Origin of the sequence: Nonomuraea sp. NPDC049607, assembly GCF_040675375.1 — a bacterium.
In the GTDB taxonomy this organism is placed as follows: domain Bacteria; phylum Actinomycetota; class Actinomycetes; order Streptosporangiales; family Streptosporangiaceae; genus Nonomuraea.
In genome coordinates, this window is record NZ_JBFAOV010000016.1 from 126,147 (window position 1) to 183,817 (window position 57,671).

Here is a 57,671-nt window from a genome sequence, read left to right on the forward strand (position 1 = left end):
TTGTGTTAAAATTGAAGATGTGTCTGTCCTCAATGTCGGTGTGTTTGTTGTTGGGGTTGGGCGCGGGGTTCGCCGCGCGGCCGGGGCCCGGGGCGAACCCCCCGCGGCCCGCCTCTCGCACGTCCGGGCCCCCTTCCCACCGCAGTGGACCGGCCGTGCTTCCACCCCACCAGGCCAAGCGGTGGTTTCACACGATGTATGTGGGTGCTCTGACCCTGGACATCCTGCTCGGCGACGTTCGGTCGCTGAAGCAGAAGCGCTCTGTCGTCCGGCCTCTGATCGCGGAGTTGCAGCGACGTTACCCGTCCATCGCGGTGGCCGAGACCGGTCATCTTGACCTGCATCGCAGGTGCGAGGTCGGCGTCGCGGTGATCTCCGCCTCCGCGGGTAACTGCAAAGAGGTGATGGACGCCTGCGAGCGGATGGTGGCCTTCCGCCCTGACATCGAGTTGCTGTCAGCCAGACAGCGCCTCTACAACGACGAAGATTGAACGACAGCACGGCCAGGTCGTGCGTGAGGGGGAGCGAACATGGTGGATGCCGCACGAGCGCGCAAGCTCGCCGACCGCATCCAGCAGATCGTCGCCGAGATGCTGGAGCGCCGGATCAAGGACCCGCGCCTGGGCTTCGTCACCGTGACCGACACGCGCATCACGGCTGACCTGCGCGAGGCGACGGTGTTCTACACGGTGTTCGGCTCCGACGCCGAGCGGTCCGACAGCGCGGCCGCCCTCGAAAGCGCCAAGGGCATCATCCGCGCCGAGGTGGGCCGCCAGACCGGCGTGCGTTTCACCCCGACGTTGACGTTCCGGCACGACCCGTTGCCCGACAGTGCCCGCCAGCTCGACGACCTGATCAACGCCGCCAGGGCACGGGACGCCGAGGTGGCGCGCAAGGCCGAGGGCGCGGCCTACGCCGGAGAGTCCGACCCGTACAAGAAGCCCGATGAGGGTGAGGACGACCAGGCGTGACGTCCCACGTGGCCCGAGCCGAGTGGCCCTCCCAGGAGACCTTGGGCATCCCCAAGGCCGCCTGGGAGCGCGCGATCCAGCTCATCGACCAGGTCGACGAGGTCGCCCTGGCCTGTCACGTGTCGCCCGACGGCGACGCGCTCGGGTCGATGCTGGCCGTCGGTTACGTGCTGCGCTCGATCGGCAAGCGGGTCGTGGCCTCCTTCGGCGACGAGTACTTCGCGGTCCCGCGGATCCTGCGGTTCCTGCCGGGGCAGGAGATGTTGTGCCCGCCGGCCGACTACCCCGAGGCGCCGGCGTTGATGATCACCTTCGACTCGTCCACGTTCGAGCGGCTGGGCCTGCTCAGCCCCAACGCGGCCAGGGCCGAAGAGGTCATCGTGATCGACCATCACCCGTCCAACGCCGGGTTCGGCACGCACAGCCTCATCGACCCGCAGGCGGCGGCCACGGCCATGCTGGCCGAGCAGCTCATCTACCGGCTCGGCGGCAGTCTCGACCGGGACATCGCCACCTGCCTGTACACGGGGCTGGTGACCGACACGGGGTCCTTCCGCTACGCCTCGACCACGCCTGCCGTGCATCGGATGGCGTCCCGGCTGGTGGCCACCGGCCTGCACACCGACGAGATCGCCCGCGAGCTGTGGGACCGCGCGCCGTTCGGCTACCTCAAGGTGCTGGCCAGGGCGCTCGACCGGGTGCAGCTTGAGGGCTCGCTGGTCTGGACGTACGTGCCGCGGGTCGACCGGGCCGCGTACGGGCTGCCGTACTCGGAGATCGAGGGCATGATCGACATCGTGCGGCGGACCGACGAGGCCGAGGTCGCGGTCGTGCTCAAGGAGGACGACCACGGCGACTGGCAGGTGTCGACCAGGTCCAAGGGCGAGGTCGACGTGGCAGCCGTGTGCGCCGCGCTGGGCGGCGGCGGGCATCACAACGCGGCCGGGTTCACCTCCTACGACAGCGTGGAGGAGACCATGGCCAAGTTCAGACGAGAGCTGGGGAAGGCTGGATGGCCGAGAGCGGTCTGATCATCGTCGACAAGCCGGGCGAGTGGACTTCGCATGACGTGGTGGCCCGGATGCGGCGCATCGCGGGCACCCGTCGGGTCGGGCACGCCGGCACCCTCGACCCGATGGCCACCGGCGTGCTGGTGATCGGCGTGGAGAAGGCGACCCGGCTGCTCGGGCACCTGGCGCTGACGGAGAAGGTCTACGAGGCCACGATCCGGCTGGGCGTGACCACCAACACCGACGACGCCGAGGGCGAGACCGTGGCCACGGCGTCGGCGGCGGAGGTCGAGGCCGCCGAGGTGCACAAGGGCGTCGCGGCGCTCACCGGCGCCATCATGCAGGTGCCGCCGCAGGTCAGCGCGATCAAGGTGAACGGGCAGCGGGCGTACAAGATGGCCCGCGCGGGCGAGGAGGTCGCGCTCGCGGCCCGTCCCGTGACCGTGTACGGCTTCGACGTGCTCGACATCAGGGCCGCCGGCGACGTCGTGGACGTCGACGCGGTCGTGACCTGCTCCAGCGGTACCTACATCCGGGCCCTGGCCCGCGACCTGGGCGCCGCGCTCGGCGTCGGCGGTCACCTGACGAGCCTGCGCCGGACCCGGGTCGGCCCCTACGACCTGTCGCTGGCCCGGAGCATCGACCAGCTCGCCGAGGAGTGCGTGGTGCTGCCGATCGGCGAGGCGGTGGCGGCGGCGTTCCCGCGCCGGGACGTGACCGCCGAGGAGGCGCGCGTGATCGGCCACGGCGGCCGGCTGCCCGCGGCCGGGCTCGGCAGCGGGCCCATCGGCGTGTTCGGGCCGGAGGGCGAGCTGCTGGCGCTGGTGGAGGAGCAGGGCCGGATCGCCAAGCCGCTGGCCGTCTTCGCCGGCTGAGCGGCCGCCCCCGGAGAGGCGGCGGTCAGGCGGGTTTGCGGGCGACCAGGATGTCGCGGACGATCGCCTGGTCGACCCAGTGCTCGAAGTCGGGGTAGTCCATGACCTCCAGGCCGGCGCCGGTGAGGATCGCGGCCAGCTCGGCGCTCTTGCCGCCGTAGGTGTTCCAGGAGATGCCCATCGCGCCGCCGGGGCGCAGCAGCTCGGCCCAGACCGGCACGGCCTGCCTCAGCAGCTCCAGCGGGCTGCGGGACAGGCCGCCGCCGCCCTTGCTGCCGTGCTGGACGCCGTAGGGGGCGTCGGTCACGACGACGTCGAACGAGCGGGGCCTGAAGAACTCACGGCTCTTGAGGGTGTCGGCGTTGACCACGGCGAGCTGCTGGACGTCGCCCTCCTTGACGGCCTCCTTGGACAGCCCGAACGTGACGTTGAGCCGCCGCCCGACCAGCGCCCGCGCCCGCCGCACCGGCACGGTCTCGGCGGTGTGCTTGAGCCGCTTGTTGCGCAGCCAGGTCTTGATGAAGTTCGTGTACGCCTCGAAGTCCTTGCCGTCGACGTCGAGGCCGTAGGCGTCGTAGCCGTACATGAGGGCCTGGTTGAGGGTGGTGCCGCGGCCGCACATCGGGTCGAACACCGACAACCTGTCGGACATGGGCCGGTCGGCGGCGAGCACGGTGACGTTGAGCAGCAGCTTGGTGAAGTGCTCGTTGGTCTTGCCGGCGTATTTCTGGATGGTGAGCAGGTCGCTGCTCAGCCGGTCGAGCGGGCGCATGGCCAGCGGCCGGAGCAGGTCGCCCTCGACGCCGAAGACCGCGTAGACGGAGGAGAGGTTGGACAGCAGCGCGACGTCGGCCTCGGAGAGCGGCTCGGCGGTCTCGAACGTGATGTACGGGACGCCGCCGATGGTGGTCTCCGCGCTGTCGAGCACGGTGTTCTCGATGGCGTGGTCGCTGAAGACGGCCAGCTCGCCCCTGGTCAGGCGTGGGGAGCTCTCGCCGTAGACCCGGTTGAAGGCGGGCAGGATCAGGAGCGCGTATCGAGGCATGATGGCTCATCCTACTTGCGGGAATACCGCGCTCCGCCCCTCGATTGGAGGTGAGCGGCAGGTGCATGGCAGGCTTGTGTCGGATTGATCTGCCACGAACGAATGGGGCCTAGCGTGCGGGGTTCGAGAGGGTCTGTGGTGACCATCGGCGTGTACGACGGGGTCCATCGCGGGCATCGCGAAGTGATCGAGCGGACGGTCGGGCTGGCCCGCGAGCGGGGGGCGCGCAGCGTGGCGGTCACGTTCGAGCCGCATCCCGACGAGGTGGTGCTGCCGGGCACCCGGCGGGCGCGGCTGACCACGCTCAAGCGGCGCGCCGAGCTGCTGGCCGAGCTGGGCGTCGACGACGTCGAGGTGGTGGAGTTCACGCTCGACCTGTCGCGGACGAGCCCCGACGACTTCGCGCGGGCCGTGCTGAGCGAACGCCTCGGGGCCGCGGTCGTCGTCGTGGGGGCGGACTTCACGTTCGGCCACGGCGCCGCCGGTGACGTCGAGACGCTGCGCGCGCTGGGCGACAAGTACGACTTCGAGGTCGAGGTGGTGCCCCTGCTCGACGGCGTCTCCTCGACCTCCGTGCGCCGGCTGATCGTCGCCGGTGACGTCGAGGGGGCCGCCGCCGAGCTGGGCCGTCCCCATCGCGTCGAGGGCGTGGTCGTGCGCGGCTACCAGCGGGGGCGGCAGCTCGGCTTCCCGACCGCCAACGTCGAGACGCCGCAGCAGACGGCCATCCCGGCCGACGGGGTCTACGCGGGGTGGCTGGAGTGCGTCCCGGTGGCCAACCTGCCCGCGCCGTACGAGGGCGAGCGGTGGCCGGCGGCGATCTCGGTGGGGACGAACCCGACGTTCGAGGGCGTGCCGCGTACAGTGGAGGCGTACGCGCTCGACCGCGACGACCTGGAGCTCTACGGCGTGCACGTGGCGGTGGAGTTCGCCGCCCGGCTGCGGGGCAACACCCGGTTCGAGTCGATCGAGGCGCTGATCGACCAGATCCACGCCGACGTCGACGCCGCCCGCCGCATCACCTCGTGACACCGGGCGGGGCCTGGTCGTCGCGGGCGCGAAGCACTTGACTCCGATGGTAACCTTGCATGTCGGCTCTGTAACGGGAGCGCTGCTGCGCTGCCCAACGACGGCCTTCACGCGGCGACTGTAGGCACGCACGGTCGTTCGCACTCTTCATCTCATTCACGCGTGTCCGTAGATCGAAGGAGAGCCGTGTCCCTCGACACCGCTGCCAAGAAGACCATCATCGGCGAGTACGCGACGACCGAGGGCGACACCGGTTCGCCCGAGGTGCAGATCGCGCTGCTCAGCAAGCGCATCAGCGAGCTCACCGAGCACCTGAAGACGCACAAGCACGACCACCACAGCCGTCGTGGCCTGCTTCTGCTCGTCGGTCGCCGGCGTCGTCTGCTGAAGTACCTGCAGAAGGTCGACATCCAGCGTTACCGGTCGCTCATCGAGCGACTCGGTCTGCGCCGATAACATGAAAGGGAGCGGCGCTCGACGCCGCTCCCTTCTCATATGGCTCCGCCCATGTGGGTAGGGAGCACACGCGACCGGCGCGTCGTGGCGGGCAACCGCCGCGCCATCGGCGTACAACTGAATATCCGAGACACACAGCCCCCGCGTCCGATTCAGCACCATGCGACCCGCGACGCCTGCGGGCCGGTCCTCGGTAGTGGCTTCCGGTAAGAACGACCGGGCGCTTCGATCGAAGACCGGCGCTGCACCTTCTATGGGGAGACGTGCTGACCGACCGCCGCCACGGTGCCGACCGGGCACGACGGATAGGCGGCGGTCTGACGAGCAGATCTCCTCATAGGCACGAGGGTGCCGGTGAGAAAAGAGGGCGCGGGTGACCGACCACAAGGAGGTCCCCCGTGGAGGGTGTCCACACCGCTGAAGCCGTCATTGACAACGGCTCGTTCGGCACGCGCACGGTCCGGTTCGAGACCGGCCGTCTCGCGCGCCAGGCGGCGGGTTCCGCCGTCGCCTATCTCGACAACGACACGATGGTGCTCTCCGCCACCACCGCGTCCAAGGCTCCCAAGGAGAACCTCGACTTCTTCCCGCTCACGGTCGACGTCGAGGAGCGCATGTACGCCGCGGGCCGCATCCCCGGCTCGTTCTTCCGCCGTGAGGGCCGTCCGTCCGAGGACGCGATCCTGACCTGCCGCCTGATCGACCGGCCGCTGCGCCCGTCGTTCGTCAAGGGCCTGCGCAACGAGATCCAGGTCGTCGCCACGGTCATGGCGCTCAACCCCGACCACCTCTACGACGTGGTCGCCATCAACGCCGCCTCGCTGTCCACGCAGCTCGCCGGGCTGCCGTTCTCCGGCCCGATCGGCGGCGTGCGGGTCGCGCTGATCGAGGGCCAGTGGGTGGCCTTCCCGACGCACCCCGAGCTGGAGCGGGCCACGTTCGACATGGTCGTGGCGGGCCGCCTGCTCGACGACGGCGACGTCGCGATCATGATGGTCGAGGCCGAGTCCACCAAGGACACGCTCAAGCTGGTCGCCGACGGCGCGGTCGCGCCGACCGAGGAGACCGTCGCGCAGGGTCTTGAGGCCGCCAAGCCGTTCATCAAGGTGCTGTGCGAGGCGCAGTCCCGCATCGCGCAGGTCGCCGCCAAGGAGACCGCCGAGTACCCGGTCTTCCTCGACTACCAGGACGACGTCTACAACGCGGTCGAGGCCGCGATCAAGACCGAGCTGGCCGCCGCGCTGACCATCGCCGGCAAGCAGGAGCGCGAGACCGAGCTCGACAAGGTCAAGGCGCTGGCCGCCGAGCGGCTGCTGCCCGAGTTCGAGGGGCGCGAGAAGGAGATCTCCGCCGCGTTCCGCTCGGTCATGAAGAAGCTCATGCGCGAGCGGGTCGTCAACGAGGGCCTGCGCATCGACGGCCGTGGCACCAAGGACATCCGCGCCCTGTCTGCCGAGGTCCACGTGGTGCCCCGGGTGCACGGCTCGGCCCTGTTCGAGCGCGGCGAGACCCAGATCCTGGGCATCACCACGCTGAACATGCTGCGCATGGAGCAGAACATCGACACGCTCAACCCCGAGCGGACCAAGCGCTACATGCACAACTACAACTTCCCGCCGTACTCCACCGGTGAGACGGGCCGCGTGGGCTCGCCCAAGCGCCGCGAGATCGGTCACGGTGCGTTGGCCGAGCGGGCGCTCATCCCGGTGCTGCCCTCGCGCGAGGAGTTCCCGTACGCCATCCGCCAGGTCTCCGAGGCCCTCGGCTCCAACGGCTCCACCTCGATGGGCTCGGTCTGCGCGTCCACGATGGCGCTGCTGGACGCCGGTGTGCCGCTCAGGGAGATGGTCGCCGGCATCGCGATGGGCCTGATCAGCGAGGGCGGCAGCTACGTCACGCTGACCGACATCCTCGGCGCCGAGGACGCCATGGGCGACATGGACTTCAAGGTCGCCGGCACCAAGGACGTCATCACCGCCCTCCAGCTCGACACCAAGCTCGACGGCATCCCCGCCTCCGTGCTGGCCGCCGCGCTGAAGCAGGCCAAGGGCGCCCGTCTGGCGATCCTCGACGTGATGCAGGAGGCGATCGACTCCCCGGCGGAGATGAACCCGACCGCGCCGCGCATCATCACCATCAAGGTCCCGGTGGACAAGATCGGCGAGGTCATCGGCCCGAAGGGCAAGATGATCAACCAGATCCAGGACGACACGGGCGCCGAGATCACCATCGAGGACGACGGCACGATCTACATCGGCGCCACCGACGGGCCCTCGGCCGAGGCCGCCCGCACGGCGATCAACAGCATCGCCAACCCGCACATGCCCGAGGTCGGCGAGCGTTACCTGGGCACGGTCGTCAAGATCGCGGCCTTCGGCGCGTTCATCTCGCTCATGCCCGGCAAGGACGGCCTGCTGCACGTCTCCCAGATCCGCAAGCTGCACGGCGGCAAGCGCATCGAGAACGTCGAGGACGTCATGGGCGTCGGCGAGAAGATCCAGGTCGAGATCGCCGAGATCGACGGCCGGGGCAAGCTCTCCCTCGTGCCCGTCGAGGTCATCGAGAAGGAGGCCGCCGAGAAGGAGGCCAAGGCCGCGGCCGGCGCCGAGGACGGCGAGGCCCCCGCGCCCGAGGCCGACTCCGCCGCCGCCGAGGAGAAGTCCGACCGGCCGCGCCGCACCCGGACCCGCGTGCGCACCAGCCGCCCCAACGAGGGCGACGACCGCAACTCGTGACCGGCCAACCACAGATCTCGGCACCCCCGAAGCAGGAGGCCTCGTGATGACCACCACGCTGCACCCCGGCAAGGACGGAGCCGGGGTCGTCAGGCGCACCGTCCTGCCGGGCGGGCTCCGTGTGGTGACCGAGACCATGCCGACCGTGCGTAGCGTCGCGGTCGGCATGTGGGTCGGCATCGGCTCGCGTGACGAGGCCCCCGAGCACATGGGGGCCACCCACTTCCTCGAACACCTGCTGTTCAAGGGCACGCCCACGCGGGACGCGATGGAGATCTCGGCCTCCATCGAGGGCATCGGCGGCGAGATCAACGCCTTCACCGCCAAGGAGTACACCTGCTACTACGCGCGGGTCCTCGACGAGGACCTGCCCGTGGCGGTCGACGTGCTCGCCGACGTGGTGACCAGCTCGCTGGTGACCGAGGAGGACGTCGAGTCCGAGCGCGGGGTGATCCTGGAAGAGATCGCCATGCACGACGACGACCCGTCCGACGTGGTGCACGAGCAGTTCGCGGCCGCGCTCTACGGTGACTCGCCGATCGGCCGGCCCATCCTGGGCACGGTCGAGTCGATCAACACCCTGGGCCGCGAGCGCATCGCCGAGTACTACCACCGCTACTACCGGCCGCGTACCACCGTGGTGTCGGTGGCGGGGAACGTGCGGCACGAGGAGGTCGTCGAGCTGGTCGCCCGCGCGTACGAGCGGGCGGGCGCGCTGGAGGGCCCCTACGAGTTCGCCGCGCCGCGCACCAGCGGGCCCGGCGCCGAGACCCGTTCCGGGGTCAGGGTGCTGGACCGGCCGACCGAGCAGGCCAACCTGGTGCTCGGCACGACCGGCATGTCCAGGACCGACGACCGCAGGTTCGCGCTCGGCGTGCTCAACGCCGCGCTGGGCGGCGGCATGTCCTCGCGGCTCTTCCAGGAGATCAGGGAGAAGCGCGGGCTGGCCTACTCCGCCTACAGCTACACCTCCGCCTACGCCGACACCGGGCAGTTCGGGATCTACGTGGGCTGCCTGCCCTCGAAGATCGACGACGTGCTCAAGATCTGCCGGGACGAGGTGTCCCGGGTGGTGGCCGAAGGGCTCAGCGCGGACGAGATCATGCGCGGCAAGGGGCAGATGCGCGGCGGGCTCGTGCTCGGGCTGGAGGACACCGGGTCGCGCATGTCGCGCATCGGCAAGAACGAGCTGGTCTACGACGAGCTGATGTCGGTGGACGAGGTGCTGGCGCGGATCGAGGCGGTCACCCCCGACGAGATCGGGGAGGTCGCCCGCGACGTCCTGAGCCGGCCGCTCACGCTGGCGGTCATCGGGCCGTACGGGGACAAGGACTTCTCCGAGGCCATCGCCTGACGCCCTGAGGTTCTGTTCTGAGATGGGGGAGTTCCCGGTCGGGGAGCTCCCCCATCGCTCTGCCGTCCCGGGGGTTGCTTGGGAGGGGGAGCCGGGCGTAATAGGGTTGGGCTGTGATCAGGGTTGGTGTGCTGGGCGCGCGTGGTCGCGTGGGCGTCGAGGTGTGCAAGGCCGTCGAGGCGGCGGACGACCTGGAGCTGGTGGCCGCGCTGGACAAGGACGATCCCGTCGAGGGGCTCGAAGGCGCCGAGGTGGTGGTCGACTTCACCCATCCCGACGTGGTCATGGGCAACCTGGAATGGGCCATCGCCCATGGCGTGCACCCGGTGGTGGGCACCACGGGGTTCGACGCCGGCCGGCTGGAGACCGTTCGCGGGTGGCTGGAACGTTCGCCGGGCGTCAACTGCCTGATCGCTCCCAACTTCGGCATCGCGGCCGTGCTCATGATGCACTTCGCGCAGCAGGCGGCCCGCCACTTCGAGTCCGTCGAGATCATCGAGCTGCACCACCCGAACAAGGCCGACGCCCCTTCGGGCACCGCCCGGCGTACCGCTGAGCTGGTGGCCGAGGCGCGCGGGAAGGCCGGGCTCGGCGGGATGCCCGACGCCACCAGCACCGCCCTCGACGGCGCCCGCGGCGCCGACGTCGGCGGCGTGCACGTGCACGCGGTGCGCCTGGCCGGGCTGATCGCCCACCAGGAGGTGCTGCTCGGCGGCGACGGCGAGATCCTCACCATCCGGCACGACACGATGAGCAGGTCGGCGTTCACGCCGGGCGTGCTGCTGGGCGTGCGCCGGGTGCGCGAGCTGCCGGGCCTCACCGTGGGCCTGGAGCCCCTGCTCGACCTGTGACCGCTGCACGACGTGCCCATGACCGCAAGGGATGGGGTCATGGGCACGTCGTGAGGAGAGGGTCCCGGCTCCGCACAGCCGGGCCTACGATCATCAACACTAATACGAGCGGCGTGGTCCGCCCGAAACGTGAGACCGTGTCGTCATGGTGCGATGGGCTGACCCGGACGAGCTCCCCGGGCTGATCTCCGTGGAGCTGGCCGCCGACAAGCTGTTCGAGCAGGCCGGAATCGTCTTCCCGCCCGGCACGACGATGGTCGAGGACGTCGACGACCCGGCGTCGGTGCTGGTCGAAGGCGATCCGCCGGCCGGGTTCGCGCTGATCGGGTGGGTCGACGGCAACCTGCACCTCGACCAGCTCGCCGTGCACCCGGACAACATGCGGCAGGGCATCGGCGGGCGGCTGGTGGAGGCGGTGGCCGACCACGCGCGGGCCGTCGGGGCGCCGGCGGTCACGCTGACGACCTTCCGTGACGTGCCCTGGAACGCCCCCTGGTACGAGCGGCACGGCTTCGCGGTGCTGCCCGAGTCCGAGTGGGGCCCGGAGCTGCGCGAGCTGGTGGAACACGAGCGCGAGCTGGGCATCGAGGTGGCGCCGCGGGTCGTGATGCGCCGATAGCCTGAGTGGGTGAGCCGGTTTCGTGATGAGTTGTGGCAGGTCGTCGGCGGTGTGTACGACCAGATCCTGGCCCACCCGTTCCTGTCGGGGCTGACCGACGGATCCCTGCCGCGCGAGGCGTTCCGCCACTACGTGGTGCAGGAGGCACACTTCCTGCCCGACTACGCCAGGGCGCTGGCGGCGTGCGCGGCGCGTTCGCCCGAGCCGTCCGGTGTGCAGCGGTTCGCCCGCGACGCCGCCATGACCGTCGAGGTCGAGCACAGCCTCGTGGTGGAGCTGCTGGCCGCGTTCGGGCTGGACGAGGCCGACGCGCGCAAGACGCCCGCCGGGCCCACGACGGTCGGCTACACCTCGTACCTGGTGCGCACGTGCTCGCTGGGGACGTTCCCCGAGGCGCTGGGCGCCATCGTGCCCTGCTACTGGATCTACGCCCGGGTCGGCGAGACCCTGCTCGGCCGGTCCTCTCCCGACCCGCTCTACGCCTGGTGGATCGACACCTACGGCGGCGAGGGCTACCAGGAGACCGTGGCCGGGGTGCTCGACCTGCTCGACGGGCTCGCGCCGGACGGCGAGGAGCGGCTGCGGCTGCTCGACCGCGCCCTCACCACGGCCCGCTACGAGTGGATGTTCTGGGACGCGGCCTGGCGCCGGGAAGGCTGGCCATGCGGCTGAGGGACCTCCTCCAGGCCGACCAGCTGGCCCTGAAGGTGCTGACCGGGCACGACCTGCTCGACCGGCGCGTACGCGGTGTCGCGACGACCGACCTGCCCGACCCTGCCATGTTCGTCAAGACGGGCGAGCTGGTGCTGACCGAGCTGACCTGGCACACCGGCCCGGTCTCCTCCCGCGACTTCGTCACCAGCCTCGGGGACGTGGCGGCGCTGGTCGCGGGCACCGCGCTCAAGGTTCCGCCCGCCGACCTCATCGACGCCTGCGCCGAGGCCGGGCTGCCGCTGCTCACCCTGCCGGTGGACGTGCCGTTCAGCCAGGTCACCGAGCACGTGCTGCGGGCGCTGATCGCCGAGCTGGGCACCCCGCCGCGGCCCGCGTACGCCGCCCGCAGGCGCCTGGCCAGCACCCTGGTCGACGGCGGCAGCCTCACCAAGCTCGTCACGGCGGTGGCGGGCGAGCTCGACGTGCCCTGCTGGGTGCTCTCGCCGACGGGCCGGGTGATCGTCGGCTCCCAGCCGCTCGGCGCACCGGCCCGGCTGCGGCTGGCGCACACGTTCCTGACCGCGCGTTTCCTGCCGGGGATGGTGACCCAGGAGGACGGCACGACGCTGTCGGTGTTCCCGGTCGGCAAGGGGGCGCCGCACCGGATCGCCAACTGGTTCCTGGCCTACGCGGGCGAGCAGGTGCAGGGGGAGAACGAGGACCTGATCGTCGAGCTGGCCGCGCTCGTGGCGCTGGAGCGCTCGCGGCTGGAGGCGGCGCAGCGGATCGAGCGGCGGGTGCTCGACCAGCTCCTGACGCTGCTGGAGTCGGGGGACGCGGCGCTGCCGGGCGTGGTCTCGCGCCTGCACACGCTGCACGTGGAGACCGAGCACGGCCTGCTGGCCGTCGCCCTGTCGGCGCGGCTGGACGGCGGCGCCGACGAGGTCGCCGTGCCCGTGCTGGACGAGCTGCTGCGGCCGCTCGCGCCCGGCATCGTCACGGCCACCGGCGCGGCCGAGGCGGTCGCGCTCGTCCCGCTGGCGGGCAACACGGCCGAGGAGCTGACCGCTCACGTGCTCAGGGGCGCGCGCACCCTGGAGGCGGGGCTCGGCCAGGGCCGCATCACGCTCGGGCTGAGCAGCGTGACGACCGGCCCGGCGGCGCTGAGCAGCCTCATCGAGGAGGCCAGGCACGCGCTCACGCTGGCCGCGCTGAGCGGCGACCGGGTCAGCGTGATCACCGGCGACGACGTCAGCTCCCACCGCACCCTGCTGGCGGCCATCCCGGGGGAGCTGCGCCGGGCGTTCCGGTCACGGCTGCTGGGGCGGCTGGAGTCGTACGACGCGGCCAACCAGACGGACCTGCTGGAGACGTTGCAGGCGTACCTGGAGGAGTCGGGCTCCTTGGTGGCCACCGCCGAACGCCTGCACGTGCACGTCAACACCCTGCGCTACCGGCTGCGCCGGATCGAGGAGCTGACCGGCAGGTCGCTGAACTCCTGGGACGAGCGGGTCGACTTCCTGCTGGCGCTCAGGATGCGCTGAGGCGGGCCTGTACCTCGTCCACGCTGGGGTTGACCAGGGCGGAGCCGTCCGGGAAGACGACCGTGGGGATCAGCCAGGAGCCGCCGTTCAGCTCGGCGATGAGGTCCACGGCGCCGGGGGTCTCGTCCACGTCGAGCTCGGTGTACGGGATGCCGGCGCGGGAGAGCTGCGCCTTCAGCCGGTGGCAGTGGCCGCACCAGGGAGCGCTGTACACGGTGATCATGTATTTCCGATCCGTTGGGTGGGTTTGACGGGTGGCGCGAGCGCCGAATACTCTCATGTGCCAACTGGAGTTTACCGGTAGACACTGCAGCTAGGCGGGTTAACCGGTCGTGTGAAAGTAGGGTCCCCCGGTGACCGATCTGCCTATTTCCCGGCGTTCTGTCCTGCGGTCCGCCGCCTTCGCGGGGGCGCTCGCCGTGCTGCCCGGCCTGTTGTCGGCCTGTGGTTCGTCCGAGCCCGCCGGCACAGGCACGGGCACGGGCGCCAAGAAGAGCCTCGACGTGCTGCGGGTCGCCCTGCCCTCCTCCATCGGCTCGCTGGACGCGGCCAAGGAGGCGGGCATCATGAACTACGTCGTCGCCCTGCTGGTGCAGGAGTCCCTGGTCGGCGTCGGCCCGGACGGCAGCCTCCAGCCGTCCCTGGCCGAGTCCTGGGCCAGGAAGGACGCCACCACCTACGTCTACAAGCTGCGCGGCGGCGTGACCTTCTCCGACGGCAGCCCGCTGACCGCCGCCGACGTGGTCGCCAGCCTGAACCTGCACGCGAAGAAGGGCTCGACCACCGCCTTCGCCTACGCCTACGCCAACGTGGACTCGATCGAGGCGACCGGCGACGCCGAGGTGACGATCAAGCTCAAGAGCCCCGACGCGGCGTTCGCGTGGGTGCCCACGCCCGGCACGCTGCTGGTGACCAGCGAGAAGTTCATCCAGGCCACCGGCGAGCGCATCGGCACGCCGGAGGGCAAGCTGCTGGGGACGGGGCCGTACAAGGTGGCCGAGTTCGCCCCCGACTCGCACGTCACGCTGGAGCGCAACGACTCCTACCGGGGTGGCAAGCCCGCCTTCCGGCAGATCAGGATCGACTTCATCCCCGAGGAGTCCACCCGGCTGCTGGCCATGCGCGGCGACAACGTGGACGTCGCGCTCAACGTCCCCGCCGAGCAGATCGACCAGTGGAAGGCGGTGCCCGGCGCCCAGGTGCTGACCGCGGGCGACCGTTCGCTGGTCACGCTGGCCTTCAACACGGCCAAGAAGCCCTGGGACGACGTCCACGTGCGCCGGGCCGTCGCCCACGCCGTGGACCGGGAGGGCATCGTCAAGAGCGTGCTGCGCGGCCACGGCAAGGTCGCCACCGCCGTCCCGGACCCGGCCCAGTGGGGCGGCGTGCTGGACGAGGCCGCGGTCACCGCCCTGTACGCGTCCATCCCCCAGTACGGCTTCGACCTGGCCCAGGCCAAGGCCGAGCTGGCGAAGTCGGCCACGCCGCAGGGGTTCGCCGACACGCTCACGTACCCCAGCAGCGGCCCGCAGCTCGGCCGGGCGGCGCTCACCCTGGCCGAGAACCTCAAGACCATCGGCATCACGCTGGAGGTCAAGGAGGTGCCGCTCGAACAGTGGATCGCCGACCTCGGCAAGCACGCCTCCGGGATCTACCTCGGCTGGTACTTCGCCACCACCGGCGACCCCGCCGAGTACATCCAGCAGCTCCTGCACGGCGGCGCCGTCGGCGAGAACGGCACCAACATCGCCGAGTACGACAACGCCGAGGTGACCGGCCTGCTGGACCAGGCCAAGGCGGGCACCGACGACGCCGCCCGGGGCAAACTGCTCGGCCAGGCGCTGGTCAGGGCGGCGGCGGACGTGCCGTACCAGCCGTTGTGGTGGGGTGAGGCGGCCACCGCGTTCGGCAAGGCGGTCGCCGCCGAGGGCTTCGGCCCCTACTTCTTCGTCGGCCCGTGGGCGACGAAGGTGGCCGCACGCTGATGACCGACCCCACCGACGCGCGCCCGGCCGCGCCCCGGCCGACCGACCCCCTCGACGCCCGGCAGGCTGCGTCCCGAACGACCGACCCCCTCGACGTGCACCAGGCGCTGGCCGGGGTGCGGTATCCCGAGTCGGTGTCGCTGCACCCCGACGGCGACCGCGTCGCCTGCGTGATCGACGGCGTCGCGCACGTCGTCACGCTCGACGGCGTCCTGGAGGCCGTGGGCGACTGCCAGGGCCCGGTCCGGTGGCTCCCCGACGGACGGTTGCTGCGCACGCCGTCCCCGTCGGAGCTGGCCGTCGAGGGCTGGCGGGCCCGCGTGGACGGCGAGATCGAGGACCTGATCCCCGGCGAGGACGGCACCGTCCTGGTCCGGCTGGCCGACCCCGGCAGCGACCGCGACGGCAGCCACCTGGGCCTGCGCGTGCCCGACGAGTCCGACCCGTTCGTGCTCACGCCGGGCGGACGGCTGCGCCGCCTGGCCTGGTTCGAGCTCGGCGACGACCGTCCGCACGAGATCGTGCTGCCCGGCCTGACCGTGTGGGACGCCGACTGGCGCGACCGCCGCGCCCTCGCGGTGACCTCGGAGGACGAGACCCCCGCCGGCTACTACCGGCCCCGGCTCGACCTGGTCGAGGACGGCGAGGTGCGGACGTTGCACCGCACGTCCTGGCAGCTCAGCCGGCCCCGGCTGGCCCCGGGCGGGCGGACGGCCGTGGTGGTCGAGGGGCTGTCGATCGTCTCGGGCCGCGTCCTGCGCGCCGACCTGGTCACGGGGGAGGTGGCGTACCTGGGCGAGCTGGACGACGTCACCGACCTCGGCTGGCTGGACGACCAGACGCTCTGGTTCACCGGCTGGTCGGGCACCGGCGTCCACGGCGGGGTGCTCGACGCCGCCGACGGCCGCGTGCTGAGCCGCTGGACGGCCCGCGGGACGCTGGGCGGCCGCGACGGCCAGCCCTCGTTGTCCGTGGACCGCGCCGGCATCGTGGCCGCGGCCTGCTGGGAGAGCCCTGAGCTGCCCCCCGAGGTCGCCGTGGCCGTCCTCGGGGAGGGCGAGTGGCGTCCGGTCACCGCGCTCAACGCCGGGCTGGCCGAACTGGCGGTCCACCAGGAGGAGACCACCTGGACGGGCCGCGACGGCCTCCCGGTCAGCGGCCTGCTCCTCACCACCCCTGAGCACGGAGACACCACCCCTGAGCACGGAGCCGGGCCCAGGCCGTTGGTCGTCATGGTGCACGGCGGGCCCACCTGGTTGTGGTCCAGCTCGTTCGCCCCCGCCGAGTCCAACCAGCTGGCCGTGCCGCTCGCGCACGCCGGCGCCGCCGTCCTGCTGCCGAACCCGAGGGGCAGCAGCGGCCGCGGCCAGGACTACGCCCGCGCGGTCATCGGCCAGGCCGGCGAGGCGGACCTCGACGACGTGCTGGCCGGCGTGGACCACCTGGTCGCCACCGGCGTCGCCGACCCGGACCGCGTCGCGATCATGGGCCTGAGCTACGGCGGCTACCTGACCGCCTGGGCCGTCACCCGCACGGACCGTTTCCGCGCCGCCGTCGTCATGTCCGGCGTGAGTGACTGGCTGAGCTTCTCGACCGCCAGCAACCTCGCGGGCGGCTTCGACCCGCTCTACCACGCCGGGGCCGACCCGGCCACCGCCGAGGGACGCGAGCGCCTGGCCGCCCGCTCACCCGTCCACCACGCCGCCAAGGCCGCCACCCCGACCCTGATCCTGCACGGCGAGCGCGACCGCACCACCCCTCCGGGACAGGCGGAACAGCTCTATCGTGCCTGGTCGGCGGCGGGCGTGAGCACTCAACTGGTCCTCTACCCTCGGGAGGGTCACGAGCTGGTCGAGCCCGCCCACCGCAGGGACGCGGCACAGCGCGTGATCGGCTGGCTGACCGGGGGCGGGGTGTTGTGATGGGCTGGGCCGGGTTCCTGCTGCGCAGGTCCGCGGGCACCGCCGCCGTCGTGCTGCTGCTGTCGGCGGGCGTGTTCGGCCTGCTCTACCTGGCCCCGGGCGACATCCAGCAGACCCTGCTCGGCACCCGTCCGGCCACCGCCGAGACGATCGCCGCCCTGCGCGCCCGCTACCACCTCGACGACCCCGTCGCCGTCCAGTACCTGCGCTGGCTCGGCGGCGTGCTCGGCGGCGACCTCGGCACCTCCATCAGGACCGGGCAGCCCGTCGCCGACATGCTCGGCGAACGCCTGCCGCGCACGCTCGTCCTGACCGGCTACGGCACGCTCCTGGCCGCGCTGATCGGCCTGCCGCTGGGCGTGCTGGGCGCGCTGCGCAAGGGCCGGGCCAGCGACCGCCTGGTGGTGACCGCCGGAGTGGTGGGGCTGAGCGCGCCGCCGTTCGCGGTCGGCCTGCTGCTGCTCGTGGTGTTCGCGCTGGGGCTCGGCTGGTTCCCCGTCTACGGCACGGGGGAGGGGTTCGCGAGCGAGCTGTGGCACCTGACGCTGCCCGCCGTCGCGCTCGCGGCGGGGGCGGCCGGGATGTTGCTCCGCTTCAGCAGGGCCGCGCTCGTGCGCGAGCTCGACCAGGACTACGTGGTCTTCGCCCGCGCCCGCGGCCTGAGCGCGCCCGTCGTGCTCGGCTACGCCATGCGCAACTCGCTGGTGCCCGTCCTGACCGCGGCCGGGCTCGTCGTCACCGGCATGCTCGCCGGGACCGTGCTGGTGGAGGTCACGTTCGCGCTGCCGGGGCTGGGGTCGCTGCTGGTCGACTCGGTCACGTTCAAGGACGTGCCGGTGGTGCAGGCGCTCGCGCTGCTGCTCACCTTGCTGATCGCCGCCGTCAACCTGCTGGTGGACGTCGCCTACTCGGTGGCCGACCCCCGCGTACGGCTCGGCGGGGGTGCGTCATGACCGCGCCGGGCCGCACGCGGAGGCGGGCCCTCGTCCCCCGGTTCCCGCTCGCGGTGCCGCTGGCCCTGGCCGTGCTCGTGCTCGTCGTGGCCGCCGCCGCGTTCGCCCCCTGGCTGGTCCCCGGCGCCACCGCCCAGGACCTGATGACCGGCATCTCCATGCCGGGCCCCGGCCACCCGCTCGGCACCGACGACCTCGGCCGCGACGTGCTGAGCCTGCTGGTCGCGGGCGCGCGCACCGCCGTGCCGGGGGCGTTCGCCGTGGCGGCCGGATCCATGCTGATCGGCAACCTGCTCGGCCTGGCCGCCGGCTACTTCGGCGGCTGGACGGACACCCTGGTCATGCGCTGGGCCGACCTGATGTTCTCGCTGCCCGCGCTGCTGGTCGCCATCGTCGTGGCGGGCGTGCTCGGCGGCGGCTACGGCCTGGCCGTCGCCGTGCTGGTCGTGCTGTTCGCGCCCACCGACACGCGGGTGGTGCGCGGCGCGGTCCTGGAGCAGCGGCACCGGCCCTACGTCGAGGCGGCGCTGCTCAAGAACCTGTCGTCCTGGCGGATCATGACCCGGCACATCTGGCCGAACATCGTGCCCGTCAGCCTGGCCTCGGCCTTCCTGAACTTCGCCTTCGCCCTGGTGTCGCTGTCGTCGTTGTCGTTCCTCGGGCTGGGCGTGCCCGCCGGCTCGCCCGACTGGGGGCGCACGCTGGCCGACAACCGCACCCAGCTCCTGGCCAACCCGTGGGCGGTCATCGCGCCCGGCCTGGCGGTGATCGTCACCGCAGCGGCGCTCAACCTGGTGGGCGACTGGCTGCACGAACGCTTCGAGCGGAGGGCGCGGTGACCATGCTGCGGGTCGCGGACCTGACCGTACGGCAGCCGGACACCGGCCGTACGCTGCTGTCGCAGGTGTCCTTCGAGGTCGCGGCCGGTGAGTCGGTGGCGATCGTGGGCGAGTCCGGCTCGGGCAAGTCGCTGACCGTGCGGGCGCTGCTCGGGCTGCTGCCCGCCGGCCTGGAGTCCACCGGCCTGGTCGAGATCGACGGGCGGCGGGTCGACGACGACTCCAAGGCCAGGCGACGGCAGCGCGGCGGCACGGTCTCGCTGCTCATGCAGGACCCGTTCACGCTGCTCAACCCGCTGCGCCGGGCCGGGAAGCAGATCGCCGACGGCCTGCCCGAGGGCGCCGACCCTAAGACCGAGGTGCCGAGGCTGCTGGCCGAGGTGGGGCTGCCCGGCGAGGTGGCCGGACGGTACCCGTTCCAGCTCTCGGGCGGCATGCGGCAGCGGGTGGGCCTGGCCTGCGCGCTGGCCGCCGCGCCGCGCATCCTGCTGGCCGACGAGCCGACCACCGCCCTCGACGCCACCACGCAGCGGGAGGTCCTCGCCCTCATCCGCCGCATCCAGCGCGAACGGGACATGACGTTCCTGCTCATCACCCACGACCTGCGCCTGGCCTTCTCGATGTGCGACCGGGTCGTGGTCATGTACGCGGGCCGGGTCATGGAGGTCGGGCGGGCCGCCGAGCTGCGGCAGGAGCAGCGGCATCCGTACACGCGGGCGCTGCTGGCCGCCGAGCCGCCCGCCGACCGGCGGCTGCCGGTCATCCCGTCCGTGCCGGGCTCGGTGCCGGCCCACGACGCGGTCGCCGGGCGTTGCGGGTTCGCCGACCGGTGCGCGTACGCGGTGGAGGAGTGCCGGACGGGCGTGCCCGGCCTGGTCGCCGTGCCGGGCGGGCAGGCGCGCCTGTCGGCCTGCGTACGGGCCGCCGCGCTGCCCGCCGCGCCGCCGCCCCCGCAGGGCGTGCCGTCGCCGCCGCGCACCGCCGCCAAGCCCCTGCTGGAGGTCGCGGGCCTGCGCAAGACCTACGCGGGCGGGTCGCGTCCGGCCCTGGCGGGCGTGGACCTGACCGTGGCGCCGGGCGAGGTCGTGGCCGTCGTCGGCGAGTCTGGGTCGGGCAAGACCACGCTGGCCCGCTGCGTCACCGGCCTGGAACGCCCCGACGCGGGCGTCATCACCCTCGACGGGCTCGACTGCTCCGACCACGCCCGCATGTCCCGCCAGGCCGTGCGCCAGGCCCGCCGGACCACGCAGATGATCTTCCAGGACCCGTACTCGACGCTCAACCCGGCGCGTACCGTCGGGGCGACGCTCAAGGAGGCCCTCGCCGCCGAGGGACGCCCCACGGACGTCGGCGCGCTGCTGCGCCTGGTGGGCCTCGACCCCGCACTCGCCCGCAAGCGCCCGGCCGGCCTGTCGGGCGGCGAGCGGCAGCGCGTGGCCATCGCCCGCGCCGTGGCCGGCGAGCCCCGCCTGCTGGTCTGCGACGAGCCCGTCTCCGCCCTGGACGTCTCCGTGCAGGCGCAGGTGCTCACCCTGCTCGCCGGGCTCAGGGAACGCCTGGGCATGGGCCTGCTGTTCATCACCCACGACCTGGCCGTCGTCCGCCAGCTCGCCGACCGCCTGTACGTGCTGCGGGCCGGCGAGTGCGTCGAGACCGGCGACGTGGACCGGGTGCTGGACGCCCCCGCGCACCCCTACACCCGCGAACTGCTGGCCAGCGTGCCCGACGGAAGCAGCCGCTGGCCCGGCTAGTCGTAGGAGATCAGCGTGAGCACCCGGCAGCCGCGCTCGCCGGTGGCGTAGACGTGGTCGACCTCGGCCCCGAACCGGACGGCGTCACCCTCGGCCAGCCGCACCGACCACGTGTCGCTCTCGACCGTCACCTCGCCGGACACCACGTAGGCGTGCTCCACGGACCCGTGCCCGTGGGCGCTCCTGGCGCTGCGCGTCAGCGGCGGCAGATCGCCCTCGGCCAGCTCGAACCGCCGCCGGTCGGCCGTGGCGAACAGGCTGCGCACGGTCGTGTCGCCCACGGTGACCGGCATGCCCTCGCCCCTGCGCAGCACCTCGGGCTCGGGCAGGTGGGTGCGGGTCAGCTCGGCGAACGTCAGCTCCAGCGCCGCCGCCAGCCGCGTCAGCACCTCGATCGTCGGATTGGCCACCCCGCGCTCGATCTGCGAGATCAGCGCCTTGCTCACCCCGGTCAGCTCGGCCAGCTCGCGGACGCTGAACCCGCGGGCCAGCCGTGTGCCGCGCAGGTTGCCGGCCAGCGCGCCGCGCACCCCGGCGGCCTGCCCGTTGGTCAACGCGAGTTCCTGCCGCACGTGGTGAGTCCTTCCTGTCCCGGCGTCCACCCCCATCATGCCCTGCGCGTCAGGCCACCTTGTCCAGGAAGCCGGACACCGCGGAGACGAACGCGGCCGGGTCGTCCACCCATGGGAAGTGCCCGGCGCCGGGCAGCGTCACCGGGGTGGCGTCGCGGAACAGGGCGGCGAAGGCCGGCGCGGACAGGCGGCAGGGGTGGGCGTCCAGGTCGCCGGTCAGCAGCAGCGCCGGCGCGTCCAGCGTGTCCAGCCCGGCCCTGACCTCCTCGGGCGTCACCGGGGACGGCGCGTAGAAGCCGTCCGCCGCGGCCTCGGCGCACTCCTCCTCGGCACCGGCCGCGTGCGAGGCCGTCTGCTCGGTCCAGGGGCCGTAGAAGAAGCGGTGGCGTTCCACGCCCTCGTCGGCCAGGAAGGCGGCCAGGGCGGCGGGGTGCCACGGCTCGTCCTGGCGCAGGTCCAGACCGGCCTGCCAGTCCTCCTCCGTCGGCGGGAGGCCCACGGCGACCGACGAGGGCGTGACCAGGCACAGGGATCTCACGCGGGCCGGATGCAGCCCGGCGTACCGGACGGCCACGTTCGCGCCCGCCGAGTGGGCCAGCAGGTCCATCCGGGCCAGTCCCAGATGCTCCCGCAGCGCCTCGACGTCCTCGGCCAGCCGGTCCCACCGGTACGTCCCGGGGTCGGCCGGGATCGCCGAGTCGCCGGTGCCCCGGCCGTCCAGCAGAATCAGCCGCCGGGGCAGGCCGCCGAGGTCGCCGAGGTAGCGGGAGGCGCGGCCCGGGCCGCCAGGCAGGCACACCAGCGGCTCGCCCGTCCCGTGTACGTGGTAGGCCAGCTCGGTCCCGTCGTGCGCGAGAAAGGAGGGCATGCGGTGATTATGCCGGGTGTCCCTGGTCGCCGGGAGGCGGCGGATCGTCGAACCGGGGCCGCTGCGGCGGGCCGCCGCTCACCGACCGCACGATCGTCGCCGCGACGTGGTGCACCTTGAGGTTGCGGTCCTGGGAGACGTTGCGCAGGATCTCGAACGCCTGGTGCGCGGTGCAGCGGCGCTGCGCCATGACGATCCCGAGGGCCTGGTCGATGACCGGGCGCGTGCCGAGTGCCTCCTTGAGCTGCGCCGCCACCTCCCGCGTGCGGGCCGCGTCGATCGCCACGTCGAACAGCACGCCGACCAGCGCGGCGCCCACCTCGGCCGCCGCGTGCGTGCGGGCGGCGAAGCCGTTTACGCCGGCCGAGTAGAGGTTCAGCGTGCCCAGCAGCCGTCCCTGGGAGATCAGCGGCTCGGCGTGCAGGCTGCGGACCCCGTGCGGCACCGGGCAGAAGGCTCCCCAGCGGGTCTCGTCGGCCGCGAGACCGGCCGCCGTGACCGGACGGCCGGTCTCGATCGCGTCGAAGCTCGGCCCCCGCCCGGCCGACGACTGCAGGCCGTCGAGCACCCTGGCGCGGGCATGCGCGCACGCCGCCGAGCGGATGCCACGCTCGGTGCACAACGTCACGCTGACCAGCGGAGAGTCGGGCATCGCGCGGGCGGCGACGACGACACTCCGTGCCAGCGCCCGTTCGAACTCGTCGACTCCGGCCGGAACAGCGGTCCTGTTCAACAAATCCCTCGCGCTTGGCTGCGGCTCACGCCTGCGACCAGACAGCCTGCCCCTCCAGCGGGGTTCTAAGCCCGCCCCGCCGGGGGATTTTGTCAGGCGAGGTAGCCGTCGATCTCGGCCAGGTAGGCGTCCTTCAGGTGGCGCGGCAGCCAGGTGATCTCGAACGCGTTGCGCTCCAGCTGGGCCAGCTCCTCCCGGGTCAGCTGCAGCTCGCCCTGCAACGCCACCAGGTTCTCACTCACGTACCCGTCGAAGTACGCCGGGTCGTCGGAGTTGACCGTCACCCGCACGCCGAGCTCCATGAGCTTGCGGATGCCCTCGGACTTCATGGAGTCGGTGACGTACCCGTTGGAGATCGGGCAGCAGGTCAGGCCGATGCCGCGGGCCAGCACCAGGTCGACCAGCCGCTGGTCCTCCAGGATGTTGACGCCGTGGTCGACGCGGTCGACGCCGATCTCCTCGATCGCCTGGCGGATGTGCTCGATCGAGTTGTCCTGGTCGACGTCGCAGTGCATGGTCAGCAGGTAGCCCTCCTGCCGGGCCCGCTCGTACACGGCGGCGAACTTGGCCGGCGGGTTGCCCTTCTCGTCGGAGTCCAGGCCGATGCCGACGATCCACTCCTTGTACGGCAGCGACTCCAGCAGGGTCGCCATCGCGTACTCGGCCTGGAAGTCGCGCAGGAAGCACATGATGAGCTGGGCCCGCACCCCGAGCTGCCGGTCGGCGTCGATCAGCGCCCGCCGCAGGCCCCGGATCACCACGTCGAACGGCACCCCGCGCGAGGTGTGCGCCTGCGGGTCGAAGAAGATCTCGGCGTAGCGCACGTTCTGCTCGGCGGCCTTGCGCAGGTAGGCCATGGCCAGATCATAGAAGTCGGGCTCGGTGCGCAGCACCTGCATGCCCTCGTAGTAGACCTTGAGGAAGGACGGCAGGTCGTCGAAGGAGTAGGCGGCCCGCATCTCCTCGACCGAGGCGTAGGGCAGCGCGAGACCGTTCCGGCGGGCCAGGTCGAACTTGAGCTCGGGCTCCAGCGTGCCCTCGATGTGCAGGTGCAGCTCGCACTTGGGCAGCCCGGCGATGAAGTCCTTCATGATCAAACCTCCGTGAGGATGGGGTCGACGACCTCGAGCCGTACGCAGTCGACCAGCCCGAGGTCGGTGACGGCGTAGTCGGGGATCGCGGTGATCGACAGGAAGAACAGGTACATCAGCGGCGCCGGCAGCGTGCAGCCCAGCTCGCGGGCCAGGTCGTCCAGCCGCTCCTCCAGCACCGCCATCTCGGCGGCGGGCAGGTCGGAGACGATGCCGCCGACCGGCAGCGGCAGCAGCGCCCGCACCTCGCCGTCCACCACCACGGCCTGGCCGCCGCCCTGCTCGGCGACGGTGTTGACGGCCAGCGCCATGTCCTCGCGGGAGGCGCCCACGCAGATGATGTTGTTGTCGTCGGGGGCGGCGCTGGTGGCGATCGCGCCGGCCCGCAGGCCCATGCCGCTGACCATGGCGACCGGCTTGTTGCCGGTCTTGCCGTAGCGCTCGACGACCGTGACGAGCAGGGCGTCCTGCTCCACGGACGGCTCCACGACGCCGTCGGCCACCGGCAGCGTCACGTCACGCCGCCGGCGGACGAAGACCTGCTCGGTGAACCCCAGGGTCAGCACGGTCGCCTGGTCGCCCTCGGCCCGCAGCACCAGGTCGTCGGCGGTGACCGGCTCGATCGGGAACGGCCGCACCGGGCCGCGCTCGGGGGCGGGCGTCGGCGTGACCATCCGGCCGTCCCTGGCGGCGGGCACGCCCTTGGCGATCACCTCGCGGACCCGGAAGTCCTCCAGCGAGTCCACGATCAGCACGTCCGCGAACCGGCCAGGGGACAGGCTGCCCACCAGGTGGTCGATGCGGTACATCTCCGCGCAGTTCACCGTGGCCATCTGGATCGCCGTCACCGGGTCGACCCCCGCCGCGATCGCCATCCGGACGAGCTTGTCCATGTGCCCGCCCGCCAGCACGTCGGCGGCGTGCACGTCGTCGGTGCAGAACGCCAGCCTGCGGGAGCCGGCCAGGGCCACGGCCTTGATGTTCTCGTCGAGGAAGTGGGCGACGGACGACTCGCGGATGATGCCGTACATGCCGCGGCGCAGCTTCTCCAGCATCTCCTCGTGCGAGTACGACTCGTGGTCCAGCCGCACCCCGGCGGCCGCCAGCCCGCTGATCCGGCGCGGGTCGGACAGCGGCGCGCAGCCGAACACCGGCAGCCGCCGCTCCCGGGCCAGGTCGAGGGCCTCCATGACGGCGGGATCGGAGTGTTCCACCATCTCCTGGACGGTCTCCCAGATACCCACACATTCCGGCCATTCGTGGGCGATCCTGTGCTCAGCCGGGCCGAACGGGTGCCCGACGGTCGACTCCGGCACGGTGTAGGGCGCCTTGGCGGGTGCACCCCACCAGATTCGCATGCCGGTCGCCGCCGACTCGTCCAGGAAACGCCGTACGCCCGGCAGTCCCTCGGCCACGAGGATCTGGTCCAGCCCCGACACCACGCTCGTCGTGCCGAACGGCACCACCAGGTCGGCGAAGCTGGTGACCGACAGCTTGCTGCACTCGATGTGCAGGTGCCCGTCGATCAGGCCGGGCACCAGGTAACCGCCCTGGGCATCGATGACCTCGGTGTCCGGGCCGCGCTCCAGCACCGGCTCGACGGCGGCGATCCGGCCGCCCACGATGCCGATCTCGGCCGGATAGAGCTCGCCGGTCAGCACGTTGACGAGCGTGCCGCCCGTGATGATCGTGTCCGCGGGCCGCCGCCCGTACGCCACGTCCAGCAGGTCGCGGTCCATCATGCCTCCACAGTCCGTACGGCGGGCCGGGGCACGAGCAGCGCGTACGCCGCGCCCGCCACCAGGAAGCCCGCGAAGATGCTGAAGTCGCTGCCGCCGGTCGCCTCCGACAGCGGCCCGACGAAGACGGCCGAGTTGATCCACAGGGCCGCCGCCACCATGCCCAGGACCTGCGCGATGATCGCCGGCCACCGGACCTGGCCGGGCGCCTGCTCGTCGAACAGCGCCTCGGCGTCGTAGCGTCCCCTCCTGCGCAGCCAGTCGGTGAGGTAGACCCCGGCCCAGGGCGCCAGCCAGATGATCAGCAGCGCGAGGAAGTTGTTGAGCATGGTGTTGAAGTTGTTCGAGGTCACCGCCACGAACGTGATGATCACGCAGAGCACGAGGTCGCCCACGACCGCCACCCAGCGCTTGACCTTGATCCCGGCCGCCTGCAGGTTCAGCCCCGAGGAGTACAGGTCGGTGGTGTTGACCGCGAACAGCGACACGATCGCCAGCAGCAGGTACGGCACCACGAACCACTGCGGCAGCGCGCTCGGCAGCCCCGAGATCGGGTCGGTGTTGTCCTTGACCACGGTCGCCACGGCCGCCCCGAGCGTCATCAGCAGCACGTACGGGACGAACCCGCCGAGGGCCGCGTAGCCGAAGACCGCCTTCTTGGAGGAGTTCGCCGGCAGGTAGCGGGAGTAGTCGCCGCCCAGCGGCCCCCATGACAGCCCGCCCGCCGACATGATCATCGCGATCGCCATCGTGAACGTGGCGAAGTCCGCCGACCCGCCGCCGCCACCGAGCTGCACCTTGGGCGCGATCAGGATCGCCATCAGGCCGAACAGCACGACGAACACCCAGGTGAAGTACTTCTGCGCCTTCATCACCGCGGCGTGCCCGATCAGCGGCAGCACGAGCTGGATCGCCGCGGCCACCAGGATGACCACGATCTTGAGGCCGAGCCCCTGGTCGCTCACCCCGGCCTGCTCCAGCAGCGACAGCGCCGCGAACGTGATGAGCACCATGCCGCCGGCCTCGAAGCCCACCATGTTCAGCCAGCCGAAGAAGCTGAGCGCACGGGCGCCCTTGGGGCCGTAGGCGGCCCTGGAGACCGCCATGGTGGAGGTGCCGGTGGCCGGGCCCTGCAGGCTGGTCAGGCCGACCAGCGGGAAGGACAACAGGTTGCCGATGACGATCGCGATGACCGCCTGCGTGAAGCTGAGCTGGAACGCCGCCACGATGGTGATGCCGTAGACGAGGGTGAAGATGCCCATCGTCGTCCCGGACCAGAGGAAAAGCAGGTCACGCGGGCGGCCGTACCTTTCGCCGGCCGAGACCAGTTCGATCCCGCGTTGTTCCATGGCCCCTCCTGAGGGTCGCTGGTGTGTGCGCACACAGTGAACCGTAGGGGGATGACCTGGTGATTTATCCAGACATACGAGCGTACCGGGGGGTAGTTGTGCCCTGGCTACAAAGTGATCGCCAAGCCGACCGCGAACAGCAGCCCGTACGCCATCTGGAGCTTGCCCGTCTGCTGCAGGACCGCGATCAGCGCCGGCCCGACCGCCTTGCCCAGCACGGTCCTGATCGGGGTGACCGCGAGCGGCGCGGCCAGCGCCGCGAGCGCCGCCCACGGCGTGACCGCGATCATCGCCAGCGCCACGACGAACGGCACCACCTGGCACAACACGTACAGCGCCCGGGTGCGCTCGGCGCCCAGCACCACGGCCAGGGTGCGCTTGCCCGACGTGCCGTCCGTCTGGACGTCGCGCAGGTTGTTGACCACCAGCATCGAGCACGACAGCAGGCCCACCGGGATCGAGGCGAGGAAGGCCGTCCAGCTCAGCTGCTCGGTCTGCACGTACGCGGTGCCCATGACCGGGACCACGCCGAAGAACACGAAGACGGCCAGCTCACCGAGCCCGCGGTAGCCGTAGGGACGCTTGCCGCCGGTGTAGAACCAGGCCGCCGCGATGCACGCGACCCCCACCAGCAGGATCCACCACGCCCGCGTCACGACCACCAGCACGAGCCCGAGCACCGCCGCGACCGCGAAGCAGCCCAGCGCCGCCGTCAGCACCTGCCGGGGCGTCGCCGCCCGCGAGCCCACGAGCCGCATCGGGCCGACGCGCTGGTCGTCGGTGCCGCGGATGCCGTCGCTGTAGTCGTTGGCGTAGTTGACGCCGATCTGCAGGGACAGCGCCACGAGCAGTGCCAGGACCGCGCGCCACCAGACGAATCCGCCGTCGCCGACCGCCACGCCCGTACCGACCATGACGGGGACTACGGCGTTGGGAAGGGTGCGCGGGCGCGCGCCCGCGATCCACTGACCGGGGGTAGCCATGCTGTCGAACCTCTAGCTGATATCCGTGGTGAGCCTGACCATGCGGATCGGACGGCCCATGTCGAGGACGCGTTCGGCCATGTCCTCGCCCCAGCCGGCCGACTCCAGGAAGCCGAGCACCGCGTAGTTGTCGGCGAACACCCAGGTGACGATCTGGCGGAAGCCGTCCTCACGCAGGTAGTCGACGGTGGCGTTGAGCAGGCGGCTGCCGTGGCCGCGGCGGACGAAGTCGGGGTCGACCAGCAGCGTCAGCATCTCGGCGACCCTGCTGGGATCCAGGTCGGGATCCTCGGCGGGGGCATGCGAGGCCAGCCCCACCACGCGCTCGCCGCCGCGCGGGGTCGTCAGCGCCGCGCTGCCGCCCGCGCCCAGGGCGGGGAAGCCCTCGGTGTCGAGGATGGTCTCCACCGCGACCAGCACCCGGTGCGTGGGGCTGGGCGGGGCGACGATCGCCTCGTCCCACTGGCGCAGCCACATCTTCTCGGCCGCCGGCCCCGTCATCTGCTCGAGTGGGCCTTCCGGGAGGAACTCCCGATATCCGTAGCGCCAGGCGCGGATCTGAGTATTCGCAACCTGAAGAACATCCTCGCGCCGGGCCGCCCGGACGCCTACGTCTGCCATCTCGGCCCGCTCCTTCGCCTGCCGTTCGTGCCACAAGGCACGAGTTACACCGTATCGGTGTTTGAGCCTTGGAGACGACGCGAACCCCGCTTCCTCGCCCGGTAAGCGCGTGTCTTGGTGCGGTCAGCGCATACCCGCATCGAACACCATGAGCGCGAACGATTCCCGGACGTGTCGATGAACGCCCGCTGACATGTTCCCACCCGCCCTGCTCCCGCACAGATCTTGAGCCGCTCCCAAGCGACGTCGACCACCGCGACGGCCTCGGCCCGACCGGCGTGGCGCGGTCATCGGCCCGCCCGCCCCCGGCCCCGCACTGCATCGAGTGTCCAATCACTGGACCTGCGAGTCCAGCGCCCGTCCGAGTCTTCGCACCCCCTCGGTCAGGCCCTGCAGGTTGGCGGCGGCCATGTGCGTCACCCTGATCCGCGGGCCCGGCGGCTCCGACGGGTAGTACATGCGCCCCGGGCTCACCAACGTCCCGTGCCGCCTGGCCGCCTCGACCAGCGCGTTCTCGTCCACCTCCGGAGGCAGCCGCAGCCACAGGTGCAGACCGCCGATCGGCATCAGATGCACCTCCGCCCCCGGGACGTGGGCCGCCAGCGCCGCCGCGAGCGCGTCCCGCCTGGCGGCGATCTCGGCATGGACGGCGCCCAGATGCCTGCCCCAGGCCGACGAGCCCACGAACTCCAGCGCCGTCTCCTGCAACAGCCGCGCCACGAAGAACGACTCGACCAGCTGGGCGGCCCGCAGCCGGTGCGCGGCCGGCCCACGGGCCACGACCGCCGCCACCCTCAGGCTGGGGGAAAGGATCTTGGTCAGCGAGCCCACGTTGACGACGGTGCCGTGCGCGTCCATGGAGGCCAGCGACGGGGGAGCGGCGGGGGTCAGGTAGCGGGCGTAGTCGTCCTCGATCACGAACGCCCCCGCCGCCCTGGCCACCTCCAGCACCTGCGCACGCCGGTCCGGGGGCAACGTCGCGCCCGTGGGATTGTGCAGGGTGGGCTGGCAGAAGAACACCCGCGCGCCGGTGACGGCGAACGCCTCGGCCAGCAGGTCCGGCCGTACGCCGTCACGGTCCATCGGCACGGCCGTGGCCCGCAGCCCGGCCGCCTTGGCCGCCGCCAGCGCTCCCGGGTAGGTGGGAGTCTCGACCAGCACCGGCGTGCCGGGGGCCGCCAGCGCCCTCAACGCGTGCGTCAGCGCCGCCTGGCCGCCGCTGACGATCAGCGCGTCCGCCGCCGTCACGTCACCCCCGGCCTGCCGGGCGAACCAGCCGCGCAGCTCGTGCAGGCCGTTGAGCGGCGGCACGGCCCACACGTCCGGACGGCGTGCCGCCCGCGCGGCCGCCGCCGCGAGCTGCCTGTCCGGTCTCAGCTCAGGGTTCAGGTAGCCGCCGGTCAGCGGCACGACCTCCTCGGGCGGCTGGGCGAGCAGCGCCGCCACCGGCCCGTCGTCCACGACCCGGTCGCCGAGGGCGACCGTCTGCCAGGACAGGTCCACGGGATCCTGCCCGCGGACGGCCTGGCGTGGCGCCACGAACGCGCCACTGCCCGGACGCGACACCACCCGCCCTTCGGCGGCGAGCTGGCCGATGGCGCGCGAGACCGTCACGGGGCTGACGTTGTGCCGCCGCATGATCTCCCGGCTGGACGGAAGCCGCGCACCAGGCCCCAGCCGGGCAGCCTCTTCGCGCAGTATCGCAGCAATCTGAGCAATACTGCTATCGTTGGACATGAAAGACAAGGATAGCGCTATCGCCCACCCCGCAGTAGCACTCCCACCCCCCACCCCCGAAGAGACCATCACCGCACCTCACGGCACCACCCCCTCCAAGGGCACCGCCAGCGCGCCCGCGCCCCCTCCTACGACCCCTGGGAGGATCAGCGCCGCATCTCGGCCCGCCACCTCCGAAAGGGCCGCCGGCGCGCCCGCGCCCACTCCCCGCCCTCCCGACGGGACCAGCGCCTCGTCTCGCGACACCGTCAGAGGGACCGGCAGTTCGCGCACGCACCCTCCCACCACCCTCGCGGGGACCGTCGCCGCATCCGGCGGCACCCTCAGAGGCAACGCGCCCGCATCTCTTGCCACCACCTCCCAGGGGACCGGTACGTCGAACGGCCCCGATGACCCACACCGCGCCTCCACAGGGACCACCAGCGGGCCCGTCACGCGCGCCCGCCAAGGGACGATCCTGGCCTTCCTGGGCGTCCTGGCCTTCTCCGGCAGCTTCCCCGGCACCGTCTACGCGATGCGCGGCTTCGACCCCTGGCTGGTCGCCATCGGCCGCGCCGCCGTGGCCGGCGTCATCGCGCTGATCTGCCTGAAAGCCGCCCGCATCCCCCTCCTCCCGCCCCGCCCTCACTGGCCCGCGTACGCCGTGATCTCCCTGGGCGTCGTCTTCGGCTTCCCGGTCTTCAGCGGCCTCGCCCTCGACCTGGGCGCCAGCACCTCCCACGCCGCCGTGGTCATCGCCCTGCTCCCCGCCGCCACCGCCGCCTGCGCCGTCGTACGGGCAGGCGAACGCCCCCGCCCCCTGTTCTGGGCCGCCTGCGCCGCCGGCGCCGCCGCGATCCTCGCGTTCACCCTCACCCGGGGCCAGGACGGCGCCGCCTGGCCCGACCTGCTCCTGGTCGGCGCCCTCCTGTCAGCCGCGCTCGGCTACACCGAAGGCGGCCGCCTGACCAGGACGACCCCCGGCTGGCAGGTGATCAGCCACGCCCTCGTCCTCTCCCTCCCCGTGACCGCCGTGATCAGCGCGATCCTGGTCGTCACCACCCCCGTCGCGCCGACCGCCCCCGCCCTCGCCGGCTTCGCGTACGTGGCCCTGATCTCGATGTTCCTCGGCTTCATCCCCTGGTACGCCGGCCTCGCCAGGGGCGGCATCGCCAGAGCCGGCCAGACCCAGCTGGCCCAGCCGCTGCTGACCCTCGTCTGGGCCTGGGTCCTGATGGGCGAACGTTTCGGCCCGGCCACCGTGGCCGCCGCGCTCGCCGTCCTGGCCTGTGTCGCCGTCACGCAACGCACCCGCGCGTAGGACGGACCTGGCAGGACGACGTACGCGCCGGGTCGCGGCGATGCTTGCATGGCGTGACGCCCCCACGCAGGATGGGAGAGGAGGTGTCACAACCATGGCGGACCTCACGATCCCGGAGGGCGGCTTCTGGCCCGCGCCGGAGATCCCGCAGCCCAACATCTACCCGATGGAATGGCGCGTGGAGACGGAGAAACTCGCGGCCATCTACGAGAAGTCCAAGCGCAAACTCTGGAACCCGGCCGACCTCCCGTGGGACGGCCTGAAACCAGAGGACTTCACCCGCGAACAGCGCCTGGGCATCATGTACTGGTTCGCCGTCCTCGCCAATTTCGACGCCTCGGGCCCGGCCGTCTTCGCCCGCGCCACCATCCAGGCTTTCGAGAAACACGAGGAAGACCCGGTCAGGAAGTGCTTCTTCTCCATCACCCGCGACGAGATGAACCACGAGGAGTGCTGCCAGCGCACCATCGCCCGGCTGTGGCCCGGCGGCCCGCTCAGCTGGACCCCCGAAGACGATCTCGAAAGGGCCGCACACAACAACATCGGGTGGCTCTACCACAACGGCGGCCGCTACTGGAACGGCTACACCAGCGCCGTCGGGAGATACTCGCTCCCGGTCCTGTTCACCAGTTTCATGATGGGCGAGATGGCCGCGTCCACGCTGTTCAGGGGCATGGCCACGGGCACCCGGCATCCGGTGTTCGGCGAGATGTTCCACCGCATCGGCCTCGACGAGTCCCGCCATCTGCAAATCTGCATGACCATTCTGGAGAACGAATGGCCGGGCCTGACCGACGAGACCCGCGGCCTCATCACCCGCCAGCTCCGAGCCGGTTTCGTCTTCCTCTCCATGATTCTCTGGGAGCCTCCGGAAGGTTTCTGGGAACTGCCGCCGTACTTCCTCGACAATCACCGCGTCCTCATGGACCACGCGAGGGAGGCGGGCCTGGGCGTGCTCTCGTACGAGGAGCAGAAGGAGAACTGGCGCGTGGCCATGGCGAAGGTCCGCGCGATCGTCGAACGGTGGGGCATCGCCTTCCCCGCCATTCCCGAGCTGGACCTGGAAGGCGTCGAGGTGAACTTCATCGACCCGGAGGAGATCATCCCCGTCTTCTAGGATGCGCATATGTGGCCCCGCATCGACGGACTCAGAGTCCTCGCCCTCGGCACGCCCGGTGAAGTGCGTACCCTGCTGACCGATCTGACCCTCTCGGGCGCGAAGACCGCCACCGCCGGCCTGCTGCCCCTCGACTACGAGGCGGAAGGCGAGGAGGTCGAACACGTGGGCGAACACCTGATCCTGGTGAACGACGCCGGCGAGAAGGCCGCCACCATCGAGATCACCTCAGTGGCGCTGGTGCCCTTCGCCGAGGTGCCGTGGGAGTTCGCCGAGGCGGAAGGCGAAGGATTCACCTCGATCCAGCACTGGCGAGACGTCCACCACCGCTACTGGTCCTCCTTGGGCCACGAGGTGAACGCCACCTCCACAATCGTCTGCCTCCACTACCGCCTCCTGCCCTCCTAACCCCCTCACCCAACTCTCACCCCAACTCCCTCCCCGCTTCCGCTCCCCAGCCCCGCACTCCTGGGTCGCGGTCATTCCCGCACTGCTGTCACTGCTGAGCGCGTCATCCCAGGGGTGCCGTCACTCCCGTTACGGCACCGCTGGCGGCAGCCGCCTCAACCTGGCTCTAGCCCGTCCCCGCGTTTGTTCTCCGCTGTGGCCCAAGCCCTGCACGCTCGGGTTGCGGTCGTTCCCACACTGCTGTCACTGCTGAGCGCATCACTCCAGAGCTGCCGTCACCCATGTCGGCCCGCTGGCGATAGCCGCCTCAACCCGGTTCTCGCCCGTCCCCGCGTTCGCTCCCTGGTTTTGTTCCCTGCTTCGGCCTCAGCTCCGCACTCTTGGGTTGCGGTCGTTTCCACGCTGCTGTCGTTGCTGGGCGCGTCATTTCAGGGGTGCCGTCACTCCCGTTACGGCACCGCCGGCGACACCCGGCCCAACCTGGCTCTCACACATCCCCGCCTGCGTCCCCACCCCCGCTGCTCTCCGAACCATCGCCACCGCCCCCGACGAACGTCCCCTTCCCCTTCACCGTGTGCACGAGCTGCCGCCTACGCAGTTCCCGCACCACGTTCCTGACAGTTGACCGCGCCACATCGAACTCGGCCTCCATGGCGAGCTCGCTCATCACCGCCTCGCCGGCCCGCAGTTCACCTCGCAGAATCTGACCCTGGATCATCTCTGCGATCTGCACGTAGATCGGCACAGGCCCGTCTCGGTCGAGCATGCTCAAACCTTAGACGTCTGGATACAAGCAGATGAGTGAACCTCAGACCTGGGGCCACGACTCTTCGGGCGACACGTAACTCCCGCGCTGCGGCACGGTGTAGATCCACCCCTGCTCCCGCAACAACGCCATGGCCCGCCGTACTGTCTCCCGTGCCACGTCATACTGCTGCACCAACGCCGTCTCACCTGGAATCGGCCGCTTGGGCTGGAACTGCCCCGCCTTGATCTGGTCAGCCACATCCGACGCGATCTGCCGATAGAGCGGCTCTTTCCGCTGCTTACGCGGAGCTTCGTCAGGTACGCCGACGAACGTCCCCTCGCCCTGAACCGTGTAGATGAGCCCTTCCTCGCGCAACACGTGGATGGCCCGACGAGCCGTCGTCCGAGCGACCCCGAACTCGGTCTGAATGTCGGCCTCGCTCGGCACGGGATGCCCGGACGCAAGCCCCTCGACCCGCCGCCGAAGGATCTCCGCGATCTGCACGTAGATGTGGGTGTCGCCGTCGTAGTCCAGCACACCGGCAAGATAGACGAACCCGTACGAGCCCGCCCATATCCTCCTGTCTGATCAGACAGAGTCGTCTTTCTGTACAGGCGAGCGGATACAACCAGACGTATGCTCCAACCATGGCCGAACTCCCTGCGAACGACGAACACTGCTTCGGCACCCACCCCCCTGACCCCCACCCCCACCCCGAACTCACCCGCATCCGCTGGTATCCCATGCGCCCAACCGGCGAACACGTACGGGTCCAGGCCTACACCTGCGCCTGCCGGCCCACGTCCTATGAGCTCTGCCAAATCGGAGGCCAGTGCTTCATCCGCCGAACCCGGCGCACCCGCAAGGGCGTCTACGTGGACGAGAGCCTCCGAAGCTCCGTAACCAGGACCTCTCTGCTCTGGGCAATCCTGCTGGCCGTCGACCCCGTAGAACCCGGCCTACCCACCCCAGACCTCGCTCCGCGCACACGTGCGGGTTGCCTCCGCAGGAGAGGCGTACGAGTCTGACCCGGCGATCCGCCGCCGCACCGACGTACTCGGCATATCTCCCGACCGGGCCGCGAACTGGCCGAGCAGAGCGACGAGTGGGTTGAACCTCGCCGCTACATGAACTGGACATGCTGGCCAAAGCCCCATCCTCGGCGACACACCCTCCACGGATACAAAATCACGCGAAGATCGACTCACACACTCACATGCCATGGGCGTGCCCCACATGCGCCGGCCCTGTGAAAAGCACCCATTCTCCGGGGGCGTACCCTGATTTCGCCATCCGAGCCTTCGCCCAAGTCGGACTTTCCTGATTAACGCGCAAGCACCGATATTCTCTCCAGCCAACCCGAGATGACAGAAGTAGGAGCCACAGTTCCAGAATGGCTTTGCATGCCACCTTGGACACGACACACTGTTCTTCGCGGCCATCACGTAGGCTCCTTCGTTCTCGGACAAGGCCCTAGAAGGAACACGGGATGGCCGTCACCATTCCTCAAGGCAACCAGCGTCTCGCCGAGCTGCTCAAGCCGGACCTGAAATCGACGCCCATTGCTCAGCGCCATCCCGTTCGAGCAGTCAAGCAATCCGCGACAACCCCGGCAAGGCGAGCCCCCGACTTGAGTCGGGGGCTCAAATCCGCGCTACGCGTCATCCTTCGCCAACAGGCGATCAAGTCTGAGCCCTAGATCGTTCAGCTGGAACCGAAGGCCCTCCAGCATCGTCATCGTCTCCAACAGGCTGGCGCTGCAGCCCTCGTCGAACCGCTTCCGGAGACGTGCGATCTCGAAGTTGAGGATCTCGAAGTCCTGACTGACCCCCGAGCGAACATCGACGATCTCAGCCCTCGCAGCAGCCAACCCGGCCAACACCGCGTCGTGGCTCCCCGAGCACGAACGAGTCTCCAACGCCTGCAGACGGAGTTGTAGATCGAGGATCTCCACCTCAACGTTCACGTACCCCTACCCCTTACCAGTGGATGACGGGAAGCTCGGCCCCGCACTGGCGCCGAGCTCACTTTGTGCGAGCACATATTGACAAGCCGTCCGCGCCCGACGCGATCGCCGGCAAGCACCTCTGGAGTGGTTTTCTTCTCCCGACAGCTCGAGCTTGTTCCAGGACGTTCTCATCTGCCCGGCATGTCGGAGGAAAAAAGACCACCTCGATAAGAGGCAGATCGTGCATATGTGTTAGCCGGGATCACTCACCCACTCGCAGACACTCACGAAATTGCGTCTCTAATTCAGGCCTGCCTGACGCCACCGCAACGCAGGCGTGCCGAATGGCTGGAACCAGACCATTCCCAGCCGTCCGGCTGATTGAACGCAATCCCGAAAGCAGTAGAACGCCCCGGCGTCACCCAGACGACCTGCTCCTACCGCTGATTGGTCCCTGGCCTCCCGCCACAACCCGCCCGAACATGGCCACATGACGATCACCTTCGTCACCGGAGCCAACAAGGGGCTCGGTCACGAGACCGCCCGCCGTCTCATCGAACTCGGTCACACCGTGCTGCTCGGCGCACGACATCCCGAGCGAGGCACGCAGGCCGCCACCGCACTCGGCGCGCGCCTTGTCCGCATCGACGTGACCCGACGACGCGTCAGTTGCCGCAGCGGCCGCCGATGTCGCCGCCCACGAGGGACGAATCGACACTCTGATCAACAACGCCGGCATCCACGGTCCTTCCGGCGCCCCGCCACCTTGTCCGGCACCGACGCCATGAACGTCTTCGACGCCAACCTCGCCGGCGTGGTCCGAACAACCACCGCCTTCCTGCCGCGGCTACGCCGATCACCCGACCCGGTCATCATCAACGTCAGCAGCGGCATGGGCTCGCTCGCCCACACCCGTGACCCGTCCCGGCCCGAATCATCGGCGATCGCGCCGCCCTACACCGCCTCAAAGGCGGCGCTCACGATGACCACTCAGTACGCCAAGGCCCTGCCCACATCCGCATCAACGCCGCCGATCCCGGCTACACCGTCACAGACCTCAACGGCAACAGCGGCCCCCAACCGTCGCCGAAGGCACGGACGCGATCGTCGCCCTGGCCAGAGAAACGCCCGGCGCACGCTCCGGACGCTTCGTCGACCGAACCGGCGAGATCGCCTGGTCCTGAACCCGTCGCCCCCGGGGAGAGTGACCCGCAACGAACACCACCGAGAAACGTTCCAATGCAAGCCCGGGTGTGGCAGAAGCGGCGACTTCCACCCGAAAGCCATACCTCGGCAGTACCTCCTCCAGCGCGAACAGGCTGACCCCTCTCCATTGACCCGAATCGACACCAGAGACAGAAGGGCCTCCATTTGCCCTTCGTCCTCGATTGCGTAGCCCGCGCCCAGCGGGGGTTGTAGGCGTTCAGCCCTCTTGCAACCTTCAGCCGAGCTGACCTGTACCGCATCAGTTCGCCCAGCCCCCAATGGCCAGATGGCCACGCGTGGGGTTGATGCCCTGGAGAAGTCACCTCGACGAGGGCAGGGAGATCCCGGCCCCCACCGCCTCCAGAGGCACTGTTGGTGCTCCTGCGCAGCCGAGCACCAACACCACTCACAGTCGAAGGATCGCGGGAGAACCGAAAACAAACACGCCCCTGTCAACCACTCGTCCGCGGTGCCATCCAAGTGTGGGCCGGTCTCGGGTCGGCCCGCTCCCAGAGCTCTGACACCCCACATCCAGTTCCATCACCACACGGTTCCATGCCATGCACCATGTCGACTCCCGTAGTCCCCGTGATCAGGAACAGGCCAATCGACGTCGCAACAGCAGGCGCCCTACGTCAACAACCGACCGGCGCCTGCTGCCACCAGCACCCGGCCTCAACCCTTACGTTTCGCCATGTTGATCACTTCGGTGAGACGGAGTGCCAGGCTCGCCAGCACAGGATCGCTGACCTGTACCGCCCCAGCCCCCTCCTCACGCGCAGCCTCAACCGAGGCCCCGACGTCGTAGCTCATGACAGCGCCAGGATGCACCACAACATCCCCGCTCATGTGGCCACCAGTGCCCTGTGCCGCCTGCACATCCCTGAGCAGACGCCCCCAGGTCCCGTCCGCCGACCAGCGGCGCTGCCGTTTGTAGACCGTGATCCAACATCCGAACCGATCCGGGAGACTGCGCCAAGGCGACCCGGTACGCGCCTGGTACAGCACCCCGTTGATCACCATTCGCTGCTCTCCGTGCCGCCGCCGCTCAACTGCACCGTCAGGCAGCAACGGCACCAGCCGTTCCCACTCCGCATTGGTCAGATCCGTATGGCGCAATTTATCCCTACCCTCGACTGCCATCTGCTCTCAGCCTCGTCACCAGGGCAATAAGGACGGCCATCGCAAGTCCCCTTCGAATAGCAACGATTCAAGGGGTGAAGGAGGCTTGCAATGGCCGCAGGAACCAGTGTGCCTTCTCCGTCATGGGCAGCGCAGCAGATCGGCAAGGATTGGCCAAAATTTCCAGGCGGACGCGGCAGGAGGTGTATCCCGTCAACGACTAATCCTCATGACCAACGTCTTGTGCTCAACAGACGCCATTCAAGAGGCAAACCGGCGCAGAGTCCTTCGGCGGTGATGCTTAAAGCCCCAGATCTGGGCGAATTGCCTCGGTATCGCCGGGCCATACTTCCTCAGTGGGCGCAGCTGCGAACTTTCGATTGCTGCCGACCGTCCAGAAGAATCTGGGCCAACGGTCCACTCTCGCGACCGGCTCGCTGACCGGCCAAATCTTATTCGCGAGAAGGAGAAGCGTGGTCCCGCACTCTCCGGGATGCGCGGGACCACGCCAAGGCGGGTCTGTTGGCTGGCCGACGTCCATTACAGCCTCAACTCGCGCCATTAGATTCTCATAACTGCCCCATGTGTTTCTCCTGTTCGGCGCTATCGGCGGGAAGATTCCCATTGAGCCTCCCGAGCTCGAATCTCCACCGAGGTCCCAGATGAAGGTGATTTACATGGAGATCCGCCTCCAGGCAGCGTCCGTGATGATCAGATGGTCGAGGAGGCGTAGCCCAACTGTCTGAGCGGCCTCGGCCAGGCGTGCCGTTACTTCCAGATCGGCATCGCTGGGATCGAGAGAGCCTCCAGGATGATTGTGGGCAACGCCGAACATGGCGCCACCGGTGGTGAGCACCAGAGAGATGGTCTCCCGGACCGGCACCGTCGTGTGATCGGCGCCCCCCTCCGTCAGCACCGAACGCTTCAGTACGCCGCCCCGCGTATCGCACACCACCACGACGAAGCGCTCGTGCCCGAGGCCACGCAGTAAAGGCGCGCAGACCTCCGCCAGATCGGATGTGCTGGCGATGCGGGCCCGCGCAGGCTCCGACGCCGCACGTCGTACGAGGTGAAACGCCGCCGCCACCCGCGCGGCCTTGGCCGGCCCTATACCTCGCAGTCTGAGCAGCCGATGCGGGTCCGCGCGCCCGAGCGCATCGAGATCACCGCAGTGTTCGATGACTTGACTGGCCAGCTCCAGCGCGCTCGCCCCACGAAAGCCGGAACCGAGCAGGACAGCCAGCAGCTCCCGGTCGGCAAGCACCGCCGCGCCGCTCGACATGAGCCTCTCTCGCGGCCGATCGCGCTCGTACAGATCTTTGACTCGCATTCGCAACCTCCGCACCCGTTCTATCAACGAGGACCGACAATCTCAGCTCCTCAATTCCGGGCCCAAGAAGCGTGCAATAGACGGAGATATCACGCTTGATCTACGCGGACGGCAGTCGTGGATCTTCAGTGAGAGGAATGGGCGGCTTCGTATCCATTCGACGCGGGCTCTGCCTTCAGGCAGTGCGCTCGTATGGCGACATGAGGGTAATCACTCTCTGTTCGTCATGTGGTTGCCTACTTCTGAGTATGCCGTCTATCGGCATCGATGTCAGCTTCGGCAGTGTTGGGAACCAGACGATGGTCCCTGGCTTCGGCCGACACCGGCGCCTCCAATTCCGCCACAAGCTCCAGGCCGTCCTTGTCATCCGAGAAGGCGCCAGAATGCCTGGCCTATCAGTGCCGTGCTAGGAGAAGGCGGGCGAGGGTGGCGGGCGAAGATTTGAACCGCTTGTCTACCGTGTCCACGAGGCGCCTTCCTGGTCTCGATGCAGTGTCGATCATTAAATGGGCATTATCGGGATAATTCCGATGGAGGCAGTGCGGCTCGTCAGCCCCTGCTCAAGGATCTCGTCGACCGCGAGCCGCTCGCACCACGCTGAGGCTTTCATTTTTGGGGCCGTTAAAGGCAGTTGCTGATACTCAGCCGGGACACATCTCGACTCGAGTCGTGCGTCGACGCCCGATGTCGCCGATCGAATGCCCGAGATCTCAGAGGAGCGTGACCTCGTCGGCACGCCGACGGCTCGCCGAGGCGGCCGGGTGCCGTCCCAGGTAGGGCGGCAAGCGCGAGCACAGGCGGCTTGCGCCACAGGACCTCGGCGTCGGGATCGGTGCCATGGCCATCGTCTCGACGTCGGTGCGCGCCTGATCGGAGTCGATCTTCAGGAACACGTCATCTACGCGCAGGGTTGCGGCTCGTCATGAGCAAGGACGACCTCGACCTGCTCCACGTCGGCCAGATCGTGGGGATGGCCACCGGTGCCGCCAGGTATTGCGCGTCCGCACGGCTGACTGCGTCCCGCTGCCTGGCCGTCCCGTCCGCAACGCCGGGAGTTGGCCGATCGAGCAGTGAGACATTTCTCGTCTGAAGCGCACCCGGCGGTCCGACGGCGGAGCGCCCGACTTGATCAGACCCTTGAGAGGCTCCTGGTGGATGGGTCGAAATCAGAGCACTGTGGGAAGAATCGCGCGCTGCTTCACTGCGCCGCAGCATCCTTGTCCCGCAGCACCCTGCCCCACGTCACCGACAGCATCCAGTGCCACCGCACCGCCGGCGGCTCACGATGGCACCCGGCTCGCAGGAATCACCGGTTCCGGCCCACGGGGGCAACGGCGACACTTACGCGCCCGGTCGCCGGCTTCCCCCATCGGCACCACCGTCGCCGGGCAGTACGTCGGTGAAAATTCGATCTGCTTTGCCCAGCTCACATCTTGTGCGCCAATCGGCCATGTCAACGGGCGTCATGATGGGAGCTGGGGTGTCGCCTTCGGCTCCCTGAGACGTCGCTTCCCGAGTGACTGTTCGCGGGCAGGCGAGGCTCCAGGCGGCGAGGCGTGGCGCCGCCCGGAGCTCTGAATCCGGTCAGACGGGCATGCTGTACATCATTCTGAAGCGATCACCTGGAATGACGATGTCGCTCGTTTCCACAGGACGTTCGCCGGCCCAATGCGTACGTTCGACATGGAGAACGTGAACCCCTGCCGCCAGGTCGAGCGCGTCGCTCTCGGCCGGTTGGGGCACCCGGGTGTGGATGCACTCGACCACCTCAGTGATCTTTATGCCATGGGCGTACATTCTCGCGACCAGACTCCGGCGCTCCTCCTCGGTGTGGGCGACGAACGCCATCGGCTCGTAGGCGGTGACAAGCTGGATCGGCTTGCCGTCGCCGCGAAAGACGTAGTTCGTTCTGGTCAGCGTGGATTGTTCGTCGATGCGTAGGCGTCTGGCGATGTCAGGGCTGGCATCGGCTGGTTCGCTGTGCCAATCCCACGTCACGCGTCTGCCTTGCGACTGCAGGTCGGACGCGAACGGCGCGGGGTGATCCAGGAAACGCCATCGATGCAAGGGGGTCAAATTTGGACGGTCCCTAACGTAATGGCCTGAACCGACGCGGCCGATGATGAGACCTTCGCCCGCGAGTACGCGGAGAGCGTGACGGGCAGCGGTCTCGCCGACCTGGTACTTGCGGGTCAGCTGCGCCCGTGAGGGGATGGGCGCGCCTGGGGGGAGGGTGCCGTCGAGGATCTGCCGCCGGATGTCTTCGACGACACGCAGGTAGACCGGATCTGAGGTGGCCACTAGTCCATCCCTGGGGGTTCGTGTGAGGCGTTGCCCCATGTTGCCGTATTCGACAGGTAACCGACCGTCATCGATGACTGCTGGAGCCCCAACTTTGCGATGGTGAAAAATTATCGGAGAAACCCTGTAACGCTGATGTAAGGGACACCGATTCTCCGGTAGAGGTCGTCGATGTGTGTACCCCCGAGCACATATCGGCGACCTCTTCCAATGCGCGCGCCGTCGAGAGCGGCCGTTGCGACGAGTTCGTCCAGCCCATTTGGTACGTTGCGCACTGGTTTGCGGGTTTTCTGACCTGTTACTGACCGAATTCCCGGTTCCGCGGCTGAAGGTGCGATGGCAGTGAGCTGAGCAAGAGCCAGTCGGACGGGATCGTGGACCACGCCATGCTGCGAAGTCCATGCGCAACCGTGTGACAGTAAGTAGTCATACTGCTCGCAGGCATGGAGGAGTCACGCGCAGGACGAGGACGCACATGATCAGTGGCCTGCAACGGATCTGGTTTCTGGTGGGCCAGGAGAGCGGCTGACGAGAGTCGCAACACACGCAGAGCCGTCAGCCTCGGCAAGGTCTTGCCCGTGACTCAGCCCTCATGTCCGAGGGGCTGCAGAGCGACGCCACCTTGCAGGTGACTCCGCGTTCGGTAGTCGGCGACAGCATCGGGGCCCTGTAGCTTCGAGGCCCTGTGTGGGCTGGTCCTCATGAAGGTCAGCTTTTCGGCCTGGCATCAAGCGGAGTGGTCCTCTGATATCGCAAAGAAGTGGCTGTGTTGGAGAGGGCCACCTTGTCCCTAGGTTGTGACCTTCCGCCCTCGTCTCGACTGTTGGCTCCGTGTGCCCTTCGGGGGCGGCGTTCTGAGGCCGTGCCTGTAAGGAGTCCACGTGATCAGCATCGACAAGCTCATGCCGTCCGACCGGGACGTCTGGGAAGACCTGTTCCGGTCGTACATCCACTTCTACCAGCGAGTTGAACCGGATGAGATGTACGAACGGGCCTGGCAGGAATTCCAGGCGGACTCCCGGATGCACGCCCTCGGTGCAAGGTTGGACGGGCGACTCGTCGGCATCACGCACTTCCTGGTCCATGCCAGCACCTCGGCCCCTGACGCCGACGTCTGCTATCTCCAAGATCTGTTCACCGCTGCCGATGTCCGGGGCAGGGGAGTGGGACGCAAGTTGATCGAGGCCGTCGCCGACTGGGCTCGGGATCACGGCTGCTCCCGGGTCTACTGGAATACCCATGAATCGAACAGCACTGCGCGCCGTCTCTACGACAAGGTCGCCGAGAACCGGGGCTTCATCAGGTACCAGATCGAACTGCCGAGGTAGGACTGCCCGGAGGCTGTCGAAGTTTCCCCTTCGATCCCGTCCGGGGAAAGGGAGAACATGAGGATTCGCCTGCTGACCGGGTGATCGCAGGCGAAGCCCATCGGGTTGCACCAAGCGGTCGCCCTTGTAGCCTTGCCCCTCCGAAGGCCCGCGAATGAGGGCAAATGCCCCCGCGAGGCAGGCAAAGCGGGGTGGCGACGTCCAACGCTTTTGCGAATCCAGGTAGCGTTCGCACTATGGCATCGCCAACTGGAACCGCCGAAGCACCCTTCGGTCGCATGCTGACCGCGATGGTCACGCCGTTCACCTCTGACGGCGACGTCGACTACGAGGGAGTACGACGCCTGGCCACCTACCTGGTGGACGAGCAGCGCAATGAAGGCCTGATCGTCAATGGGACGACAGGCGAGTCGCCCACCACCTCGGACGACGAGAAGCGACGGATCGTCAGCGCCGTCCTCGAGGCCGTTGGCGACCGCGCGACCGTAGTGGCGGGGGTGGGGACGAATGACACCCGCCACACCGTCAAGCTCGCGAAGCAGGCGGCGGACGTGGGCGCCCACGGGTTGCTGGTGGTGACTCCGTACTACAACAAGCCTCCGCAAGAGGGGCTCTTTCAGCACTTCACCGCCGTGGCTGACGCCACCGAGCTCCCGGTGATGCTCTACGACATCCCCGGACGCAGCGGCGTCCCGATCAAGACTGAGACGTTGATCCGCCTGGCGCAGCACGACCGCATCGTGGCCGTGAAGGACGCGAAGGGCGACCTGTTCGCCGCCAGCCAGGTGATGACGGCGACCGATCTCGTCTTCTACTCCGGCGACGACCTGCTCAACCTGCCCTGGTTGTCCCTTGGTGCCGCTGGGTTCGTCAGCGTCGTCGGGCATGTCGTGGGCTCCGAACTGGCTCGCATGATCGAGCTGCACAAGAGCGGTGATGTGAAGCAGGCGCTGGAAGTACACGGTCAGGTGGCACCCGTGGTGGACGGGATCATGTTGAAGGCCGGTGGCGCGATCATGGCAAAGGCGGCGCTGAGCCTGGTGGGCGTGCCGGTGGGACCGGTACGTCTGCCGCTCGTGGCCGCGACAGAGAAGCAAATCGCCGAGCTGCGTGCTTGCCTGGTGGCCGGCGGGGTGAAGTTGACGGACGCATAGGAACGGGGAGGAACCGGGAGTTTTGAGAACACGATTTGACCATGGGGGCCGGGCATGAGCCATCCGCATCCTGAGCTTGGCCCCCCGCCGGAGCTGCCTTACGGCGGCCTGCGCATCGTCGCGCTCGGCGGGTTGGGGGAGATCGGCAGGAACATGGCCGTCTTCGAATACGACGGCCGGCTGCTGATCGTCGACTGCGGGGTATTGTTCCCCGAGCCCGACCAGCCGGGTGTCGACCTGATCCTGCCCGACTTCGAATACATCAGAGACAGACTCGACGACATCGAAGCCGTCGTGCTGACGCACGCCCACGAGGATCACATCGGGGCGGTGCCTTACCTTCTGCGCGAGCGGCGCAATATCCCGCTCATCGGATCCAAGCTCACCTTGGCCCTGATCGAGGCCAAGCTGACGGAGCACAGGATCCAACCGACCAAGGTCGAGGTCGTCGAGGGCGAACGGCACGTCTTCGGGCCTTTCGACTGCGAGTTCCTCGCGGTGAACCACTCGATCCCCGACGCGCTGGCCGTGGCGATCAGGACGCCCGCCGGCATCGTCCTGCACACCGGTGACTTCCGGATGGACCAGTTGCCGAGCGACGGCCGGCTCACCGACCTCGGCGGCTTCGCCAGGCTCGGCACCGAGGGCGTCGACCTGCTGATGTCGGACTCCACCAACGCCGAGGTGCCGGGCTTCGTCACCAGTGAGCGGGAGATCGGGCCGGTCATCGACGAGGTGATCCGCACCTCCGAACAGCGCGTGATCGTGGCGAGCTTCGCCTCGCACGTGCACCGCATCCAGCAGGTGATGGACGCCGCTGCCAGGCACGGCCGCAAGGTGGCCCTGGTAGGACGATCGATGGTCCGGAACATGGGCGTGGCCCGTGACCTGGGCTACCTCAAGGTGCCGCCGGAGTTGATCGTCGACTCGCGCGACATCGAGGAGTGGCCGCCGGAAGACGTGGTGCTGGTCTGCACCGGCTCTCAGGGCGAGCCCATGGCGGCGCTGTCGCGGATGGCCAATCGCGATCATCCGATCCGCATCGCCGAGGGTGACACTGTGTTGCTGGCGTCGTCCCTGGTGCCAGGGAACGAGACCGCGGTCAACAAGGTGATCAACGGGCTCACCAGGTGGGGTGCTCGTGTCGTGCACAAGGGCAACGCCAAGGTGCACGTCTCCGGCCACGCGGCCGCAGGCGAGCTTCTTTACGTCCTGAACCTGACCCGTCCCTCGAACTTCATGCCCGTTCACGGCGAATGGCGGCACCTGCGGGCGCACGCCAAGCTCGCCGCGCTCACCGGTGTCCCCGACGACCACATCGTGATCGCCGAGGACGGCGTCGTGGTGGACCTGGTCGACGGCAGGGCGAGGATCGTGGGAGCGGTGCACGCCGGATACGTCTACGTCGACGGCACCTCGGTGGGCGAGATCACCGACACCTCGCTCAAGGATCGCAGGATCCTCGGCGACGAAGGGTTCATCTCGGTGGTCGTCGTGGTCGACTCCGCCACCGGCAAGCTCACCGCCGGCCCCGAGATTCACGCGCGAGGGTCCGGCATCGATCCGGCGCAGTTCGAGGAGTTCATTCCACAGATCGAAAGGGCTCTTCAGGACAAGGCCGCGGACGGCGTGGTCGACATGCAGGAGATCCGCCGGGTCGTGCGCCGCACGGTCGGCCGCTGGGTCAGCGACACCTATCGCCGCCGACCCATGATCATCCCTGTCGTGCTCGAAGTCTGAGCCACCGGGAGGTACGGCAGGCACCTGAGCCTGCCGTACCTGCGGTTGCAGAATCAGACGGCGGTGGAGACGCCTCGACAAGGTCGTTGGAGCAGGCATCTCAAGCGTCCCTCCTGCGTATGAGCCAGACGGCGGCCAGCAGGGGAAGCACCGCGTACGCCACCAGCACAGCGGCAGCCGCAGGCGGAGACAGAAGTGACCCGTACACCGACGTGGTGATGATGTCACCGGTGATCTCGCGGGGCAGTGCACCGATCATGATCGAGCCCAGCCGTTCACTCCAGGGCTCCGGGATGTTGCCCACGATCATCGGGATCACATAGATCAGACCCACCAACACAGTGATCGCCCCGGCGGCGGAACGCAGAAGCGCGCCCAAACCCAGGCCCAGCAGCGCGAAGACCGCCACCGTGAGGCTGGTGACGAGCAGGAACGGCAGCCTGTCCGCGAACGAGGTCAGATACGCACCGGAGAAGCGGTCGCCAAGCACCCAACGGGAGACGAAATACGTCCCGAACACCGCCAGCGGCGCAATGACCAGGCTCATTGTGCCCACCACGGCAGACTTCGCAGCGAGAACCGGCCATCTACGGGGGACGATCGTCAGGCTCGTTCGGATCAAGCCCGTGGTGTATTCAGACGTGATGACCAATGTGCCCAACACGCCCATGCAAAGTTGGGGCACGATCACCAGAACCTCCTCCAGATCCGCTATCCGGGCGCTTGGGCGCTGCTCCATCGGGGCGTTGTCGTACATGCCGGCCGCCATGGAGGCCAGAGCCAGGCCGAGAAGGATCGTACCGATACTGATGCCGACGATGAGATAGGAAGATCGGACCGAGCGGACCTTCCGCCACTCCGAGGCGAGAACACTCATACGTCCCTCCGCTTGAGCAAGATGAAACCGGCACCGAGCGCGGTTGCCGGGTAGGCCAGGAGAGCCAGGAGCGCGGCCCAAGGTGGAAGAAGACCGTCCCCAAGCCGTGACGAGAGGCGATCGCCGACCAGTTGGGGAACCAGGTTCGGCAGCAGCAGTGATGCGGCACGCGTGTTCCACGGCGCCGGCAGATATCCGACAACACCGGGCAGGATGAACAACAAAGCCACGACCGAGGTGATCGCTCCGGCCGTTGACCTCGTGGCCACGCCCAAGCCGAGCCCCACCAGAGCGAGCGCCGTCACCGAGATCCCCGCCGCTAACAACATGGGCACGTCATCGGTCAGGGATGTCTCGTTGAAACCCAGCCGGTGGTTGTCGGCGATCAGACGGCTCGCCGAATAGGTGACCAGCAGGATGACGTGGCCCGCTGTCAACGTGGCCAGGCCGACGACGACGGCCTTGGCCAGAAGTAAGGTGCCGCGCCGTGGAACGACGGTGAGACTGGCACGAATCATCCCCGTCGCGTACTCGGACGTGATCGCGAGCACGCCCAGCACAGTGAGGCTCATCTGAAGGAGCGGCAGGAAACCCTGTTCCGGCGCGGCTGCCTGCAGTGTCCCTCGCTCATCGGCGAGGCCGCTGACATAGATCGTCCACACCACGCCAAGTACTGCCATGAGGGCTGCCGCGCCCATCGCTCTCCATGTCGAAGTCACCGACCGGAGCTTCAGCCACTCGGCGAGCAGCGCTGCCCTCATCTCGCCGCGCCGAACTGGACACTGCTCGCCGTCAGGGCCATGTATGCGTCTTCCAGCGAGGGATAGCGCGCGGTCAACTCCGCTACCGTGGAGTGCGCGACGAGCCGCCCCCGGCCGAGGACCACGATGCGTTCAGCGGTCAATGCCATCTCACTCATCAGATGACTGGAGAGCAGGACGGTTCTCCCCTCTGCAGCCAGCGATCGCATGAGGTCGCGGATCCAGCGCACCCCGTCGGGATCGAGTCCGTTGACAGGTTCGTCGAACAACAGCACGCCAGGATCGCCGAGCAGCGCGGCCGCGATGCCGAGCCGTTGCTTCATGCCGAGGGAGAAACCGGCCACGCGTTTTCGCGCCACATCCCGCAGCCCGACCTGCTCAAGCACGTCGGCCACCCGTGTGGCACCGATGCCGTTGGTAGTGGCCAGACAGAGCAGATGGTTGTAGGCGCTGCGCCCGCCATGGACCGCACCGGCGTCGAGCAGCGCCCCCACCTCGAACATGGGCTTGCTCAAGGAGGCATATCGTCTGCCGTTGATCAGGGCCTGGCCGGAGGTGGGCGCGTCCAAGCCCAGGATCAGGCGGAGCGTGGTGGATTTGCCGGCGCCGTTGGGGCCGAGAAATCCCGTCACATGGCCAGGCTCCACGTTGAAGGACAGATCGTCCACGGCGAGCGTGTCGTCGTAGCGCTTGGTGAGGTGCTGAAGTTCGATCACGCTGAAGAAGATGCGGCATGCCGGGTCCGCGGCGCATCAGACCACGGTTCGAATCTCGAGGTCAGACCCTGGGCTGACGTGCTCAGCTCGGCGAGAGGCTACCGTTCAACGCGTGAACGAGAACCATCCCTTCTTCGCCAGGCGTTGGAGCCGCGGTCAACTGATCGTGCTCGATCTGGCGGCGGGACTGGCCTTCACGTTCGTGTTCGTCACGGCGGCGGTCGCCACCCCAGGAGTGCCGCCGTGGATGAAGATCGCCCTTCCCTGCGGGTTGGGGCTGCCGTTGGCGGTGCGGAGGCTATGGCCTCTGTCCGTCTTCTGTCTCACGCTGCTGCTGGCCGTCTTCGCCGCCGCGGTAGATGTGGTGGGGTACGCCTGCATCGCACCCGCGTATGCGATCTACATCGTGGCGATGACCGACAAGCGCGGCGCCCTGATACCGTCCTCGGCCATCGGCGTGGTCAGCATGATCAGTGTGTTGGGGCTGGTGATGGCAGGCGGCACACCGCGCGGGGGCGCTCCGGTCTGGCTGATGCACATCGATCAACCGCTGGTCGGTATCGCGGCGCTCGGCGGAGCCTGGACCATAGGGCGGGCGGTTCGGGAACGCAGGCTGTACGCCGCCAGGGAGGCCGAGCGATTGGCGGAGCACGCGGTGACGCAGGAACGGTTACGTATCGCGCGGGAGCTGCACGACGTCGTGACTCATAGCGTCGGCTTGATCGCGGTCAAGGCCGGCGTGGCCAATCACGTGCTGGCGACCAGACCGGAAGAGGCGCACGACGCCCTGCGCGTGATCGAGACCGCCAGCCGAAGTGCTCTGGTGGAGATGCGCCACCTGCTCGGAATGCTGCGTTCGACCCAGCTGCCAGATCTTGTCCCCGTTCCAGGGATCGAGGGTCTGCAGGGCTTGGCGGAGCAGGCCCGACAAGCTGGGGTCGAGGTTGAGCTTGATCTCCGGCTCGCGGAGGAAGAGGCCGGCGGTGAGAGGGCGGGTGCGCGTGTTCAGGACGGAGGCACGCCACAGGTGCGGAGAGGAGGTGAGCCGCGTGAAGGGGAACACGCCGCGCTTTGGAACGACGACCAGGCGATGAATGATCGCTTGATCGGAGGAGCTGTTCCCGGCAATGGTATGAGGGGACGACGAGAAGGTCATGCGGCGGCGGGAAGACGGTTGCCGGATGGTGTGGAGTTGTCCGTCTATCGCATCGTGCAGGAGGCGCTCACAAACGTGGTCAAGCATGCCTCGCCGACTCGGTGCCGGGTATCCGTCGCCGCAGATGGGGGTGAGGTGCGGATAGAGGTGATCGACGAGGGCGCTGGAAGGCGCATGTCGCCTGCGGACGGCTCCGGCCATGGGCTGATCGGGATGCGCGAGCGGGTCATGATGTACGGCGGAGTCTTCGAAGCGGGGAGTTTGCCTCGACAGGGGTTTCGTGTCTTCGCGCGCCTGCCCTACCAGGAGGTTTCGTGACCAGGGTCGTCGTTGCTGATGATCAAGCTCTGCTCAGGGGGAGCTTCACGATGCTGGTCGATTCCGAGCCTGACATGACGGTGGTAGGCGAGGCGTCAACCGGCACCGAAGCAGTGGCGGTCGTCTTGGAGCAGCGACCCGATGTGGTGCTAATGGATGTCCGCATGCCGGATATGGACGGTATCGAGGCGACTCGGCGTATTGGGAATGTCTCGCGGGTTCTCGTGGTGACGATGTTCGATCTAGATGCTTATGTCTACGATGCGCTTCGGGCCGGAGCGAGTGGCTTTCTGCTCAAGGACACGCCGCCTGCAGATCTGCTCGCTGCGGTTCGGGTGGTTGCGAGTGGTGAGGCCCTGCTTGCGCCCACGGTGACGCGGCGCTTGATCGAGGAGTTCACGAAGACTCCGGTGGTGCAGCGGCCGCAGGGGCTTGACAGGGTGACGGAGCGAGAGCGGGAAGTCCTGTTGTTGATCGCTCGCGGGCTGTCCAATGGGGAGATCGCTGATCATTTGCGGTTGAGCTTGGCCACCATCAAGACGCATATCAGCCGATTGCTTGCGAAGTTGGAGGCTCGTGACAGAGCACAGCTGGTCATCGCGGCATACGAGAGTGGGTTGGTCTCCGCAAGGCGGTGATTCACCTGGCATGGACTCGATCCTCTCAAGAGATCAAGTCTCCACCGAAGCCGGAGCGAATCACAAAGCTCCGGCCGCCAGCGACACCGAACGGCCCGTCCTGCGCTGGGCGCTGCGTGCCGCCTACGCGCTTCCCTGGCTGGTGCTTCCTTCTTGTTTGTGGAGGCTGCCGTTCGCCTTCAACTTCCCGATGGGCCAAGTCCACGACACGGACATGCCGGCGCTGTGGATCATCAGGCTTCCGTACATCTTCGGGCTCAGCGTGTTGTCGGAGCTGGCGGCCTTGCTGTGCATCGGCCTCGTGTGCCGGTGGGGAGAGGTCGTCCCGAACTGGATCCCGTTCCTCGGGGGGTGTCGCGTACGGCCGATGGCGCGATCATCCCCGCGGTGGCCGGGGGTGCGATCTTGTCGATACTGCCGGTACAGACGGTGCTTCAATGGGTCGGAACCGTTGACCAGGTCCCTTACGAGAACGTCTGGTGGGAATTCCTGGCCGCGGCATGCATCAGCCCGCTGAACCTGTGGGGCCCGATCGTGCTCGCCCTGGCCTACGCCTACTATCGGCGCCGCCGCCACACCTGAGCCTTTGTTGGCAGGTTCTTAGGGACGAGCATCGGTTCGTACAGAACTGCCAACGCTCAGGATCGGCCCGCACGGGCACAGGTGTAGGGGTGGCGCCCGCGCGGGCCGAAGTGGAGGAGCCAGTAGGTGCCCGCGCGGGCAAAATGGAGGGGGTTTCTAAAGTGCCCGCGCGGGTGTCTGTGGGATCCGCTATCGGATCAGTCTCGTCCTACATTGAACGGTTAAGTGTGGCAACCGTTCGTGTTTCGGCTTGCTCAGGGTGAAGATTACTAGCCGGTGGCGTAGTTGTGGGGCCGAATGCTTATGTTGATGCTGGTGGAGTGCTGAGGGTGGACGGTTCGGGGATAGTGGGATAAGCGTCCCATTTTGCGTCCCTCATGGGTGCTCGGGGGCGTGGGTTGGTTGTCCGTTGGTGTTTGTTCCTTTTTGAGGGCTATGAATGGGGTGTGGTGGAGGGGTGCTGGTTGTCTGGGAAGGGTTGGTATCTTCTCCGGCTTGTGCTTCCTCTAGGACCCTTGCCCACGTTCCGTCTTCGGTCCAGCGTTTGTATCGTTCGTAGCAGGTTTGCCAGGGGCCGTAGCATTTGGGGATTTCTCGCCAGGTCGCTCCAGTCTCGAAGCGCCACAGGATTCCGTTAACTACTTGCCGGTGTCCCCGCCAAGGGCGGCCGGGGCCTGCGGCAACCGGGAGTAGAGGCGCGATCCGCTCCCATGCTTCGTCGGTCAACTCGCTACGTCTTGCCACGGCTCACTATCTAAGCGGGATCGGGGAGCCGTGGTAAGAGGGATATCGGAGCGTTCTTGGGCCGGAAGTGTGTGCGCGGGGGCAGGAGTGATGAAAATGTGCGGGTATTTGAGCGATTGGTCATGAATGGTAACGGTATGATGGTCCTTCTTGGGGTCGATGTAATGCTGGCGGCATTTCAGAGATTGTGTAGCTTTTAGGCGAAATGTTCCCTGGTGGCTTGATTCAAGTGTTGTTGAGTGCAGGTCGAGTACGTTGAATGGCGTGTGAGGGAGAGGCGGTTCTGTCGGTTTCCGTTGGTCCTTGCCTCTGGTGAGGGTGTGGCGGCCCGAGTTCGAGGCGACTCTCTGGCAGAGGGCGGAGCGTACTGGCCTTGAGGGAGCGTGAGGGGTCAGGTTCGTTTTTGGGCCGGTTGGGGAGTGTCTGGCGCCTGTCGTTGTTGTTTGCGCTTCGGGGGCTGAGGGTTCGTGGAGCGGTCAGGTTAGTTTCGGTTGAGATGTGTTCTTCGTCTGCGGTTCAGTCCCATGGGGGCCGTGGCGGCCTTTCGGGTGTGGCCCCTGGTGGCCGGCTCGTTTCGCTGGTCAGGGGGCCGCCTGCCAAGTCTCGGGTGGCAGTGAGGAGTGGGCTGGGGCTTGTGCTGTGAGGCGTGTCGGATGGTGTTCCGGCATGGTGTGGGAGGGAGGGTAGGTAGAGGGCTTGGGCGGGGTCTGTGGTGGGGGCATGGTCTCGGAGGCATGGTGAAGGGCGGATGCGGAAGGGGGTGGGGCGGCGGCGTCTGGGTGCTCGTGGTGGCGGGGGACGAAAAGTAGATTTGTTCTATGAGCGATGTACGGGTGGTGTTTCGGAAGTACGGCGGGGCGTTGCACTGGAACCATCCGGGCAAGGTGCTCGGAGAAGATCAGCATGGGGTGTGGGTTGCCGTGCCTGGAGGGACGGTTGCGCGCAAGGGGGATGGGCCGGCCATCACCTGGGACACCCACGCCATCATGCTCTTTCCGCGGGATGCCTGGTGGACGGCGTCGTTCAACGCGGCACCGCATCGGACCGAGGTCTATGTGGATGTCACCACGGTTCCCGAGTGGCGTGACGACGAGGTCACCATGTTGGATCTCGATCTCGATGTGATCAGGAAGCGGGATGGGCGGCTCATTCTCGACGATGAGGACGAGTTCGCTGAGCATCAGGTGGTGCTGGGGTATCCGCCGGAGTTGATCGCTGCGGCGGAGGAGAGCGCGCGGTGGCTGATGGATGCGGTTGGGGCTCGTAGAGGGCCGTTCGGGGGAGCGCATCTGGGGTGGCTTGCGATGATGGATTAAGTGGCGTCGGTTCGGGGGGTGCGTGGATGGCATTGCTCGGGCTGGGGCCTGACGGTCGGCGCTGGCGGCTGGTGCGGGTTGTGGGGTGCTGAGGTGGTCAAGCCAGGCGGCTGAGGCGCCGGCCAAGTGGTTGATCTTTGGCGCTGGGCCGTGATGGCTGATCTGAGGAATGGCTGACCTCAGACGCTGGTTGCAGCTCTGTCGTTGCTTGGGCTGGTTGGTGGGTGTCTTTCTGTATCTGGGCTTCGTCTTTGGCGGGCGGTGGTGATCGGCGAAGGCAGTCCGTTGCCTTTGCTGGGCTGGTTGATCGTCCTGGAGTGTCGGCTCTTGGGGGGAGCTCTCCGGGGACTCGGGTGCGCTGGCTGTCATGTGGGCTTGAGTGCCTGCGGCGATGAGTGTCACGTGCATCTTGATGGGTGGCCCGACGGGGCGTCGCCGGCGAGGGAGTGAGCCGCACCGGATGGGTGCCTCTCCTCGCTGGTGCGGTGTGAGGTGGTGGCTCATGGCCCATGCCCGGTGCTACTGCTCAGGCGGTTCGTTGGTTCGAGGGACTGGACGGCCTCGTGGGGGCGTGGTGTGGCGACTTGACGATGGCCGCACGGTATGTGGCCTTTCGGTGCGGCGGTTCCCTGGGGGCTGATTTTGGGTTGATGGGCCGTCGGTGGTTGGTGGCTGGGCTTGAAGGCTCCTGGGGCTGGTCGTTGGGGCGAGGCTATTGGAGGAGGCGGAGAGCGGTCGCGATGGTGGAGAGGCGGTGCCGGGAGGCCAGACCTGCGTGGTACAGGTGGAATTCTGAGGCGCCGGCCTTGGCGTACGTCTTCAGTTGGCCGGCCAGCGTGGCTGCGTCGGCGGGGCGGGGTGGGAGGGCCAGGACGTAGGCGCCTACTCGTTGGCCAGGGGTGCGCAGGTTCGCCAGAGCTGTGAGGCGGGCGGCGTCGGTGGTGGTGTCGCCCCAGCAGTTGCCCACGAGGACGTCCAGGTCTGGGTCGCCGGAGGGGAGGGCGGCGAAGGCGCCGGTGGCCCATGGGTTCGGGTTGGCGTGCAGGGTGATGGGGATGTTGGGGGCTGTTCGGCGGGCGGCCGAGATGAGGTGGCGGCGGAGGGATGCTGACAGGCTCACGCGGGTTGCACGTATCTCGTTCGCCAAGGGGCCGAGGGCGAGCTCCATCGGGTCTGTGTGGTGGCGGAGGGTGGCATGGCCGCCGGTGTTGTCGGGGGCTGTGAGGGTTCGGAGTGCGGCGCCGGGGTCGGGGTCGGGGTCGGGCGAAGCGTTACCGGCAGGGCCTGCGGTCGGGGCTCCTGGCGCTGCTGTGCCTGTGGCTGGGATGCCTGCGGTTGGGGCTCCTGAGGTCAGGGCGCCTGCGGACGATGTTCCAAGGGTCCGTGTTCCTGAGGTCGGGCCTTCCGACGGCGGGCCTTCCGACGGCGGGCCCTCCGACTCCGGGCCGTCTGACGCCGGGTCCCCTGAGGTCGCGTCCACTGAGGTCGGCGCGTTTGGGGTGGATGTGCTTGAGGGGGCGGTGGGGGCGTCTGTGGAGGTGGTGGTTGCGACGGTGGTGCCGGTGGCTGGGGTGGTGAGGGGGCCGGGGGTGGGTTGGGGGCGGTCGATGGTGGTGCGGACTCTTGCGGCGGTTCCTGGTGGGTACTGCGGTGCGCAGGCGGTGCAGAAGCACAGGGAGAGGAGGTCGGCGTCGGTGGGGGTCCAGTCGGCGCCGGAGGTCTTCTCGTGCACGCTCTGGTGCCCGAAGCCCATCGGGCCGCATGCCTCCAGGATCAGGCCGTCCGGTTCGGCCAGGGTGAGGATTTCCGTGACGAGGGTCTCGCAGTACGCCAGGACGTCCTCGTGGGCGGGGCAGAGGGCGTACGGGTACGGGTCGCCGAAGGCGTTGCGCACGGTCAGGTCGGGGAAGCGGGTTCCCAGGTAGGAGTTGTGGGTGAGGACGGTCCAGGCGTGGACCTTCAGGCCGGCCTTCCGCAGGGCCGTCTGGGCCTGGAGGTAGGCGTCCGGCGGGGTCCAGGTGGGGGCGGCGGGGACCAGGCGGGACCAGGCGCGCGGGCGGATCGGCAGGTAGAACGCAGGATGGGGGACGTCCAGTACGCGGTGTTCGGGGTGGTACGGGGTGGCTGCGCGGGTGGAGTGGTAGCTGGCGGCCAGGGCGATCACGTCCACGCCCAGGTCGGCCAGGCGGGCGGGGGCCGACGGGTCGCCGACGATGTCCCAGGGGTAGACGTAGGCGACGTTCACCAGCGGGGTCTCTTCGCGGAGAAGGCGGGTTCGTGGCGCTGCATGTACGTCGTGTCGTCGCGGGCCCGGATGCCGCAGGTCTCGTACTGCTCGTTCATGACCGCCAGCGCGTCGCGGTCCAGTTCGACGCCCAGTCCGGGACCGGCGGGCACCGGTACGGCGCCGTCGGTGAAGCGCAGGCTGCCGGGACGCACGACGTCCTGGCCGTCCTGCCAGGGGGTGTGGGTGTCGCAGGCGAAGGTGAGGTTCGGGGTGGCGGCGGCCAGATGGGTCATCGCGGCCAGGCTGATGCCGAGGTGGGAGTTGGAGTGCATGGACAGGTCCAGGCCGAAGGTGCCGCAGAGGGTGGCGATGTGCGCGGATCGTACGAGACCGCCCCAGTAGTGATGGTCCAGGAGGAGCACGCCGATCGCGCGGGCGGAGATGGCGGGGGGCAGGTGTTCGGGGGTGACGACGCACATGTTCGTGGCGAGCGGCATCGGGACGGCCGCGGCCACCTCGGCCATGCCCGCGATGCCCGGCGTGGGGTCCTCCAGGTACTGGAGGGCGCCGTCGAGCTCGCGGCCGACGCGGATGGAGGTCTCGACACTCCAGGCGGCGTTGGGGTCCAGGCGGAGGGGGATGCCGGGGAACGCCTCGTGCAGGGCGCGGATGTCGGCGACCTCCTGGTCGGGTGGGAGGACGCCGCCCTTCAGCTTGATCGAGGAGAAACCGTACTCCTTGATCAGGAGGGCGGCCTGTGCCACCAGGCTCGCCTCGTCGAGGGCCGGGCCGAAGCGGTCGGGGTCCGCGCCGGGGTGGCCCGCCCACTTGTAGAAGAGGTACGCGCTGTAGGGCACGGCGTCGCGGACGCGGCCGCCGAGCAGGTCCACGACGGGTACGCCGGCCGCTTTGCCGCGGATGTCCAGGCAGGCCACCTCGAAGGGGGAGAAGACCCGGTCGACGCTCTTCTCCTTGGTGGCGACGCCGGTCAGGCCGTGCAGGTCGGTGACGACGTCGCCGACGGTGGCGGCGATGCGGGCGTACATTTCGTTGGTGGCGTGGACGTCGAGCCCGAGCAGGACCTGCGCGCACTCGCGGACCTTGGTGAGGTGGCCGAGGTCGCCGTAGGTCTCGCCGAGGCCGGAGATGCCCTCGTCCGTGATGATCTCGACGATGGTGCGGAGGGCCCACGGCTCGTGGACTCCGGCGGCGTTCAGGAGGGGCGGGTCCCGGAAGGCGACGGGGGTGACGTGGATCTGCCGGATAATCAATTCAGAAACCGCCGTCCATATATGTGAACAATTGCCAGATTTGTGGACAGGTTGCCGCAACTGTAAGAATCGGGCCGAGACAGTGTCAAGACTCCGAAGGGCCACTCGATGATCTACGGATACGACCCCAGGACCGGTGAGACCGTGGGCAGCGCACTGCCCGAGACCGACAGCGCCGGGGTCGATCTGATCGTCTCCGCGGCGGTGGCGGCCGGTGCCGCGTGGCGCGCGACCCCGGCGGACGAGCGGGCGGAGGCGCTGGAGGCCGTCGCCGACGCGCTCACCGCACACGTGGACGAACTGTGGCAACTCGCCGATCAGGAGACCGCGCTCGGAGAGGGACGGCTGCGCGGCGAGGTCGCGCGTGCGGCCGGCCAGTTCCGGCTGTTCGCCCAGGTCGTCAGGGACGGCGGCTACCTGGAGGCCGTCATCGACCACGCCGACCCGGCGCTCACGCCGCCGCGCCCGGACGTGCGGCGGATGAACCATCCGCTGACCGGGGTCGTCGCGGTGTTCGCGGCGAGCAACTTCCCGTTCGCGTTCTCGGTGGCCGGTGGGGACACCGCCTCGGCGCTGGCGGCGGGATGTGCCGTGGTGGTCAAGGCGCATCCGGGGCATCCGAACACGTCCGAGCGGGTGGCGAAGATCGTACGGAATGCCCTGCCTTATCCGGACCTGCTTGGGCTGGTGCAGGGGATGCAGGCGGGCGCCGACCTGGTACGGCACCCTCGGGTGGTCGCGGCCGGGTTCACCGGGTCGGTGGCGGGCGGCAAGGCGATCCAGAAGCTGATCGACGAGCGGGAGACGCCCATCCCCTTCTACGGGGAGCTGGGCAGCGTCAATCCCGTGGTGGTGCTGCCGTCGGCGAAGGTGGGGGAGGTGGCGAGCGGGTTCGCGGCGTCGCTGACGTTGGGGGTCGGGCAGTTCTGTACGAACCCGGGCCTCGTGTTCGTCCCCGAGGACGACGAGTTGCGCAAGGCGCTGGTCGCGGCGGTCGAGGCGACCGGCGGAGGGCCCATGCTGGCCGAGCGCATCAGGGACGGGTACCTGGGCGGGCTCGGACGGCTCGGCGAACTG

The 57,671-nt window shown here is 68.9% G+C and carries 51 protein-coding genes and 3 pseudogenes (1 of these 54 only partly in view); 29 read left to right on the forward strand and 25 right to left on the reverse strand.

The annotated features are described in order from the left end of the window. Positions 1-194 precede the first annotated feature (194 nt). Genes AB0J97_RS28925 through truB form a run of 4 tightly spaced genes read left to right on the forward strand, consistent with a single transcriptional unit; the run spans position 195 to position 2,856 of the window. Positions 195-491, forward strand: coding sequence for a DUF503 domain-containing protein (locus AB0J97_RS28925; protein ID WP_357694667.1), 297 nt, complete (start codon positions 195-197; stop codon positions 489-491). A 39-nt stretch (positions 492-530) separates the two neighbouring features. After that, a complete protein-coding gene (gene rbfA / locus AB0J97_RS28930) occupies positions 531-971 on the forward strand; it encodes a 30S ribosome-binding factor RbfA (RefSeq protein WP_364094065.1) in 441 nt (146 codons plus the stop codon). Continuing rightward, on the forward strand, positions 968-2,002 hold the full coding sequence (locus AB0J97_RS28935) for a bifunctional oligoribonuclease/PAP phosphatase NrnA (protein ID WP_364094068.1): 1,035 nt from the start codon (positions 968-970) through the stop codon (positions 2,000-2,002). Before rbfA ends, AB0J97_RS28935 begins: the two co-directional genes overlap by 4 nt. Beyond that, a complete protein-coding gene (gene truB, locus AB0J97_RS28940) occupies positions 1,984-2,856 on the forward strand; it encodes a tRNA pseudouridine(55) synthase TruB (RefSeq protein ID WP_357694410.1) in 873 nt (290 codons plus the stop codon). Before AB0J97_RS28935 ends, truB begins: the two co-directional genes overlap by 19 nt. A 25-nt stretch (positions 2,857-2,881) precedes the next feature. Here truB and AB0J97_RS28945 read toward each other — a convergent pair whose 3' ends face one another. Next, positions 2,882-3,901, reverse strand: a complete 1,020-nt coding sequence (locus AB0J97_RS28945) for an SAM-dependent methyltransferase (protein WP_364094072.1) — start codon at positions 3,899-3,901, stop codon at positions 2,882-2,884. 102 nt (positions 3,902-4,003) lie between these two features. Here AB0J97_RS28945 and AB0J97_RS28950 point away from each other — a divergent pair, with 102 nt between their 5' ends. From AB0J97_RS28950 to AB0J97_RS28985, 8 genes are all read left to right on the forward strand, one after another. Then, positions 4,004-4,930, forward strand: coding sequence for a bifunctional riboflavin kinase/FAD synthetase (locus AB0J97_RS28950; protein WP_357694406.1), 927 nt, complete (start codon positions 4,004-4,006; stop codon positions 4,928-4,930). Positions 4,931-5,116: 186 nt separating this feature from the next. Next, positions 5,117-5,386, forward strand: a complete 270-nt coding sequence (gene rpsO / locus AB0J97_RS28955) for a 30S ribosomal protein S15 (RefSeq protein ID WP_195896693.1) — start codon at positions 5,117-5,119, stop codon at positions 5,384-5,386. Between the two features lie 398 nt (positions 5,387-5,784). Next, positions 5,785-8,121, forward strand: coding sequence for a polyribonucleotide nucleotidyltransferase (locus AB0J97_RS28960; protein WP_364094077.1), 2,337 nt, complete (start codon positions 5,785-5,787; stop codon positions 8,119-8,121). A gap of 46 nt (positions 8,122-8,167) precedes the next feature. Then, positions 8,168-9,475: a pitrilysin family protein gene (locus AB0J97_RS28965; protein WP_357694402.1), complete on the forward strand. Its 1,308-nt coding sequence runs from the start codon at positions 8,168-8,170 to the stop codon at positions 9,473-9,475. 113 nt (positions 9,476-9,588) lie between these two features. Further along, entirely contained in the window at positions 9,589-10,326 is a 738-nt protein-coding gene (gene dapB, locus AB0J97_RS28970; RefSeq protein ID WP_189652749.1) for a 4-hydroxy-tetrahydrodipicolinate reductase, read from the forward strand. A gap of 145 nt (positions 10,327-10,471) precedes the next feature. Then, entirely contained in the window at positions 10,472-10,945 is a 474-nt protein-coding gene (locus AB0J97_RS28975; RefSeq protein ID WP_364094082.1) for a GNAT family N-acetyltransferase, read from the forward strand. A gap of 9 nt (positions 10,946-10,954) precedes the next feature. After that, entirely contained in the window at positions 10,955-11,617 is a 663-nt protein-coding gene (locus AB0J97_RS28980; RefSeq protein WP_364094085.1) for a TenA family protein, read from the forward strand. After that, positions 11,608-13,143: a helix-turn-helix domain-containing protein gene (locus AB0J97_RS28985; RefSeq protein WP_364094088.1), complete on the forward strand. Its 1,536-nt coding sequence runs from the start codon at positions 11,608-11,610 to the stop codon at positions 13,141-13,143. Before AB0J97_RS28980 ends, AB0J97_RS28985 begins: the two co-directional genes overlap by 10 nt. Here AB0J97_RS28985 and AB0J97_RS28990 read toward each other — a convergent pair. Then, on the reverse strand, positions 13,130-13,366 hold the full coding sequence (locus tag AB0J97_RS28990) for a glutaredoxin domain-containing protein (protein WP_357694395.1): 237 nt from the start codon (positions 13,364-13,366) through the stop codon (positions 13,130-13,132). The two genes, AB0J97_RS28985 and AB0J97_RS28990, sit on opposite strands and share 14 nt — an antisense overlap. 130 nt (positions 13,367-13,496) lie before the next feature. Here AB0J97_RS28990 and AB0J97_RS28995 point away from each other — a divergent pair, with 130 nt between their 5' ends. The 5 genes from AB0J97_RS28995 to AB0J97_RS29015 are packed head-to-tail and all read left to right on the forward strand — an operon-like array spanning position 13,497 to position 20,593. Continuing rightward, complete coding sequence (locus AB0J97_RS28995; protein WP_364094091.1) at positions 13,497-15,128, forward strand: ABC transporter substrate-binding protein; 1,632 nt, start codon at positions 13,497-13,499, stop codon at positions 15,126-15,128. Then, complete coding sequence (locus AB0J97_RS29000; RefSeq protein ID WP_364094094.1) at positions 15,128-17,050, forward strand: S9 family peptidase; 1,923 nt, start codon at positions 15,128-15,130, stop codon at positions 17,048-17,050. Before AB0J97_RS28995 ends, AB0J97_RS29000 begins: the two co-directional genes overlap by 1 nt. After that, on the forward strand, positions 17,050-18,003 hold the full coding sequence (locus tag AB0J97_RS29005; RefSeq protein ID WP_364094097.1) for an ABC transporter permease: 954 nt from the start codon (positions 17,050-17,052) through the stop codon (positions 18,001-18,003). Before AB0J97_RS29000 ends, AB0J97_RS29005 begins: the two co-directional genes overlap by 1 nt. Next, positions 18,000-18,842: an ABC transporter permease gene (locus tag AB0J97_RS29010; protein WP_357694387.1), complete on the forward strand. Its 843-nt coding sequence runs from the start codon at positions 18,000-18,002 to the stop codon at positions 18,840-18,842. Before AB0J97_RS29005 ends, AB0J97_RS29010 begins: the two co-directional genes overlap by 4 nt. Positions 18,843-18,844: 2 nt before the next feature. After that, on the forward strand, positions 18,845-20,593 hold the full coding sequence (locus AB0J97_RS29015) for an ABC transporter ATP-binding protein (RefSeq protein WP_364094293.1): 1,749 nt from the start codon (positions 18,845-18,847) through the stop codon (positions 20,591-20,593). Here AB0J97_RS29015 and AB0J97_RS29020 read toward each other — a convergent pair. From AB0J97_RS29020 to AB0J97_RS29065, 10 genes are all read right to left on the reverse strand, one after another. After that, positions 20,590-21,165: an XRE family transcriptional regulator gene (locus AB0J97_RS29020; RefSeq protein ID WP_357694385.1), complete on the reverse strand. Its 576-nt coding sequence runs from the start codon at positions 21,163-21,165 to the stop codon at positions 20,590-20,592. The genes AB0J97_RS29015 and AB0J97_RS29020 overlap by 4 nt on opposite strands. A gap of 49 nt (positions 21,166-21,214) precedes the next feature. Next, positions 21,215-22,033 (reverse strand): alpha/beta hydrolase, encoded by an 819-nt coding sequence (locus AB0J97_RS29025; RefSeq protein WP_364094102.1) that lies wholly within the window; start codon positions 22,031-22,033, stop codon positions 21,215-21,217. A 7-nt stretch (positions 22,034-22,040) separates the two neighbouring features. Further along, a complete protein-coding gene (locus AB0J97_RS29030; RefSeq protein WP_364094104.1) occupies positions 22,041-22,766 on the reverse strand; it encodes a GAF and ANTAR domain-containing protein in 726 nt (241 codons plus the stop codon). Positions 22,767-22,858: 92 nt separating this feature from the next. Then, entirely contained in the window at positions 22,859-23,857 is a 999-nt protein-coding gene (locus AB0J97_RS29035; RefSeq protein ID WP_364094107.1) for an adenosine deaminase, read from the reverse strand. A 2-nt stretch (positions 23,858-23,859) separates the two neighbouring features. Beyond that, entirely contained in the window at positions 23,860-25,599 is a 1,740-nt protein-coding gene (locus tag AB0J97_RS29040) for an adenine deaminase C-terminal domain-containing protein (RefSeq protein WP_364094110.1), read from the reverse strand. Beyond that, positions 25,596-26,945 (reverse strand): cytosine permease, encoded by a 1,350-nt coding sequence (locus tag AB0J97_RS29045; protein ID WP_357694375.1) that lies wholly within the window; start codon positions 26,943-26,945, stop codon positions 25,596-25,598. Before AB0J97_RS29045 ends, AB0J97_RS29040 begins: the two co-directional genes overlap by 4 nt. 107 nt (positions 26,946-27,052) lie before the next feature. Beyond that, positions 27,053-27,928 (reverse strand): 1,4-dihydroxy-2-naphthoate polyprenyltransferase, encoded by an 876-nt coding sequence (locus AB0J97_RS29050; protein WP_357694373.1) that lies wholly within the window; start codon positions 27,926-27,928, stop codon positions 27,053-27,055. A 12-nt stretch (positions 27,929-27,940) separates the two neighbouring features. Next, positions 27,941-28,429 carry a GNAT family N-acetyltransferase gene (locus AB0J97_RS29055; protein WP_357694371.1) on the reverse strand — a complete coding sequence of 163 codons (489 nt, stop codon included), beginning with the start codon at positions 28,427-28,429 and terminating at the stop codon, positions 27,941-27,943. Positions 28,430-28,593: 164 nt separating this feature from the next. Continuing rightward, on the reverse strand, positions 28,594-28,803 hold the full coding sequence (locus tag AB0J97_RS29060) for a CGNR zinc finger domain-containing protein (protein WP_357694369.1): 210 nt from the start codon (positions 28,801-28,803) through the stop codon (positions 28,594-28,596). A gap of 79 nt (positions 28,804-28,882) precedes the next feature. Next, positions 28,883-30,286: a PLP-dependent aminotransferase family protein gene (locus AB0J97_RS29065; protein ID WP_364094116.1), complete on the reverse strand. Its 1,404-nt coding sequence runs from the start codon at positions 30,284-30,286 to the stop codon at positions 28,883-28,885. 457 nt (positions 30,287-30,743) lie between these two features. Here AB0J97_RS29065 and AB0J97_RS29070 point away from each other — a divergent pair, with 457 nt between their 5' ends. The 3 genes from AB0J97_RS29070 (at position 30,744) to AB0J97_RS29080 (ending at position 33,111) form a co-directional block, all read left to right on the forward strand. Beyond that, complete coding sequence (locus tag AB0J97_RS29070) at positions 30,744-31,586, forward strand: DMT family transporter (RefSeq protein ID WP_364094297.1); 843 nt, start codon at positions 30,744-30,746, stop codon at positions 31,584-31,586. Between the two features lie 94 nt (positions 31,587-31,680). After that, a complete protein-coding gene (locus AB0J97_RS29075) occupies positions 31,681-32,703 on the forward strand; it encodes a hypothetical protein (protein WP_364094119.1) in 1,023 nt (340 codons plus the stop codon). Between the two features lie 9 nt (positions 32,704-32,712). Continuing rightward, positions 32,713-33,111 (forward strand): ASCH domain-containing protein, encoded by a 399-nt coding sequence (locus AB0J97_RS29080; protein WP_364094121.1) that lies wholly within the window; start codon positions 32,713-32,715, stop codon positions 33,109-33,111. 487 nt (positions 33,112-33,598) lie between these two features. Here AB0J97_RS29080 and AB0J97_RS29085 read toward each other — a convergent pair whose 3' ends face one another. From AB0J97_RS29085 to AB0J97_RS29095, 3 genes are all read right to left on the reverse strand, one after another. Further along, the gene (locus AB0J97_RS29085) at positions 33,599-33,877 is read right to left on the reverse strand and encodes a GntR family transcriptional regulator (protein WP_364094124.1); all 279 of its coding nucleotides are present in this window, start codon (positions 33,875-33,877) and stop codon (positions 33,599-33,601) included. A 42-nt stretch (positions 33,878-33,919) separates the two neighbouring features. Further along, on the reverse strand, positions 33,920-34,396 hold the full coding sequence (locus tag AB0J97_RS29090) for a GntR family transcriptional regulator (RefSeq protein ID WP_364094127.1): 477 nt from the start codon (positions 34,394-34,396) through the stop codon (positions 33,920-33,922). A 1,117-nt stretch (positions 34,397-35,513) separates the two neighbouring features. Further along, positions 35,514-35,825 carry a hypothetical protein gene (locus AB0J97_RS29095; protein WP_357694357.1) on the reverse strand — a complete coding sequence of 104 codons (312 nt, stop codon included), beginning with the start codon at positions 35,823-35,825 and terminating at the stop codon, positions 35,514-35,516. Positions 35,826-36,297: 472 nt separating this feature from the next. Between AB0J97_RS29095 and AB0J97_RS29100 the strand changes: the two genes are divergently transcribed. After that, positions 36,298-37,203 (forward strand): SDR family NAD(P)-dependent oxidoreductase, encoded by a 906-nt coding sequence (locus AB0J97_RS29100; protein WP_364094131.1) that lies wholly within the window; start codon positions 36,298-36,300, stop codon positions 37,201-37,203. A 683-nt stretch (positions 37,204-37,886) separates the two neighbouring features. Here AB0J97_RS29100 and AB0J97_RS29105 read toward each other — a convergent pair. From AB0J97_RS29105 to AB0J97_RS29120, 4 genes and pseudogenes are all read right to left on the reverse strand, one after another. Then, positions 37,887-38,156: pseudogene (locus AB0J97_RS29105) on the reverse strand (transposase); the annotation flags it as partial. A gap of 652 nt (positions 38,157-38,808) precedes the next feature. Then, positions 38,809-39,465, reverse strand: a complete 657-nt coding sequence (gene radC / locus AB0J97_RS29110) for a DNA repair protein RadC (protein WP_364094134.1) — start codon at positions 39,463-39,465, stop codon at positions 38,809-38,811. A 710-nt stretch (positions 39,466-40,175) separates the two neighbouring features. Continuing rightward, a complete protein-coding gene (locus AB0J97_RS29115) occupies positions 40,176-40,358 on the reverse strand; it encodes a hypothetical protein (protein WP_364094137.1) in 183 nt (60 codons plus the stop codon). Positions 40,359-41,049: 691 nt separating this feature from the next. Next, complete coding sequence (locus AB0J97_RS29120; RefSeq protein ID WP_357694351.1) at positions 41,050-41,766, reverse strand: GntR family transcriptional regulator; 717 nt, start codon at positions 41,764-41,766, stop codon at positions 41,050-41,052. 881 nt (positions 41,767-42,647) lie between these two features. Between AB0J97_RS29120 and AB0J97_RS29125 the strand changes: the two genes are divergently transcribed. The 3 genes from AB0J97_RS29125 to AB0J97_RS29135 all read left to right on the forward strand — a co-directional run bounded on the left by AB0J97_RS29125 (position 42,648) and on the right by AB0J97_RS29135 (position 45,988). Then, positions 42,648-43,094, forward strand: a complete 447-nt coding sequence (locus tag AB0J97_RS29125) for a GNAT family N-acetyltransferase (RefSeq protein WP_364094141.1) — start codon at positions 42,648-42,650, stop codon at positions 43,092-43,094. Positions 43,095-43,330: 236 nt separating this feature from the next. Then, a complete protein-coding gene (gene dapA, locus AB0J97_RS29130) occupies positions 43,331-44,248 on the forward strand; it encodes a 4-hydroxy-tetrahydrodipicolinate synthase (RefSeq protein WP_364094144.1) in 918 nt (305 codons plus the stop codon). 54 nt (positions 44,249-44,302) lie between these two features. Next, entirely contained in the window at positions 44,303-45,988 is a 1,686-nt protein-coding gene (locus AB0J97_RS29135; protein ID WP_364094147.1) for a ribonuclease J, read from the forward strand. Positions 45,989-46,088: 100 nt separating this feature from the next. Here the strand turns inward: AB0J97_RS29135 and AB0J97_RS29140 are convergent, their stop codons facing one another. The 3 genes and pseudogenes from AB0J97_RS29140 to AB0J97_RS29150 form a co-directional block, all read right to left on the reverse strand. Continuing rightward, entirely contained in the window at positions 46,089-46,865 is a 777-nt protein-coding gene (locus AB0J97_RS29140) for an ABC transporter permease subunit (RefSeq protein WP_364094150.1), read from the reverse strand. Next, a complete protein-coding gene (locus tag AB0J97_RS29145) occupies positions 46,862-47,626 on the reverse strand; it encodes an ABC transporter permease (protein ID WP_364094154.1) in 765 nt (254 codons plus the stop codon). Before AB0J97_RS29145 ends, AB0J97_RS29140 begins: the two co-directional genes overlap by 4 nt. A gap of 77 nt (positions 47,627-47,703) precedes the next feature. Then, positions 47,704-48,342, reverse strand: a pseudogene (locus AB0J97_RS29150) (ATP-binding cassette domain-containing protein); the annotation flags it as partial. 112 nt (positions 48,343-48,454) lie between these two features. Here AB0J97_RS29150 and AB0J97_RS29155 point away from each other — a divergent pair. The 3 genes from AB0J97_RS29155 (at position 48,455) to AB0J97_RS29165 (ending at position 51,036) form a co-directional block, all read left to right on the forward strand. Further along, positions 48,455-49,816 carry a histidine kinase gene (locus AB0J97_RS29155; RefSeq protein ID WP_364094157.1) on the forward strand — a complete coding sequence of 454 codons (1,362 nt, stop codon included), beginning with the start codon at positions 48,455-48,457 and terminating at the stop codon, positions 49,814-49,816. Continuing rightward, positions 49,813-50,454, forward strand: a complete 642-nt coding sequence (locus tag AB0J97_RS29160; RefSeq protein ID WP_357694337.1) for a response regulator transcription factor — start codon at positions 49,813-49,815, stop codon at positions 50,452-50,454. Before AB0J97_RS29155 ends, AB0J97_RS29160 begins: the two co-directional genes overlap by 4 nt. Before the next feature lie 351 nt (positions 50,455-50,805). Further along, positions 50,806-51,036, forward strand: coding sequence for a hypothetical protein (locus tag AB0J97_RS29165; protein ID WP_364094163.1), 231 nt, complete (start codon positions 50,806-50,808; stop codon positions 51,034-51,036). A gap of 507 nt (positions 51,037-51,543) precedes the next feature. On the opposite strand, the pseudogene AB0J97_RS29170 reads toward AB0J97_RS29165, so the two are convergent. Then, a pseudogene (locus tag AB0J97_RS29170) lies at positions 51,544-51,780 on the reverse strand (transposase); the annotation flags it as partial. Between the two features lie 818 nt (positions 51,781-52,598). Here AB0J97_RS29170 and AB0J97_RS29175 point away from each other — a divergent pair. Beyond that, a complete protein-coding gene (locus AB0J97_RS29175; RefSeq protein WP_357694330.1) occupies positions 52,599-53,096 on the forward strand; it encodes a DUF402 domain-containing protein in 498 nt (165 codons plus the stop codon). Positions 53,097-53,808: 712 nt separating this feature from the next. Here the strand turns inward: AB0J97_RS29175 and AB0J97_RS29180 are convergent. After that, complete coding sequence (locus AB0J97_RS29180) at positions 53,809-55,341, reverse strand: hypothetical protein (protein WP_364094166.1); 1,533 nt, start codon at positions 55,339-55,341, stop codon at positions 53,809-53,811. Then, the gene (locus AB0J97_RS29185; RefSeq protein ID WP_364094169.1) at positions 55,338-56,594 is read right to left on the reverse strand and encodes a glucarate dehydratase family protein; all 1,257 of its coding nucleotides are present in this window, start codon (positions 56,592-56,594) and stop codon (positions 55,338-55,340) included. Before AB0J97_RS29185 ends, AB0J97_RS29180 begins: the two co-directional genes overlap by 4 nt. Before the next feature lie 108 nt (positions 56,595-56,702). On the opposite strand from AB0J97_RS29185, the gene AB0J97_RS29190 reads away from it, so the two are divergent. Continuing rightward, on the forward strand, positions 56,703-57,671 hold the 5' portion of the coding sequence (locus AB0J97_RS29190) for an aldehyde dehydrogenase (NADP(+)) (RefSeq protein ID WP_364094172.1). The gene runs 504 nt beyond the window's last position; only the first 969 of its 1,473 coding nucleotides appear in the window; its start codon is at positions 56,703-56,705; its stop codon lies beyond the right edge, outside the window.

Coding starts and splice junctions, on each gene's coding strand:
- AB0J97_RS28985 (WP_364094088.1), top strand. CDS start 11,608: ATGCGGCTGAGGGACCTCCTCCAGGCCGACCAGCTGGCCCTGAAGGTG.
- AB0J97_RS28950 (WP_357694406.1), top strand. CDS start 4,004: ATGGGGCCTAGCGTGCGGGGTTCGAGAGGGTCTGTGGTGACCATCGGC.
- AB0J97_RS28990 (WP_357694395.1), bottom strand. CDS start 13,366: ATGATCACCGTGTACAGCGCTCCCTGGTGCGGCCACTGCCACCGGCTG.
- AB0J97_RS29035 (WP_364094107.1), bottom strand. CDS start 23,857: ATGAAGGACTTCATCGCCGGGCTGCCCAAGTGCGAGCTGCACCTGCAC.
- AB0J97_RS29100 (WP_364094131.1), top strand. CDS start 36,298: ATGACGATCACCTTCGTCACCGGAGCCAACAAGGGGCTCGGTCACGAG.
- AB0J97_RS29025 (WP_364094102.1), bottom strand. CDS start 22,033: ATGCCCTCCTTTCTCGCGCACGACGGGACCGAGCTGGCCTACCACGTA.
- AB0J97_RS29080 (WP_364094121.1), top strand. CDS start 32,713: ATGTGGCCCCGCATCGACGGACTCAGAGTCCTCGCCCTCGGCACGCCC.
- AB0J97_RS29055 (WP_357694371.1), bottom strand. CDS start 28,429: ATGACGGGGCCGGCGGCCGAGAAGATGTGGCTGCGCCAGTGGGACGAG.
- AB0J97_RS29145 (WP_364094154.1), bottom strand. CDS start 47,626: ATGAGGGCAGCGCTGCTCGCCGAGTGGCTGAAGCTCCGGTCGGTGACT.
- dapA (WP_364094144.1), top strand. CDS start 43,331: ATGGCATCGCCAACTGGAACCGCCGAAGCACCCTTCGGTCGCATGCTG.
- AB0J97_RS29005 (WP_364094097.1), top strand. CDS start 17,050: ATGGGCTGGGCCGGGTTCCTGCTGCGCAGGTCCGCGGGCACCGCCGCC.
- AB0J97_RS29085 (WP_364094124.1), bottom strand. CDS start 33,877: ATGCTCGACCGAGACGGGCCTGTGCCGATCTACGTGCAGATCGCAGAG.
- AB0J97_RS29045 (WP_357694375.1), bottom strand. CDS start 26,945: ATGGAACAACGCGGGATCGAACTGGTCTCGGCCGGCGAAAGGTACGGC.
- AB0J97_RS29010 (WP_357694387.1), top strand. CDS start 18,000: ATGACCGCGCCGGGCCGCACGCGGAGGCGGGCCCTCGTCCCCCGGTTC.
- AB0J97_RS28965 (WP_357694402.1), top strand. CDS start 8,168: ATGACCACCACGCTGCACCCCGGCAAGGACGGAGCCGGGGTCGTCAGG.
- AB0J97_RS29175 (WP_357694330.1), top strand. CDS start 52,599: ATGAGCGATGTACGGGTGGTGTTTCGGAAGTACGGCGGGGCGTTGCAC.
- AB0J97_RS28925 (WP_357694667.1), top strand. CDS start 195: ATGTATGTGGGTGCTCTGACCCTGGACATCCTGCTCGGCGACGTTCGG.
- AB0J97_RS29000 (WP_364094094.1), top strand. CDS start 15,128: ATGACCGACCCCACCGACGCGCGCCCGGCCGCGCCCCGGCCGACCGAC.
- AB0J97_RS28945 (WP_364094072.1), bottom strand. CDS start 3,901: ATGCCTCGATACGCGCTCCTGATCCTGCCCGCCTTCAACCGGGTCTAC.
- AB0J97_RS29075 (WP_364094119.1), top strand. CDS start 31,681: ATGGCGGACCTCACGATCCCGGAGGGCGGCTTCTGGCCCGCGCCGGAG.
- AB0J97_RS29135 (WP_364094147.1), top strand. CDS start 44,303: ATGAGCCATCCGCATCCTGAGCTTGGCCCCCCGCCGGAGCTGCCTTAC.
- AB0J97_RS28975 (WP_364094082.1), top strand. CDS start 10,472: ATGGTGCGATGGGCTGACCCGGACGAGCTCCCCGGGCTGATCTCCGTG.
- AB0J97_RS29050 (WP_357694373.1), bottom strand. CDS start 27,928: ATGGCTACCCCCGGTCAGTGGATCGCGGGCGCGCGCCCGCGCACCCTT.
- AB0J97_RS29065 (WP_364094116.1), bottom strand. CDS start 30,286: ATGTCCAACGATAGCAGTATTGCTCAGATTGCTGCGATACTGCGCGAA.
- AB0J97_RS29015 (WP_364094293.1), top strand. CDS start 18,845: ATGCTGCGGGTCGCGGACCTGACCGTACGGCAGCCGGACACCGGCCGT.
- rbfA (WP_364094065.1), top strand. CDS start 531: ATGGTGGATGCCGCACGAGCGCGCAAGCTCGCCGACCGCATCCAGCAG.
- AB0J97_RS29040 (WP_364094110.1), bottom strand. CDS start 25,599: ATGATGGACCGCGACCTGCTGGACGTGGCGTACGGGCGGCGGCCCGCG.
- radC (WP_364094134.1), bottom strand. CDS start 39,465: ATGCGAGTCAAAGATCTGTACGAGCGCGATCGGCCGCGAGAGAGGCTC.
- truB (WP_357694410.1), top strand. CDS start 1,984: ATGGCCGAGAGCGGTCTGATCATCGTCGACAAGCCGGGCGAGTGGACT.
- AB0J97_RS29140 (WP_364094150.1), bottom strand. CDS start 46,865: ATGAGTGTTCTCGCCTCGGAGTGGCGGAAGGTCCGCTCGGTCCGATCT.